The organism is Micromonospora sp. HNM0581, from assembly GCF_012726175.1.
Taxonomy (GTDB): Bacteria; Actinomycetota; Actinomycetes; order Mycobacteriales; family Micromonosporaceae; genus Micromonospora.
The window spans coordinates 1-57,102 of record NZ_JAASAD010000011.1; the positions used below are offsets into that span (position 1 = coordinate 1).

50 protein-coding genes (1 of these 50 only partly in view) are annotated in these 57,102 nt (G+C 70.9%); 20 read left to right on the forward strand and 30 right to left on the reverse strand.

The annotated features are described in order from the left end of the window. Window positions 1-306 precede the first annotated feature (306 nt). Window positions 307-1,143, reverse strand: coding sequence for an undecaprenyl-diphosphate phosphatase (locus HCA58_RS14790; RefSeq protein ID WP_169598413.1), 837 nt, complete (start codon window positions 1,141-1,143; stop codon window positions 307-309). Next, window positions 1,140-2,192, reverse strand: coding sequence for an LLM class F420-dependent oxidoreductase (locus HCA58_RS14795; RefSeq protein WP_169598414.1), 1,053 nt, complete (start codon window positions 2,190-2,192; stop codon window positions 1,140-1,142). The genes HCA58_RS14790 and HCA58_RS14795 overlap by 4 nt, the downstream gene beginning before the upstream one ends. Window positions 2,193-2,331: 139 nt before the next feature. Here HCA58_RS14795 and HCA58_RS14800 point away from each other — a divergent pair, with 139 nt between their 5' ends. Next, complete coding sequence (locus HCA58_RS14800) at window positions 2,332-3,303, forward strand: aldo/keto reductase (protein WP_169598415.1); 972 nt, start codon at window positions 2,332-2,334, stop codon at window positions 3,301-3,303. 55 nt (window positions 3,304-3,358) lie between these two features. Next, on the forward strand, window positions 3,359-3,550 hold the full coding sequence (locus HCA58_RS14805; RefSeq protein WP_053655860.1) for a DUF5703 family protein: 192 nt from the start codon (window positions 3,359-3,361) through the stop codon (window positions 3,548-3,550). A 214-nt stretch (window positions 3,551-3,764) separates the two neighbouring features. Here the strand turns inward: HCA58_RS14805 and HCA58_RS14810 are convergent, their stop codons facing one another. Further along, the gene (locus HCA58_RS14810; RefSeq protein WP_169598416.1) at window positions 3,765-4,418 is read right to left on the reverse strand and encodes a hypothetical protein; all 654 of its coding nucleotides are present in this window, start codon (window positions 4,416-4,418) and stop codon (window positions 3,765-3,767) included. Between the two features lie 89 nt (window positions 4,419-4,507). Continuing rightward, window positions 4,508-5,836 (reverse strand): M20/M25/M40 family metallo-hydrolase, encoded by a 1,329-nt coding sequence (locus HCA58_RS14815; protein WP_169598417.1) that lies wholly within the window; start codon window positions 5,834-5,836, stop codon window positions 4,508-4,510. Between the two features lie 100 nt (window positions 5,837-5,936). Here HCA58_RS14815 and HCA58_RS14820 point away from each other — a divergent pair, with 100 nt between their 5' ends. The 3 genes from HCA58_RS14820 (at window position 5,937) to HCA58_RS14830 (ending at window position 7,868) form a co-directional block, all read left to right on the forward strand. Then, entirely contained in the window at window positions 5,937-6,536 is a 600-nt protein-coding gene (locus HCA58_RS14820) for a hemerythrin domain-containing protein (protein ID WP_169598418.1), read from the forward strand. Window positions 6,537-6,613: 77 nt separating this feature from the next. Then, window positions 6,614-7,612 (forward strand): LysR family transcriptional regulator, encoded by a 999-nt coding sequence (locus tag HCA58_RS14825; protein ID WP_169598419.1) that lies wholly within the window; start codon window positions 6,614-6,616, stop codon window positions 7,610-7,612. Window positions 7,613-7,631: 19 nt separating this feature from the next. Further along, window positions 7,632-7,868, forward strand: a complete 237-nt coding sequence (locus HCA58_RS14830; RefSeq protein ID WP_169598420.1) for a hypothetical protein — start codon at window positions 7,632-7,634, stop codon at window positions 7,866-7,868. A 74-nt stretch (window positions 7,869-7,942) separates the two neighbouring features. On the opposite strand, the gene HCA58_RS14835 is transcribed toward HCA58_RS14830, so the two are convergent. From HCA58_RS14835 to HCA58_RS14845, 3 genes are read right to left on the reverse strand one after another with little or no spacing between them, the layout of a single operon-like run. Further along, window positions 7,943-8,293, reverse strand: coding sequence for a DUF3140 domain-containing protein (locus tag HCA58_RS14835; RefSeq protein WP_169598421.1), 351 nt, complete (start codon window positions 8,291-8,293; stop codon window positions 7,943-7,945). Next, complete coding sequence (locus HCA58_RS14840) at window positions 8,293-8,457, reverse strand: hypothetical protein (RefSeq protein ID WP_169598422.1); 165 nt, start codon at window positions 8,455-8,457, stop codon at window positions 8,293-8,295. Before HCA58_RS14840 ends, HCA58_RS14835 begins: the two co-directional genes overlap by 1 nt. 15 nt (window positions 8,458-8,472) lie before the next feature. Further along, the gene (locus HCA58_RS14845) at window positions 8,473-11,019 is read right to left on the reverse strand and encodes an ATP-dependent Clp protease ATP-binding subunit (protein WP_169598423.1); all 2,547 of its coding nucleotides are present in this window, start codon (window positions 11,017-11,019) and stop codon (window positions 8,473-8,475) included. 116 nt (window positions 11,020-11,135) lie between these two features. On the opposite strand from HCA58_RS14845, the gene HCA58_RS14850 reads away from it, so the two are divergent. From HCA58_RS14850 to HCA58_RS14870, 5 genes are all read left to right on the forward strand, one after another. Further along, window positions 11,136-11,531: a hypothetical protein gene (locus HCA58_RS14850; RefSeq protein WP_169598424.1), complete on the forward strand. Its 396-nt coding sequence runs from the start codon at window positions 11,136-11,138 to the stop codon at window positions 11,529-11,531. A gap of 147 nt (window positions 11,532-11,678) precedes the next feature. Next, window positions 11,679-11,939, forward strand: coding sequence for a hypothetical protein (locus HCA58_RS14855; RefSeq protein ID WP_092379879.1), 261 nt, complete (start codon window positions 11,679-11,681; stop codon window positions 11,937-11,939). A gap of 8 nt (window positions 11,940-11,947) precedes the next feature. Beyond that, on the forward strand, window positions 11,948-13,015 hold the full coding sequence (locus HCA58_RS14860) for a hypothetical protein (RefSeq protein WP_346775994.1): 1,068 nt from the start codon (window positions 11,948-11,950) through the stop codon (window positions 13,013-13,015). Next, window positions 13,008-15,677, forward strand: a complete 2,670-nt coding sequence (locus HCA58_RS14865) for an FtsK/SpoIIIE domain-containing protein (RefSeq protein WP_169598425.1) — start codon at window positions 13,008-13,010, stop codon at window positions 15,675-15,677. The genes HCA58_RS14860 and HCA58_RS14865 overlap by 8 nt, the downstream gene beginning before the upstream one ends. Beyond that, the gene (locus HCA58_RS14870) at window positions 15,674-16,336 is read left to right on the forward strand and encodes a hypothetical protein (protein WP_169598426.1); all 663 of its coding nucleotides are present in this window, start codon (window positions 15,674-15,676) and stop codon (window positions 16,334-16,336) included. Before HCA58_RS14865 ends, HCA58_RS14870 begins: the two co-directional genes overlap by 4 nt. Before the next feature lie 56 nt (window positions 16,337-16,392). On the opposite strand, the gene HCA58_RS14875 is transcribed toward HCA58_RS14870, so the two are convergent. The 6 genes from HCA58_RS14875 to HCA58_RS14900 all read right to left on the reverse strand — a co-directional run bounded on the left by HCA58_RS14875 (window position 16,393) and on the right by HCA58_RS14900 (window position 20,837). Beyond that, window positions 16,393-17,730 carry a cupin domain-containing protein gene (locus HCA58_RS14875; protein WP_169598427.1) on the reverse strand — a complete coding sequence of 446 codons (1,338 nt, stop codon included), beginning with the start codon at window positions 17,728-17,730 and terminating at the stop codon, window positions 16,393-16,395. Window positions 17,731-17,739: 9 nt separating this feature from the next. Beyond that, complete coding sequence (locus HCA58_RS14880) at window positions 17,740-17,979, reverse strand: hypothetical protein (RefSeq protein WP_169598428.1); 240 nt, start codon at window positions 17,977-17,979, stop codon at window positions 17,740-17,742. Window positions 17,980-18,200: 221 nt separating this feature from the next. After that, the gene (locus tag HCA58_RS14885) at window positions 18,201-18,629 is read right to left on the reverse strand and encodes a DUF2267 domain-containing protein (protein ID WP_169598429.1); all 429 of its coding nucleotides are present in this window, start codon (window positions 18,627-18,629) and stop codon (window positions 18,201-18,203) included. A 355-nt stretch (window positions 18,630-18,984) separates the two neighbouring features. Next, complete coding sequence (locus tag HCA58_RS14890; RefSeq protein WP_169598430.1) at window positions 18,985-19,383, reverse strand: TraR/DksA C4-type zinc finger protein; 399 nt, start codon at window positions 19,381-19,383, stop codon at window positions 18,985-18,987. Window positions 19,384-19,506: 123 nt separating this feature from the next. Further along, window positions 19,507-20,148 carry a uridine kinase gene (locus tag HCA58_RS14895; RefSeq protein WP_169598431.1) on the reverse strand — a complete coding sequence of 214 codons (642 nt, stop codon included), beginning with the start codon at window positions 20,146-20,148 and terminating at the stop codon, window positions 19,507-19,509. Window positions 20,149-20,225: 77 nt separating this feature from the next. After that, a complete protein-coding gene (locus HCA58_RS14900; protein WP_169598432.1) occupies window positions 20,226-20,837 on the reverse strand; it encodes a winged helix-turn-helix domain-containing protein in 612 nt (203 codons plus the stop codon). Window positions 20,838-21,207: 370 nt separating this feature from the next. Between HCA58_RS14900 and HCA58_RS14905 the strand changes: the two genes are divergently transcribed. Beyond that, on the forward strand, window positions 21,208-21,600 hold the full coding sequence (locus HCA58_RS14905) for an ankyrin repeat domain-containing protein (RefSeq protein WP_169598433.1): 393 nt from the start codon (window positions 21,208-21,210) through the stop codon (window positions 21,598-21,600). 16 nt (window positions 21,601-21,616) lie between these two features. Here the strand turns inward: HCA58_RS14905 and HCA58_RS14910 are convergent, their stop codons facing one another. From HCA58_RS14910 to secA2, 4 genes are all read right to left on the reverse strand, one after another. Continuing rightward, on the reverse strand, window positions 21,617-22,423 hold the full coding sequence (locus HCA58_RS14910; protein WP_169598434.1) for a class I SAM-dependent methyltransferase: 807 nt from the start codon (window positions 22,421-22,423) through the stop codon (window positions 21,617-21,619). 114 nt (window positions 22,424-22,537) lie between these two features. Further along, the gene (locus HCA58_RS14915) at window positions 22,538-23,038 is read right to left on the reverse strand and encodes a DUF2231 domain-containing protein (protein ID WP_169598435.1); all 501 of its coding nucleotides are present in this window, start codon (window positions 23,036-23,038) and stop codon (window positions 22,538-22,540) included. 78 nt (window positions 23,039-23,116) lie between these two features. Further along, a complete protein-coding gene (locus tag HCA58_RS14920; RefSeq protein ID WP_169598436.1) occupies window positions 23,117-23,857 on the reverse strand; it encodes a GAF and ANTAR domain-containing protein in 741 nt (246 codons plus the stop codon). Window positions 23,858-24,044: 187 nt separating this feature from the next. Beyond that, window positions 24,045-26,339 (reverse strand): accessory Sec system translocase SecA2, encoded by a 2,295-nt coding sequence (gene secA2, locus HCA58_RS14925; RefSeq protein WP_169598437.1) that lies wholly within the window; start codon window positions 26,337-26,339, stop codon window positions 24,045-24,047. Between the two features lie 316 nt (window positions 26,340-26,655). On the opposite strand from secA2, the gene HCA58_RS14930 reads away from it, so the two are divergent. The 3 genes from HCA58_RS14930 (at window position 26,656) to ctaD (ending at window position 30,547) form a co-directional block, all read left to right on the forward strand. After that, a complete protein-coding gene (locus tag HCA58_RS14930; RefSeq protein ID WP_346776000.1) occupies window positions 26,656-27,639 on the forward strand; it encodes a glucosyl-3-phosphoglycerate synthase in 984 nt (327 codons plus the stop codon). 87 nt (window positions 27,640-27,726) lie between these two features. Then, a complete protein-coding gene (locus tag HCA58_RS14935; RefSeq protein ID WP_169598439.1) occupies window positions 27,727-28,455 on the forward strand; it encodes an ATP-binding protein in 729 nt (242 codons plus the stop codon). 88 nt (window positions 28,456-28,543) lie between these two features. Next, a complete protein-coding gene (ctaD, locus tag HCA58_RS14940) occupies window positions 28,544-30,547 on the forward strand; it encodes a cytochrome c oxidase subunit I (RefSeq protein ID WP_169598440.1) in 2,004 nt (667 codons plus the stop codon). A 64-nt stretch (window positions 30,548-30,611) separates the two neighbouring features. On the opposite strand, the gene HCA58_RS14945 is transcribed toward ctaD, so the two are convergent. From HCA58_RS14945 to HCA58_RS14960, 4 genes are all read right to left on the reverse strand, one after another. After that, window positions 30,612-31,487, reverse strand: coding sequence for a SigB/SigF/SigG family RNA polymerase sigma factor (locus HCA58_RS14945; RefSeq protein WP_169598441.1), 876 nt, complete (start codon window positions 31,485-31,487; stop codon window positions 30,612-30,614). A gap of 219 nt (window positions 31,488-31,706) precedes the next feature. Beyond that, window positions 31,707-33,077: a hypothetical protein gene (locus HCA58_RS14950; protein ID WP_169598442.1), complete on the reverse strand. Its 1,371-nt coding sequence runs from the start codon at window positions 33,075-33,077 to the stop codon at window positions 31,707-31,709. A gap of 134 nt (window positions 33,078-33,211) precedes the next feature. Next, the gene (locus HCA58_RS24065; protein ID WP_169598443.1) at window positions 33,212-34,384 is read right to left on the reverse strand and encodes a thiamine pyrophosphate-binding protein; all 1,173 of its coding nucleotides are present in this window, start codon (window positions 34,382-34,384) and stop codon (window positions 33,212-33,214) included. Beyond that, window positions 34,377-35,495 (reverse strand): Vms1/Ankzf1 family peptidyl-tRNA hydrolase, encoded by a 1,119-nt coding sequence (locus tag HCA58_RS14960; protein ID WP_169598444.1) that lies wholly within the window; start codon window positions 35,493-35,495, stop codon window positions 34,377-34,379. The genes HCA58_RS24065 and HCA58_RS14960 overlap by 8 nt, the downstream gene beginning before the upstream one ends. Window positions 35,496-35,642: 147 nt before the next feature. On the opposite strand from HCA58_RS14960, the gene HCA58_RS14965 reads away from it, so the two are divergent. Then, window positions 35,643-36,182: a hypothetical protein gene (locus HCA58_RS14965; protein WP_169598445.1), complete on the forward strand. Its 540-nt coding sequence runs from the start codon at window positions 35,643-35,645 to the stop codon at window positions 36,180-36,182. Window positions 36,183-36,252: 70 nt separating this feature from the next. Here HCA58_RS14965 and HCA58_RS14970 read toward each other — a convergent pair whose 3' ends face one another. Beyond that, a complete protein-coding gene (locus HCA58_RS14970; RefSeq protein ID WP_169598446.1) occupies window positions 36,253-36,597 on the reverse strand; it encodes a DUF3817 domain-containing protein in 345 nt (114 codons plus the stop codon). 74 nt (window positions 36,598-36,671) lie between these two features. Between HCA58_RS14970 and HCA58_RS14975 the strand changes: the two genes are divergently transcribed. Beyond that, window positions 36,672-38,150 (forward strand): glutamate--cysteine ligase, encoded by a 1,479-nt coding sequence (locus tag HCA58_RS14975; RefSeq protein ID WP_169598447.1) that lies wholly within the window; start codon window positions 36,672-36,674, stop codon window positions 38,148-38,150. Window positions 38,151-38,185: 35 nt separating this feature from the next. Here HCA58_RS14975 and HCA58_RS14980 read toward each other — a convergent pair whose 3' ends face one another. The 6 genes from HCA58_RS14980 to glgX all read right to left on the reverse strand — a co-directional run bounded on the left by HCA58_RS14980 (window position 38,186) and on the right by glgX (window position 48,538). Beyond that, entirely contained in the window at window positions 38,186-39,157 is a 972-nt protein-coding gene (locus HCA58_RS14980; RefSeq protein ID WP_169598448.1) for an HAF repeat-containing protein, read from the reverse strand. A 296-nt stretch (window positions 39,158-39,453) separates the two neighbouring features. Then, entirely contained in the window at window positions 39,454-40,902 is a 1,449-nt protein-coding gene (gene argG / locus HCA58_RS14985; RefSeq protein WP_169598449.1) for an argininosuccinate synthase, read from the reverse strand. Window positions 40,903-41,163: 261 nt separating this feature from the next. Beyond that, the gene (locus HCA58_RS14990; RefSeq protein ID WP_169598450.1) at window positions 41,164-41,571 is read right to left on the reverse strand and encodes a hypothetical protein; all 408 of its coding nucleotides are present in this window, start codon (window positions 41,569-41,571) and stop codon (window positions 41,164-41,166) included. 818 nt (window positions 41,572-42,389) lie between these two features. After that, entirely contained in the window at window positions 42,390-44,117 is a 1,728-nt protein-coding gene (gene treZ, locus HCA58_RS14995; RefSeq protein WP_169598451.1) for a malto-oligosyltrehalose trehalohydrolase, read from the reverse strand. 16 nt (window positions 44,118-44,133) lie between these two features. Next, window positions 44,134-46,419 (reverse strand): malto-oligosyltrehalose synthase, encoded by a 2,286-nt coding sequence (gene treY / locus HCA58_RS15000; protein WP_169598452.1) that lies wholly within the window; start codon window positions 46,417-46,419, stop codon window positions 44,134-44,136. A gap of 1 nt (window position 46,420) precedes the next feature. After that, a complete protein-coding gene (gene glgX, locus HCA58_RS15005) occupies window positions 46,421-48,538 on the reverse strand; it encodes a glycogen debranching protein GlgX (protein ID WP_169598453.1) in 2,118 nt (705 codons plus the stop codon). Window positions 48,539-48,899: 361 nt separating this feature from the next. Between glgX and HCA58_RS15010 the strand changes: the two genes are divergently transcribed. From HCA58_RS15010 to HCA58_RS23570, 4 genes are all read left to right on the forward strand, one after another. Continuing rightward, the gene (locus tag HCA58_RS15010) at window positions 48,900-50,303 is read left to right on the forward strand and encodes a glycosyltransferase family 4 protein (RefSeq protein ID WP_169598454.1); all 1,404 of its coding nucleotides are present in this window, start codon (window positions 48,900-48,902) and stop codon (window positions 50,301-50,303) included. A 268-nt stretch (window positions 50,304-50,571) separates the two neighbouring features. Then, window positions 50,572-51,228, forward strand: a complete 657-nt coding sequence (locus HCA58_RS15015) for a response regulator transcription factor (RefSeq protein WP_169598455.1) — start codon at window positions 50,572-50,574, stop codon at window positions 51,226-51,228. 121 nt (window positions 51,229-51,349) lie between these two features. Beyond that, window positions 51,350-53,449, forward strand: coding sequence for a M14 family metallocarboxypeptidase (locus HCA58_RS15020; RefSeq protein ID WP_240956249.1), 2,100 nt, complete (start codon window positions 51,350-51,352; stop codon window positions 53,447-53,449). 78 nt (window positions 53,450-53,527) lie between these two features. Continuing rightward, entirely contained in the window at window positions 53,528-54,193 is a 666-nt protein-coding gene (locus HCA58_RS23570) for a fasciclin domain-containing protein (protein WP_169598456.1), read from the forward strand. Between the two features lie 81 nt (window positions 54,194-54,274). On the opposite strand, the gene HCA58_RS15030 is transcribed toward HCA58_RS23570, so the two are convergent. Together HCA58_RS15030 and HCA58_RS15035 are read right to left on the reverse strand one after the other, a co-directional pair. Continuing rightward, window positions 54,275-55,558, reverse strand: a complete 1,284-nt coding sequence (locus tag HCA58_RS15030; RefSeq protein WP_169598457.1) for a citrate synthase — start codon at window positions 55,556-55,558, stop codon at window positions 54,275-54,277. Between the two features lie 240 nt (window positions 55,559-55,798). Further along, window positions 55,799-57,102, reverse strand: partial view of a sulfatase-like hydrolase/transferase gene (locus HCA58_RS15035; protein WP_169598458.1) — the 3' portion only. The gene runs 823 nt beyond the window's last position; 1,304 of the gene's 2,127 nt are visible here — the last part of the coding sequence; its start codon lies off the right edge, out of view — the gene reads right to left on this strand; the stop codon is at window positions 55,799-55,801.

The window sequence follows — 57,102 nt, forward strand, 5'->3', positions numbered from 1 at the left end:
GACGGCTGGCAGGACATGCCCCTGACCGAAGCCGCCCAGACCGTGCAGGTGTCGGCGTACCCCGACCACTACGCCCAGTGGGAACAACAAGCCGCCGACCTCGTCACCCAACACTGGACCAGCTGACCCCACCCACACACACCAAACCGCTGGCCGGCACCCGTGGGTGCCGGCCAGCGGTTTCGTAGTCCCACAGCCAGCAGACGATCGAACGCCCGGGCGACGGCCCGTCAGGACGACCGTGCCCGGAGAGGACATCGAGCCTGACCGCCGGAGTGGGGCACGGCCGGCCCGAGCGAACAGACCTCAGGTGGCGCTGATGGTTCCGGTCAGTAGCAGGGCCAGAACCAGCGTGCCGACCGCCACCCGGTAGAGCACGAAAACGTACAGGGTGTGATGCGCGACGTAACGCAGCAACCAGGCGATAGCCGCGTAGCCGACACCGAACGCGATGAGCGTCGCGACGACCATCTGCGCGATCGTCGGCACCGAGGTGCCGGGTGCCGCCGGTTCGAAGACGTCGCCCAGGCTGAAGATTCCCGACATCACCACCGCCGGGATGGCCAACAGGAACGAGTAACGGGCCGCGGTCTCCCGGGTCAAGCTCAGGAAGAGACCGAAGGTGAGTGTCGCGCCGGACCGGGACACACCGGGGATGAGTGCCAGCGCCTGAGCGAAACCCATCACCACACCGTCGCGCATCCGGAAGTCCCGCAGAGTCCGGGTCTGCCGGCCCCAGTACTCGGCGAAAGCGAGCACGAAGGCGAACACGATCAGGGTGGTGGCCACCACCCACAGGTTGCGGGCGGTCTCCCGAATCTGGTCCTTGAGCAGGTAGCCGAAGAAGCCGATCGGGATCGACCCGACGATCACGTACCAGCCCATGCGATAGTCCAGGCTGGAACGGACCGACCTGTCCCAGATCCCGACGACCCAGGTCCGGCCGATACGCCAGATATCCCTGGCGAAGTAGAGCAGCACCGCCGCCTCGGTACCCAGCTGGGTGACCGCGGTGAAGGAGGCGCCGGCGTCCTGATCGAAGAAGATCGCCGAAGTGATTCGCAGGTGCCCCGACGAACTGACCGGAAGGAACTCCGTCAGGCCCTGGACGATGCCCAGGACGATGGCTTCGATCCAGGTCACTCCCCGACTCCCGAGAGTTCCAGCGCCTCGGCAGCCGTCCGCAGCGTACGCACACCGGTGTCGGGGTCCGCGGTGAAGAGCGTCACCGACAGGGTGGTCACCCCCGCCTCTGCGTACTCGCGCATCCGCTCGGCGATCCGCTCCTTCGGCCCGAGCAGCGAGGTCCGGTCGATGAACTCCATCGGCACGGCGGCTGCAGCGTCACGCTGCCGCTTGGCCAGGTAGAGTTCCTGCACCTCGCGGGCGGCGTCGCCGTAGCCCATCCGGGTGGCCAGCTGGTTGTAGAAGTTCTGCTGACGACTGCCCATGCCACCGACATACAGCGCCGCGTACCAGCGGACCAGCTCGGCGCAGGAGTTCACGTCGTCGCCGACGACGACCGGCACCGAAGGCACCACATCGAAACCCGCCAGCTCCTTGCCGGCTCTGACCCGACCCGCCCGCACCGCCGCGAGCTGCTCCTGAGCGAAATCGGGGGCGTAGAACACCGCCAACCAGCCATCGGCGATCTCCCCGGCAAGTTCCAGGTTCTTGGGGCCCACCGCGGCCAGATAGATCGGGATGTGCTCGCGTGGCGGGTGGAAGCCCAGCCGCAGGGCCTTGCCGGGCCCATCGGGCAGCGGCAGCGTGTAGAAGTCACCGTCGTAGGCGACCTCTTTACGGCCCACCGCCAGCTTGACGATGTCCACGTACTCCCGGGTCCGGGCCAGTGGCTTGCCGAAGCGTACGCCGTGCCAGCCCTCGGAGACCTGCGGGCCCGACACTCCCAGGCCGAGCCGGAACCGTCCCCCGGAGAGCGAGTCGATCGTGGCTGCGGTCATCGCGGTCATCGCGGGCGTCCGGGCGGGGATCTGCATCACCGCGCTGCCGACGTCGATTCGCTGGGTCTGCCCGGCCATCCAGGCCAGCATGCTCGGCGAGTCGGAGCCGTACGCCTCCGCCGCCCAGACCACCGAGTAGCCGAGCCGGTCTGCCTCCTGAGCCAGCGCCAGGTGATCGGCTGGCGTGCTCCACGCTGTCTGGTATCCGAGGTTTAGCCCGAGTCGCACAGAGTCCTCCCCCATCCGCAGTCGCATCAGGTTACGCGGTGGGGGTCGCCCGGACGATCACCGGCTCACCCCGATCTGCGGGCAGACTCGACGAGAGCGAGGATATCCGTCCCGCCGTGGTTCGAAATAAGGTTCACCCATGCAGCAGCGACCGCTCGGCCGCAGCGGGCTGGCGGTTTCCCGGCTCGCACTCGGCACCATGACCTGGGGCCGAGACACCGACGCCGACGACGCGGCCGCGCAGTTGAAGAGCTACCTCGACGCCGGCGGCAACCTGGTCGACACCGCCGACGTCTACGGCGACGGCGACGCCGAGTCGGTGATCGGCTCGCTGCTGGGCAGCCTGGTGCCGCGCGAGGAACTGTTGATCGCGACGAAAGCGGGTCTTCGGCCGGGCGGTGCCCGGCGTCGCGACGGCTCCCGGGGGCACCTGCTGCGCTCCCTCGACGCCTCGCTACTGCGGCTCGGCACCGACCATGTCGACCTGTTCCAGGTGCACGGCTACGACCCACAGACCCCGCTGGAGGAAACGCTCGCCGCGTTGGATCACGCGGTGGCCAGTGGCCGGGCCCGCTACGTCGGCGTGTCGAACTTCTCCGGCTGGCAGACCGCCCGGGCTGCGGCCTGGCAGGCGGCCTGGCCGGGGCGGGCTCCGGTGATGGCGGCGCAGGTGGAGTACTCACTGCTGGAGCGGGGGGTGGAGCGGGAGGTGCTGCCCGCCTGCGAGGCGCTCGGGTTGGGCGTGCTGCCCTGGTCGCCGCTGGGTCGAGGCGTGTTGACCGGCAAGTACCGGCACGGTCGACCGGCCGACTCCCGGGCGGTGTCGCCGCACTTCGAGCGTTTCGTCGCCACCTACCTGGAGCCACGCTGCTCCAGCATCGTGGAGGCGGTGGTCACCGCCGCCGGTGGCCTCGGCGTATCCCCGCTGGAAGTGGCGCTGGCCTGGATCCGGGATCGACCGGGCGTCACCGCGCCGATCCTCGGCGCACGCACCTCGGGACAGCTACTGGGTGCGCTCCAGGTGGAACGGATGACCCTGCCGGACGAGATCACCACGGCGCTCGACGACGTGTCGGCGTTGGAGGTCGGCTACCCGGAGCGTGCGGGTTGAGCATCACCCGCCGAAGGGTGGCGCTTCAAGGCCCGGGCTGGGCAGCATAGGCCCCATGGACTACGAATACGCGCCGCTACGGTTACCGCCGAACGTCGACCGGTTGACAGCTGCGGCGCAGCTGGCGATCCAGGCGGAGTTCTCCGGCTGGGAACTGGCCCGGGTGCGGCTGTTCCGCGACGGCACACGCCAGGTGGTGCTCCGCCGTCGACGGGTCAACCAGCCACAACCAGGGCTGTCGTACTGACCGTCGCAGAGCCCGGACCTGACAGCCGTTCCCTCACCGGACGTCGCCCGGTGGACGCCGACCCGGTCGGACGGCCCCGGCCAGGTGCTGGTGCCGGTAGCGGCACCAGCACCAGCACGCCGTTTCGAGCCAGCTGTGCTGTCAGCTCGACAGCGAGCAGACGGCGGCCATCAGGAGAAGCGGACTGTCCCCGCGGTACGGAGGGACCACCCCGTCAGTGCACACGGTCGTGTTCGTCGTCGAGTTCCAGAAACGGGTGCTCGTCGAGGCGGCCGACCAAGCGGTCGTCGACGCCCGGCTGGAACGGGCCGACCGGATCGTCGTCGGCGAACGCCTCCAAATCGACCGGGGTGCCGACCTCGCTGACCATCACCACACCGTCGAGCGGTTCCAGCTCCGGTACGTCGAGCGCACCGAGCGAGCCGTCGCCGCTCTGCAACAACTCCAGCACCGCCTCACCGACACCCTCTACCGGCGGCACCTCCTCGTCGCCGGGTAGGCCCTCGCGACGGGCCGCCTCGGCGACCCGGATCAGTGCGGAGACGCTGGGCACCCGGTAGTCACGCCGCTGGCGGACCGAGATCACCTGCGGGTGCGGATCTGTCGGCTCGACGCCCTCACCACCGGCGAACCGCTGATCGGCCTCGTCCGGATCGATGGACTCCACGTCCCATGGGGTGACCTCACCGAAGGCGTCCATGAGTTGCTCGTCGTAGGCGAACGACGCGTTGTTGAGCGCGACGTACGCCTGCCAGACGTCGTCGTCGTCGATCCGGCCCTGCGCGGCCCGGACGGCAGCCAGGTGGTGGCGGGCCGCTTCGATCACGCGCTCGAGGGCGGCGTCCAGCTCACCATGCTGGTCGGTCATGTGAGGCGTCCCCTTCACGAAGGATTCAGGATGTCGCGTCCGTCCCGACGAACGCGGACTGGCAGGTCCGGCGTCCAACCGGACGCCGGCTAACAGGTACGCAGGAACCGGTCGAGAACCCGCACGCCGAACTGTAGTCCGTCCACCGGTACCCGCTCGTCGATGCCGTGGAACAGCGCCGAGAAGTTCAGGTCGGCCGGCAGCCGCAGCGGTGCGAACCCGAAGCAGCGGATGCCCAGTTGCGCGAAGGCCTTCGCGTCGGTGCCGCCGGAGAGCATGTACGGCACCGGCCGGGCTCCCGGGTCCTCGGCCCGTAGTGCGGCGGCCATGGCCGCGACCAGCTCGCCGTCGAAGGTGGTTTCCAGCGCCGGCTGTCGTTGGACGTACTCGATGGCGATGTCCGGGCCGACCAGCTCGCGCAGTTGCCGTTCCAGCAGCTCCGACTGTCCGGGCAGACTGCGGCAGTCGATGGTGGCGCTGGCCCGGCCGGGGATGACGTTGTCCTTGTAGCCGGCGGCGAGGCGGGTGGGGTTCGCGGTGTTGCGGATGGTGGCACCGATGATGTTGGCGATCGGGCCGAGTTTGGCGATCGCGGCCTCCGGATCGTCCGGGTCCAGCTCGACCCCGAGCACCTCCGAGACCTCCTCCAGGAAGGCGCGGACGGTGTCGGTGACCACGACCGGGAAGCGGTGCCGGCCGATTCGGGCCACCGCCTCGGCCAGCGCGGTGACCGCGTTGTCGTCGTGCAGCATCGAGCCGTGCCCGGGCCGGCCCTTGGCGTGCAGCCGCAGCCAGTCGATGCCCTTCTGCGCGGTCTCGATGAGGTAGAGCCGCTGCGCCGGATCCACCGTGTAGGAGAAACCGCCGACCTCACCGATGCCCTCGGTGCACCCGTCGAACAGCTCACGGTGCCGGGTGGTCAGGAAATGGGCGCCGTAGTCGCTGCCCGCCTCCTCGTCGGCGGTGTACGCGAGCACGATGTCCCGTGGCGGGCGCACCCCCGTACGCTGCCAGTGCCGCACCACCGCCAGCACCATCGCGTCGAAGTCCTTCATGTCGATGGCGCCCCGGCCCCACAGGTAGCCGTCACGCAACTCACCCGAGAACGGGTGCACCGACCACTCGTCGGCGTCGGCCGGCACGACGTCCAGGTGCCCGTGCACGAGCAGTGCGCCCCGGGACGGGTCCGTACCGGGTATCCGGGCCACCACGTTGGCCCGGCCGGGCGCGGACTCGTGGACGACCGAATCGATGCCGACGTCGGCGAGTTTCTCCGCGACGTACTCCGCGGCGCCGCGCTCACCGGCGCTCGTGTCGTTGTCCCCGGTGTTCGTGGTGTCGATGCGCAGCAGGTCCCGGCACAGCTCGACGACCTCGTCGGTCGGCGCGGGGAGGGCGGCGTGGTCGTCGCTCGTCATCGTGCCTTCATATCAGCCCCGCGTTTCGGTTCGGACGGCTGCGGGTACTGCCCCGCCTGCCCGAGCCCGCCTCGACGTTCCGCCCGCCCGGGAGGCGACCATGTCAGTTCACCTGCCGCCGTTGCCGCCCACCCCCGGGGACGAATACCAGCCGGCCGGGCGCAGCATCGCCGACATCGTCGCCGAGGAACACCGGCAGCTGCTGCACCTGGCCCGGCGGCTGATCGAACCCGGGCCGGACCCGGAGCACGGCCGCGACGTCCTGGTCGCCGCCCTGTCGCGGCATCTCTCCGGGGAGGAGCAGTACCTGCTGCCCGCGGTCCGGCATGCCGTCGAGGGCGCACACCCGCTCGTGGACGAGGTGGTGGCCGGCGATGTCGAACTGCTGCGGGCCCTGCAGGGCCTGACCGACGACGACCTGCCCGACGTGGCCGCCCGGTTGGAGGCGCACGCCCGCACCGTCGACCCGTTGATGCAGCGGCTCTGCACCGCCGCCACCGACGAGGAGCTGATCCGGCTCGGCAACCGCCTCGAAATCGCCGAGGAGGCGGCACCGACCCGACCCCATCCGGCGGTCCCGCACAGCCCGCCGTGGAACCGGATCGTCGAGCCGGCGGTCGGCGTCGTCGACAAGGTTCGGGACGTACTCGCCGGCCGGCAGACCCAGCTGGGTGAGCTGACCGAGCCGCCACCTCGATGAGAGACCCTCGACACGTTCATGGTCGTTGATCGGTCCGGGCACTACCGTCGGCTGCGCCGTGGCCCTACCGTCACACTATGAACCTGGAGTTGCGCCACCTGCGGGTGGTCTGCGCCATCGCGGAGACCGGGAGCGTGACCAAGGCGGCATCGACGCTCGGCCTGGCCCAGCCGGCGCTTACCGCCCAGCTCCAGCGAATCGAACGTAACCTCGGTGGGCCGCTGTTCGACCGGGACCGACGCGGTGCCCGGCCCACCGCCCTCGGCGAGCTGGTCCTCGCCCGCGCCCGGGTGCTCCTGCCGGCGATGAAGGGTCTCCAGGACGAGGCGGCCCGGCTGGCCGGCGCCGGTGACGCCCCCCGCCGGTACCGGTTCGGCGGCGTCAACAGTCCGATCCTCGGCCGGTTGGTGCACCGGCTGACCGCCGAGCAACCGCAGGCGCAGATCAGCACACACGCTTCCTGGTCGGTCGACGAGCTGGCCCAGCTGGTAGCCGGCGGCCGGCTGGACTACGCGCTGACCGGGGTGTGTGGTGATTCCACCCCGTCTGCGGACTACGGACTCAGCTGGCGGGAGGTCGCCGTCGACCCGGTGATGGTGCTGCTGCCCGAGACCCATCCGCTGACCGGGCACGACGAGGTGGACCTGGCCGACCTGCGGCACGAGCAGTGGGTGGCGGCACCGGGCGACGGCTGCTTCGGCGACTGTTTCGCCGCCGCCTGCGCGAGGGCCGGGTTCACCCCTCGGAAGGTGTACGAGGCCGACGTGCGCAGCTGCATCGACCTGGTGGACGCCGGCGAGGCGGTGGCGTTGTGCCAGGCCACGTTCCGGCCGGTCGCCGGTCTGGTCACCCGCCGGCTGGTGGGGACACCGCTGCGCTGGCGGTTGATGCTGGGCTGGCACCCGGAGTCCGCCGCCGCCCGCACTGCCGACCTGGTACTCGACACCGCCCTGATCGCGTACACCGACGCTCTCGCTCCGCATCCGGCGTACCTGGCATGGCTGCTACGCAACCCGGCGTTCGGCGTACGCCGGCCGGCCCCCGTGGTGGCGGCGCACCGGGTGCGAACCGGCTGAGCGCGGGTAATGGGCGGGTATGACCGATCTCTATCCTGCCGCCGACGACCACGAGCTGCTCCGTCAGGCCGCCGCCGCGCACACTGCCGCCGTCCGGGCGTCCGAGGCATTCCTGCGCCGGTTGCCGGTGGTGCCCGACCCGGCCGACCTGGCCGAGTACGCCAACCTGCTGACCCGGGAGGAGCAGACCCGCGCCGACCGGCAGGCCGCCGCGGAAGCCGCCGGGCTGGCCGTCGCCAGTGTCGAAGCCGAGTAGGGCGAAGCCGACGGCGCAGCCGCATGACCGGCGTCCCCGGCGCGGTAGGGCGGCGCCGGGGACGAGAGCACGGGTCAGCGTTCGGCGAGGACGTCGTGGCCCAGGTCGAGCAGTCTGTGCCGCCACTCGTCGTCGGCGTTCCCCCGGTCGGGCCTGACGGCGGTCAGCGAGCGGATCCGCTCGACGGCGTCCCGCATCACCTCGATGTCCTCCGGTGTCAGGTCGACCTTGCGTTTACGCAGCACGGCGAGGATCTGCCGGCCCGGCTCCGGCAGGTTCAGGTCCGGGTCGGGACCGAAGGCGCTCTCCCCGGAGCCCCGGGTCAGCAGCCACTGACGCAGTTGCTCGGACGGCACGTTGACTTGCACGTGGAAGTCCTCCCAGAGCACTTCCACCTCCGGGTCGAGTCGCAGTTCGCGTACCATCAGCCCTCCTCTGCCGGCGGCGACCCGGACGCGTCCGGGAGCCCCTCGTCGGTCTGCCCGCCCAGCCCTTCCGGGGGCACCTGCACCCGGGTGGGATTGGCCGTGGGTGGTGCCAGGATCACCTCGGTCCGCTCGTCTTCGCGGGCTTCGTCCGGTTCGGTCATCAGCGGCCCTTCCGGTCAGCGGGGATGCGAGGTCGTCGCCCGGGCGTGGTCCCGGCCAGCTGACACGTCGAAGGCCAGCCGGTCGTCCCGGGCGTCGACGGTGACCCGCTGACCGGGTGAGACCTGCTGCTCGAGCAGCATCCGGGACAGGTGGTTGTCGACTTCCCGCTGGATCACCCGGCGCAGCGGCCGGGCACCGAACTCCGGCTGGTAGCCGTGCTCGGCGAGCCAGTCGATGCCGGCGGCGGTGAAGTCCACCTCGATGTCCTGGGCGTGCAGCCGGCGACGGGTCTCCTCCAGCAGCAGTTCGGTGATCTGGCGCAGTTGCTCCGCCTCCAGCCGACGGAAGATGATCACCTCGTCGATCCGGTTGAGGAACTCGGGGCGGAAGTTGTCCTGCAACCGGCGCATCAGCCGCTCCCGCAGCTCGTCGCTCTCCTGCCCGGGATCGCCGGCACCGAACCCGACCGCGCGCTGGCTACCGGTGATCAGCTCGGAGCCCAGGTTGCTCGTCATGATCAGGACGGTGTTCTTGAAGTTGACGGTGCGGCCCTGGCTGTCGGTCAGCCGACCGTCGTCGAGTACCTGCAACAGCACGTTGAACACGTCGGGGTGGGCCTTCTCGATCTCGTCGAGCAGCACCACCGCGTACGGGCGGCGACGCACCGCCTCGGTGAGCTGGCCGGCCTCCTCGTACCCCACGTAGCCGGGCGGGGCACCGACCAGGCGACTGACCGTGTGCCGTTCCTGGAACTCGCTCATGTCCACCCGGACCATCCGGTCCGCCGCACCGAACAACGCCTCGGCCAACGCACGGCCCAGTTCGGTCTTGCCGACGCCGGTGGGCCCGAGGAACAGGAAGCTGCCCATCGGACGGTTCGGATCAGCCAGGCCGGTACGGGAGCGACGCACCGCCTCGGCGACCGCGGTGACCGCGTCGTCCTGTCCCACGACCTTCTCGTGCAACTGGCCCTCCAGCCGCAGCAGCCGGTCCCGTTCCTCCTCGGTGAGCTGGCTGGCCGGGATGCCGGTGGCCCGGGACACCACCTCGGCGATCTCCTCGGATCCCACCTGCGGTACCTGGCTGCCGCTGCCGTCGTCGCCCCGGGCCCGGTGCACCTGCCCTTCCAGTTCCGCGACCCGGTCACGCAGCGCGGAGGCGCGTTCGTACTGTTCGTCGGCGACCGCCTGCTCCTTGTCGCGTCGCACCTCCTCGAGCTGCTGTTCCAGGTCGCGCACGTCGGCGTCGGGGGTGCGGGTCCGCAGCCGCACGCGGGCGCCGGCCTGATCGATCAGGTCGATCGCCTTGTCCGGGAGGAACCGGTCGGTCAGATAGCGGTCGGACAGTTCCGCGGCGGTCACCAACGCTTCGTCGGTGAACCGCACCTGGTGGTGCGCCTCGTACCGATCCCGCAGCCCCCGCAGGATGGCCACGGTGTCCTCGACCGTGGGCTCGGGCACGAACACCGGCTGGAAGCGCCGGGCCAACGCGGCGTCCTTCTCGATGCTGCGCCGGTACTCGTCGAGAGTGGTCGCGCCGATCACCCTCAGCTCACCGCGCGCCAGCGCCGGCTTGAGCATGTTGGAGGCGTCCATGCCACCCTCACTGCCTGCGCCGCCTGCGCCGACGAGCGTGTGGATCTCGTCCAGGAAGATGATCAGCTCGTCCCGGTGGGCCCGGATCTCGTCGATCACCTTCTTCAGCCGCTCCTCGAAGTCACCCCGGTAGCGGGTGCCGGCAACGAGCCCGGCCAGGTCCAACTGGATGACCCGCTTGCCGAGCAACGTCTGCGGTACGTCGCCGTCGCAGATCCGCTCCGCCAGGCCCTCGACGATCGCGGTCTTGCCCACGCCGGCCTCCCCGATCAGCACCGGGTTGTTCTTGGTACGCCGCGACAGGATCTCCACCGCCTGCTCGATCTCGTCGGCGCGTCCGATCACCGGGTCGATCTGGTCGTTGCGAGCCAGGTCGGTGAGGTCCTGGCCGTACTGGTCGAGTGTCGGCGTGCCCCGGTCCGGCCGTGGCCCGTTGGCCGGTCCCCGCTCGGCGTTGGCGGCCTGCAGGGACTCCGGTTGGATACGGCCGGCGGCGAGCATCCGACCGGCGGGCGACTCGGGATTCAACGGCAGGGCCATCAGGATGTGCTCCGGCCCGATGTAGTTGGCACCCATCGCCCGGGACAACTGGTGGGCGTCGAGCAGCGCCCGTTTGGCCGCCGGAGTCAGCGACAGGTTCGGCGGTACCTCGCCCTGCGGGGCACCGTCACCACGCCCACCGAGGGCGTTGACCAGGGTGTCCGGGTCCGCGCCCGCCCGCCGGACCAGGTCCTGCAGGGGCTCGCGCTGCAGCGCCGCCCAGAGCAGGTGATCGGTGTCCAGGTCGTTGCTCTTCTTCTGCGCGGCCCGACGCGCCGCGTCGGCGAGCATCTCCCGCGCGTCCGCGGTCATCAGCCGGGTGATGTCCACCCGGTGCGCCGGGCGTCGTCCGCCCTCGCCCCGTCCGAAGTACCGCGCCAGGAACTCGTCCCACGGGTCGGAGCCGAAGTCACCGGGTCCAATCATGTCTGTCCTCCGCGGTCGGGCGCGAGACGGTCGGCACGGGCTACCCAGGCACCGGCCGGACAAACGCCTCGAAGGGCCAACCGGCCGTTGCCGCCACCGGATGGCAGGCTGGGCGGATGGAACCGACACCGCTGCTGATCGTGGACGCTGCCAACGTGGTCGGCTCACGCCCGGACGGCTGGTGGCGCGACCGGGCCGGTGCCACCGCCCGACTGCGGGACACGCTCGTGGCGCTCGGTGGACGGGGTGTGCCGCCGGAGGTGCCGCCCCCCGTCGAGGTGGTGCTGGTGGTGGAGGGCGCGGCCCGCGACGTGCCGGGCGTCGAGGGAGTACGTGTGGTGTCCGCCGCTGGTTCCGGTGACGACGCCGTCGTCGACCTGGTTGCCCGCGCCGGGCAGCGGCGACTGGTGGTGGTGGTGACGGCCGACCGCGAGCTACGAGCCCGGGTCACCGCGTACGGCGCCGAGGTGCGTGGGCCCCGGTGGCTGACCGGCGGTGGTGGCGCCAAGTGAGCATCCATCCACCGGTCCCACGAATCGGACCCGGGGTGCCACCGGTCGACAACGGGTCGGCGGGGCGGGAACACTGACAGGGCACCTGTTCTGTCCCCCACCGGCATAGGCTCTAATGGAGTCCTCCCCGCCCCCAGGAGGTTCCGCGTGGCGAGCGTCGCCGAGCTCAAGGCAGCCATCGATGTCGCACTTCAGCAGATCGGTGACGGTCAGAGCGCCGTGCAGGCGGCCGGCGAGAAACTTGCCGAGGCTCAGCAGACCCTCGCCGGAGCGCTGGAGGGCAGCGGTCACACCACGGTCGAGGCGGCCCAGGCGTCGTTGACCCAGGCCAGCCAGGAGCTGGAGGAGTGCCTCGCCGCGACACTCGTCGCGGTCGAGCAGGCCCAGCAGTACGTCTCGACGCTGTAGGGGCGGGCGTGTCCATCGTCGAGGAGGTCGGCGCTCAGGTTCGCGCCGCCGCCGAGGAGTTGCCGCTGGGCCTGTTGGGGCAGGCGCTGGAGAAGTTCGGGCTGGCCAGCGAACGGTTGCGCTGGGTGCGTCAGGAGTCGGCGAACCCGATGGGGGTGCCGGAGCTGTCCGCCGCCACCGAGCACGCGGAGTCCGCCGGCTACGCGTTGCGGTTGGCCCAGGAGCAGCTGACCACGTATCTCGCGGCGATCGGGCTGGCGCCCGACGGTGCACCACCCCCTGCCGGGCAGCCGCAGCGGCGGCCGGTGCACGACGCGCCGGGCGCGGCCGAACCGGTGGTCGACGCGCCCGAGCCGGTCGGCGAGGTGCGGCTGCGCCGCTGGTGGTCGGTGCGGGTGGCCGAGCTGACCGGCGGCCGGGAGGGCGCTCCCGAGCAACCCGACGAGGGCATCGCCGACGCCCGGGAGCTGCTGCGCCGGGTGGTACGCGGGGTCCGGGCCGGTGACCGCGACCGGCTGCACCGTGACCTGCGCGGCGCACACGCCGACGTGGGGCTCGGCCTGGCCGCTGTGGCCCCGCCGCTGCTGCGGGATCTCGCCGGTGAGCTGCTCGGTCATCCGCCGCGCAGCGACGACCTGGCCCGACTGCACCGCGAACTCGACGGTCGGGTCCGCGACCTGCTCCCCGGGCTGCCGGCCCCGGTGCTGGACACCCTGCTGACCCGGGTCTGCCGGATGCCTCCGCCACGCCGCGGCGAGGGCGAGCAGCCGCACGCCGCCGACCCGGCGGTCACCGCCGGGGTACTCACCGGCGTCCTGCTCGACCGCCTCGGCCGCGACCTGCCGGCCGAGGGCACCGGCGGCCCGGTCGGGGCCCGACCTGACAGCAGCGGGGCCAACGGCGCTGCACCGGCCGGGCGGGACGGCGAGCCGGCTCGCGGCCGGCGGCCGGAGCCCGGTCGGATGCCCGGGCCAGCCGACGGCGGTGATCCGGCGACACCGTGGGCCGCGGCATCGGCCCGGACCACCTCCGGTGCCGGACCGAGCGCCCGGCCGAGGCACGGGATCGATGGCTGACCGGCGCAACCAGCTGGTCACCCGCGTCCGGGAACTGCTCGCCGAGGCACTCGGTGCGGCCCGGGAACGATCGGCCACGGCACACACCACGCTCGGCGTCGCCCGTGAGCGGGCGGTACGGGTGCGACGGGCGGCCGCGGCCGTACCGGAACGGGTCGGCGCCGAACGTGACCGTCGCCTCGCCGAGATCGACTCCCGGCACGCGGCACGGCTGGCGGCGCTGGCCCGGGAAGCGGCCGAGGCCGCGGTCCGGGAGGCGCCCGGCGCGGGTTCGGCGGATTGGTCGCAGTGGCGTCCGACCCCGGCCGACCGGGCCGAAGCGCCGGGCGCGTGCCGGATCGGCACCGTGGAGCTGGCCGCGCCCGAGCCGGTGCCGGCCTTGATGTCGCTGCTCGACTCCGGGCACGTGAAGCTGGACGGCGACGCCGACGGCTGCGCGGCGGTGGTCGCCGCGCTGCTGCTGCGCAGCCTGGGTCGGGCCGCACCGGGCAGCGTACGGCTGATCGGCTACGACCCGGACCGGCTCGGTGGCGGTTTGGCCGGATTCGCCCCGCTGGGTCCGGCGGGACTGCTCACCTTCGTCGGTCCGGGTGGTCTGGGCCGGCTCCTCGACGACCTGGTGGAGCAGATCCGCCGGATCAACGAGACCGTCCTGGCCGGTGAGCACGCCTCGCTGCGCGAGCTGGCTGCCGCGACGGGACGCCGCCCCGAACCGTGGCGGGTCGCGGTGCTGCTCGGCGGCGACGAGGTGTCCCGGCACGAACGCGGCCAACTGGACCGGGTGGTACGTGCCGGCGCGGCCTGTGGCGTACACCTGATCGTGCGGGGGGTGCCGGTGCCCGATGGTCCGGCGGTAACCCGGGTGACGGTGACCGCGGACGGCGCCCGGATCGGTAGCCTGCCGGTGCGGCTCGATCCACCCCCACCGGCTGCCCTGGTCACCCGGACATGCCGGGACATCGCCTCCGTGGTCAGCGCCGGACCGACCCCCACCCCGTTCACCGATCTGCTACCGCCGGTCGACCAGATGTGGCGGGAGGATTCGGCGACCGGTCTCACCGCGCCCATCGGTGAGGGACCGCAGGGCCGCCCGGTGCTGCTCACCCTCGGCGACTATCCACCGCACGCACTGATCGGCGGGCCGTCGGGCACCGGCAAGACCAACCTGATCTTCGCTTGGATCGGGGCTCTCGCGGCCCGCTACTCCCCCACCGAATTGGAGTTCTACCTGCTGGATTTCAAGGAAGGGGTGTCGTTCGCCCGGTTCGCCCAGGGCCGGCGGGACCCGAGCTGGCTGCCGCACATGCGCCTGGTCGGCATCAACGTCAACACCGACCGGGAGTTCGGCCTGGCGCTGCTGCGCTTCCTGGCCGAGGAACTGCGCCGACGGGCGGACGCCGCCAAGAAGCACGAGGTCACCAAGCTGGCTGAGCTGCGCGCGGTGGACCCGACCGGGCACTGGCCCCGCATCGTCGCGGTCGTCGACGAATTCCAGATGCTGCTCGCCGGCCGGGACGCGGTCGCCCGGGACGCGGCCGACCTGCTGGAGGACCTGGCCCGCCGGGGCCGCTCCCAGGGGATCCACCTGGTGCTGGCCTCGCAGGACGTACGCGGCATCGAGGCGTTGTGGGGTCGACCCGCGCTGGTCGCCCAGTTCACCCTGCGGATCGCGCTGCCGAAGGCGCTGCGCATCCTCGCCGAACGCAACGACGCCGCCCAGTCGCTGCCGAAGTTCCACGCGGTGGTCAACGCCGAATCGGGCCTGACCGAAGGTAACCAGGTGGCCCGGATCCCGTCGGCAGGTGACTGGGAGACGTGGAGCGACCTGCAGCACCGGCTGTGGCGGATGCGTCCGGCCGAAGCCGCACCGGCCCGTCTCTTCGACGGCGACGCCGTTCCACGGCTGTCCGACGCGCCCGACTTCCGGGCGCTACGGGCACCGGAGGTCGGAACGCCCCGCGGACCGGTCGCGCTGCTCGGGGAGATCATCGACGTGCAGGCCCGCTCGGCGGCGCTGCGCCTGCCCCGGGCACCGGGGCGCAACCTGGCCGTCCTGGGCACCCGGGTCGACGAGGCGTGCGCGGTACTTGACGCGGCTGCCCGCTCACTGGCACGGCAGCATCGCCCCGGCACTGCCCGCTTCTCGATCGCCTGCCTGGACGCGGACGCCGACCCGGCGGCCCGCGCCCTGTACGAGGATCTCGCCGACGACGCCGCCTGGTACGACGAGGAGACAGTGGCCGAACTGATGGCCGAGACCGCGGAAACGCTGGGTGCGCCCGGCACCACCGGCGCCCCCCACTTTCTGCTGCTGTTCGCCGTCGACGCGGCGGCCGGGACGCTTGCCGCACGCACCGGACGGGCCACCGGGCTGGAGAACCTACGTCGGATCCTGCACGACGGACCCGAGCGGCGCACACACGTGCTGGCCTGGTGGCGCGGGGTGGCCCGGATGCGCGCCGACCTGGGGGGCACGGGCGCCCGTACCGATCAGATCGGCGCATGGGTGGCGCTGGACGCCCACGGCGGCGAGTTGGGCCCGTCGTTGTACCCGGGCAGTGGGGGGCCGGACTGGTATCCCCGCCCGTGGCGTGGGCTGTTCTTCGACCGGGCGGTGCACCGGACCGGGCAGACCATCATCCCCTACGGGCCGGCACGATGAACGAACCGGTCACCAGTCGGACGTACGCGGCGCAGCTGCGTCGGCTCGCCGAGCTGACGACCCGGGTGCGGGAGCAGCGCACGGAGGCGTGGGACTGGTACGAGCAGCAGTGCGCGGCGGCGGACCGGGCGGTGGCCGAGTCCGCCGACGAGGTGCACCGGGCCGAGCAGGAGCTGGCAGCCGCCCGCGACACGCAGGAGCAGGTGGACGCCGAGGTGGCGGTGCTGTGGCAGGAACTGAACAGTCGGCTCGGTGGCGGCGGACGGCGGGCCGGGGCACCACCGGCCCCCGCACCGGAGGCCACCGGCGATCCGCTCGCGCTGCTGGACGGGGTACGCGAGCTGCTACGCCGTACCCGTCAGCCCGGCGAACTGCCGGGCAACGTCAACCCGCTGCTGGCGCTGTGTGGCGTCGGCGGGGCGCTGCTGGCGTACGTGCTGGGTGCCGCCGTCCGCGTCCTCGGTAGCCGCAGCGACGACGACCTGGCTGTCGCCCTGCCGGTGCTGGGCCTGGTGGTGACGCTGCTCGGCCCGGTGCTGGGCCTGATCCCGGCGCGCCTGATCGCCGACCGTCGCCACGCCGTGCTGAGCCCCCGCCCCGTCATCATCGTGGTCATCGCCGGCCTGGCCACCACCCTTCTCCTTCTCGCTCTCCCCTGAGCACTTGTGCCGGCCCGATGAGGAAGTCCCGCCCGGGACCGACCGGGACTGCCTGATCACCGTGGACGGCGGGGCGGCACGTCAGACGTGATGAGGGCGGCTTCACGGAGGAGACGCCTGGTGAGGGTGAGGCGATCGACGTCGGAGTCCAGGCCGGGAAGGTCGCCGACGCGGATTCCCGGGCCGGCGAGCAGGGCTCGGACCGCGGGACCGCACTGCGCGGGCAGAGTGACCGTACGGTCAAACAGGTACAACGCCACCCGTTCGCCCTCGCGGGCCAACTGCCAGCGCAGGCCCGGACGGACCGTGACGACGGTGTCGGCGGTCAGTGCGGAGATCGCGGCGGCCTGGGCCAACGGCCGGATCGGTGCCGGACGTGACGCCGTCCAGGCTCGCCGCCGCAGCCGGTCGGCCACGGCCGCCGGGTCGGCACGCAGCAGCCAATCCCGCAGCGCCTCGACCGTCTCGGCAAGTTCCGGTTCGATGGCGTCCGGGTCGGCCACGTCGATGCCGAACGGCAGGGTCGCCCGCAGTCGCTGGTCCTCGGCGGACAGCGTGAGCAGTTCCTCGACGAGCGCGTACCGGGTCAACGCCCGGACACCGACCGTCAGGTGCAGTGAGTTGGACTCCTGTGCCTGTGCGCTGTGCAGCCAGCCACGCGGCAGGTAGAGCGCGTCACCCGGTTCCAGGACCACGTCCAGTGCGGCCGGGCCCTGTGCGGTCGCGGCGACTTCGTCGGCCCGGCCACCCCACGGTTGCCGTTCCAGGGGGTCGGGCAGCACCGGCGGGTGGATCCGCCAGTGCTTACGGCCGTCGACCTGGAGTACGAAAACGTCGTGGGTGTCGTAGTGGGTGGCGAATCCCTGGCTGTCCGGTGGGGTCAGGTAGGCGTTCACCTGCAACGGCTGCCCGACGGCCAGGCTGAGGTCCCGGGTGAAGTCGACAAGTGCCGGCCAGGTGCGGTGCAGACCCTGCAGGACCAGGGTCGCGCCGTCGGCGTACAACTGGAGGATCTTCTCGTCGAGGACCTGGTCGTCGATCTCGGCGCCGGCACCACCACCGCCGGTGTACCGCGCCGCCGGCAGCACCTGACCGTCCTTGGCCACCCGCAGGAACGGGGTACGCAGGCCACGCCGGCTGAGCAGTTCGTCGGCGTCGGCGGGGCTGAGCAGATCGATGAAGCCGACCGGGTTGGGTAACTCGGCGGCCCGGGACAGCAGTGGGGTACGCCCCCAGTGTGCGGCGGCGAACTTCGCCGCTTCCACGCTGACGCAGCGGGCCAGCGCGGCCGCGGCGGCGATCCGGTCGGCGGGACCGTGCAGGCCGGACAGCGCATCGTCCGGAGACGGAGCCGCCGGGCGGCCGTGGCCGCCCGGCGGGTCGAGATGTGTCATGGTGATCTGTCACCGGGCCGCGCCGTCGGCGCCGCCGTCCTGGTGACCAGGGGTCGCTCCACCGTCGGCCGGCCCCTCGGCGCCACCGTCGGCGCCACCGTCCTGCTGGCCCGGCGTGGCACCACCGTCGGCCGGCCCCTCGGCGCCACCGTCGGCGCCACCGTCCTGCTGGCCCGGCGTGGCACCACCGTCGGCCGGCCCCTCCGCCCCGCCGCTGGTGGTCTGCATGTCGTCGTCGTTGAGTGGCATTGTGCTCCCTCGGATTGACCCGCCCCGCCGCCATCGGTCGGGTGCGTCCTGCCGCCGGTGGTACCCCGCTTTCGATCTTCTAACCCCACCTCGCCCCACGGTAACGGTCTGGACTGTCCGGCATGACCAGTTCACCGCTGCCGGTGCTCCGGCACCTCCGTGGGGGCAGGATGACCACGCCTCGACCCACCCCGGTACAGGGCGGGGCGAGGCGTACCCGATCAGGGCATGATCCGGGCGAGGTCGTCCGGCATGGTGTCCTTGACGTCCTCCCACTCGCCCTGGGTGATGTGCCGGCGCAGGGTGTCCAGCACCACCTGGACCACCCGCTCCGGGCCACCCGCCACGTCGTACGGGAAACCCTGACGCACCTCGTAGAGGAAGTCGTCCCGGTCAAGTTTGATCGGCACGTTCTGCGGCTGCCAGCCGTCGAAGTAGATGCCCCGCACCACGACCGGCAGTTGAGCGGAGAACTCCACGCTCTCCTGCACCGGCATCCGGTCACGTAGCAGGTGCAGAACGGTACGCAACGCGGCGTACGACTGGCTGCGCTGCTCCTTCGGCCACCCGTACGCCTGCTCGATGTCCTTCAGGATCTGCACGGTCTTGTCCATCGAGGACTCGATCGCGGACTGGAACTGCTCAGCCATCTGTCCACCCCCGTGTGTCGGTCTACCACCGTCGGTCGTCGTGACGCCGCGGCGGACCCACCGGCCCGCGTCGACGCCGGATCGGACCGTCGAGCCCGACGGGTGCGACCCGCCGAGGCTGCTCGGGCGCGCCGACAGTACGCAGGACGGTGCTTCGCCGTCGGCGGATCATCACCGGCACGGCCATCGCCAGCCACCTCCGTCGGGTCGATCCCGTGCGGACGTCGCCATGGTGCCGCCCGCTTCGGCAATGCTCCGCACGAGCCAGGTGAGTTGCCCTCACCCGGCCCGGGTGAGCGACCGCCTCGGGGCGGCAGGCAGTGGGACCGGCGGGGCTGCGGCGCGGCCGGACGGGTCAGGCCGCCCGACGCTCGCGCGTCTGCTTGCAGGTGACACAGGCGGTGGCCGACGGGAAGATCTCCAGCCGTTCCACCGGGATCGGTGCGGTGCAGCCCTCGCAGAAGCCGTAGGTGCCCTCGGCGAGCCGGGCGAGGGCGTGCTCGTACTGAGCGCGTCGATCAAGGATGGTCCGCAGCAGCGACTGTGCGGTGTCCCGCTCGGCCGTCTTGGTGCCGCTGTCGGCCTGGTCGTCGCCAGCGGTGTCGCCGACCTCGACCAACCGCAGCACCTGGCTCTGCTGCACCGCCTGCTGGTACTCCTCGGTCAGCTCGTCGTGACGGGCCTGCAGGGAGAGCCGAATCTGATCGATCTCCGCCTGGGGTCGACCCGTGGCGACCGTGTCGTGGACGAGCATCGCTGCCTGCCTTTCCTGGGCCTCATGGTCCGCGCGGGCTTGGTCGGTCCGCACCCGGTCGTACCGCCCGAGCCATCACACCCGGGCGCTGTGAGCCCCGCGTTTACCCTCGTTGTCGGCGGCTCAAACCGGCCCGTCGAGGCATTCCACGAGCGCCGGGCGATGCGGGTCGTCGACCCGGACCAGCACGTCGGCGAAGGTGGCGGGGGCGACCTCGGCGGCGTACCTGTCGAACGCGGGCAGGGTCCAGGCCAGCTGCGGCTCGGTGCGCCGGTGCAGCGCGGCGGCCGACATCTCCAGGTGTACGACGACGTCGAAGGTCAGCCCACCACCGAGCAGGAACGCGCCGCTGACCAGCACCACCGCGCCGACCGGCAGGTCCACGTAGGCGGCCCGGCTGGCCCGGTCCGCCCGGGCGTCCCAGAGTGAGGGCAGCACCCTGCCCGGCCCGGCCGGCCCTGCCGGTTCCAGCACCTCCCGACGTAGACCGGCTTCGTCCGTCCAGCTCTCGTAGTAGGCGTCCGGGTTGGTCCGGCCCCGTTCCAGACGCAGCGAGGCGGGCCGCAGGAAGTCCTCGGCACGCACGTGCAGCGCCGGGTGTCCGAGGGCACGCAGAGGATCGACGAGGGCGTCGGCCAGGTGGTCGGGGTGCGCGGCCGGGGCACCGTCCACCGCGACCCGGAGCCGTCTCGACGACGCGGCACCGGCCAACCGTTCGGCCAGTTCGTGCACGAGCAGTGCAGGTGAGATGGGACGCACACGCATGTCGCCATGGTGCCCGACCCCGGTCGCACGCCCGGAGCGTGTGCCGGCCCTCGACGGTCGGCCGAGGCTCGGCAGGGTCAACCGGCGTGGTCGAGGGTGACCCGGGCGTCGTCGGCCAGCCGGTAGCCGACGCCGTAGACGGTGGTGACCAGCGGAACGTCCACACCGACCTTGCCGCGGAGTCGCCGCACATGCACATCGACCGTACGCACGCCGGCGTGCTCGTAGCCCCAGACGGCGTTGAGCAGCTGGAGCCGGGTGAAGACCCGCCGGGGGTTCGCGACCAGGTGCAGCAGCAGGTCGAACTCCAGCCGGGTCAGCGGCAACGGCTCACCGTCGCGCAGCACCGACCGGGACGACGCCAGGATGTGCAGGGCGGGGATGGCGGGTGCGAGTTGCCGTGCCGGGGCGCGACCCGCCGGCACGGTCTCACCTCGGCGTTCCGGCACGACCGGACCGACGGTGGTGATGGTGCCCTCTCCTCGCTCCAGCATCTCCCGTGCCGCGTCGAGCAGTCGACGGGCCGCGGGGGTCAGCGACTCGTCGCACGCCAGCGGGATGGAGAGGGTGACGGTGAGCACAGGAGCGGCGATGGTGGCGGGACGACGCTGACCGCCGGGAGGTCGACCGGGCACCGGGGGTTGGGACGTATGCCATCCGGCGCGCGACGAGGCGGGGCTGACCGACATGGTCCTCCTTGGCTGGTCCGGGTGTTCCCCACGGCCCCGGGACGCCGCTCTATCGATGCTTCCCGGCGCCAGTTCGAGGGTCAAGGGGCGACTGCGTTGCATGAATGTGACAATTGACCGACACAACGGAGCCGTCCGCTCGCTCTGCGTACGAGCCAGTTGATTACAGCAGAGTCGCCCCGTTGACCTGATACGGGGGTGGTCGACACCGATCGCCGCCTTCGGGTCGAGTTGCCCCTACCTGCCCCGACGTCGACTGTTCGCGCTCCCACGCTCACGACCGTCACGCGAACGGGACAGCGGTGTGCACGAAGATCGATGGTAGGTCGGTGGGCGCAGGGAGAGCGGTCGAGGCGACTAGCCTGGACCGGTGAGCGACGAACTCGACGCCGAAACCCTGGAATTCGCGCACCGAATGTTCGACCTGGCGCGTGACGGCGCGACCACCGAACTCGCCGCATACGTCGACGCGGGACTACCGGTCGACCTGACCAACCAGAAGGGTGACAGCCTGCTGATCCTGGCGGCGTACCACGCCCGCCCGGAGACGGTCCGCGCGCTGCTCGACCGGGGCGCCGACCATTCCCGCGCCAACGACCGGGGGCAGACGGCGCTGGCCGCGGCCGTGTTCCGCAGCAACGCCGAGGCGGTGCGCGCACTGCTCGACGCGGGCGCCGACCCCGACGGCGGAAGTCCGTCGGCGGTGGCCACCGCCGAGTTCTTCGACCTGCCCGAGATGCTCACCCTCCTACGCTCCGGCTAGGACTGTCCGGCACCGTTCACCGGGCCGCCGGATCCGAACCGGTGACCCCGGCGGCACCGGACACCGCGCCGGCTCGAGCCTCGATGAGGAAACGGCGGGCATGGGCGACGAAGCGGCCCTCGACCCGGATCCGATCGTGCAGGCGCCGCAGTGCCTGTCGATGAGCCGCCACGGTGAAGCCAGGCACCGTCCAGGTCACCTTCCGCAGGAACCAGACCACCGCGCCGATGTCGTGGAAGACCGTCCGCAGCGTCGCCTGACGCAGATCCACCACGGTCAGGCCGGCCGCCCCGGCAGCGGCCACCGCGTGCTCCGGATGGCGGTGCGCCGGCGGCGGTAGCGGGCCGAGGATCGCCTCGCTGAGCTCGCGCACCGTCCCCGGTCCGATCTGTTGGGACAGGAACGTACCGCCCGGACGTAGCACCCTCGCCACCTCGGGCCAGTCGGTGCGCACCGGATGTCGGCTCACCACCAGGTCGAAGACCGAGTCACGGAACGGCAGTGGTCCAGCACCGCCGACCGCCACCACGCTCGCCCCGAGTGCAGACAGGTTCGCCCGCGCCACCGACACGTTAGGCGGCCACGCCTCGGTGGCGACAAGCAGCGGAGGTGGGTGCGGCACCTCGGCCAGCACCTCACCCCCGCCGGTGTCGATGTCCAGTGCCGCGTCGGCGCCCGCCATCCACGCCGCCACCAGCCGGGAGTAGCCCCAGGGTGGACGTTCCTCCGTGGCCCGCCCGGCAAGCCAGTCGAACGCCCACCCGTCGACGGGGGCGGCGGCCCCCTCAGCGACCAGACACTCGAAATCCGACTCCCGAGACACGGCGACAGCGTGTCCCGAACGGAACCATTCCAGCAATGCGTTATCCGACGTCGTCCCGCTCAGCGCCGAACGCCGGGGACGTGGCAGAGCCACCACCCGGGCGCGAGTCGACTACTACGGACCGGGACGTACGACCTCGATTCTGGGGGCGTCGAGACCGCGTACGACCTCCACGCCTGTCACCTCGGGCCGGATGGCCTCGAACTGGCGCATCAGCCGTGCGCCGAGCTGGACGCCCACCCCACCGACAGCGAGCGCGAGCACCTCGACGGCCAGCAGCGCCGGGGTCGCACCCCGATTCGTCGCGTCCGCCCGGACCAGGGAGGAGAGCAGAAAGAGTCCGGCCATACCGGCGTTCACGACGTTGAAGTTGATGGCAGTGTGGCGGGTGTCGTCCGCAGGCACGTCCCACAGGTCGACCAGCCCGGCCACCGTGGCCAGGGCGGCCGTCACCAGCGCGGCCACCGCCGTCCAGTAACCGACCTCGCCGAGGAAGACCGGACCACCGACCACGTCGGCGGAGTCGAAGATGACGGCACAGACGAAGAGCCCGTACGGAAAGGTCACTAGCATCGGTTGGATGGGGTGTCCCTGCACCCGCAGCCGGCTCTGCATCTGCTCCCCCTGGATAGGTTCAGTCCATCGGTCCAGGTTGCTACCCGGGGGCCACCCGGGCGAAACGACACGCCCCGGTCAGTTGTCCCGGGGCCGGGAGACCGTGCTGACGAGTCGCTCCGCCACCTCCCGCAGCGAGATGGACAACGACGACGCCGCGCTGCGCAGCACGTCGAGGGCATCCTCGGCCGGACAGCCGCGCTGGGTCATGACGACTCCGACGGCCTGACCGATCACGCCGTCGTTGAGCACGGCGATGTCCTGCTGCACCGCCAACACGGCACGCTTCTCCCGTTCGCGTACCGCCGCGAGCAGCAGGCCGGCGTGTTCGGCGAGCAGCATCGCGGTCAACTCGTGCCCAGGAGTCAACGCGTCGGGTTCGGCGGCGTACAGGTTCACCGCACCGATCACCTGTTCGTCGACGTCGACGGGCGCCGAGATGACCCCGCTCACGCCCAGTTCCCGGGCTCGGGGCGTCCACTGCGGCCAACGCGGTTCGGCGCCGAGTGCGTGCGCACCGACCATCTCCCGGCGCCGGATCGCCTCCATCGCCGGGGTGTCCGGCCCGTGCCGCAGGTCGTCCAGGCAATCGAGGCGGGCATCGGAGGCAGCCACGCCAGCCGGCTCACCGGCCCGCAGTGCGGTGAATCCGCACCAGTCGACGCCGGCGAGGGCGTCCCTGGTGATCCGGACCAGCACGGACAGCGCCGTGTCGAAATCGTTGACGGCGATCAGTCCGGCGGTCAACTCCCGCAGCAGGGCGGCCGTCTCCAACACACCGAGCGTCTTCGCAGGCGGGGTGGGCGTCTCCAGGTTCACCGGCCCGCGACCCCCGTACTCCCCGTAAGCGCCCTCACCCGTCTCCTCCTCGGCTCGGCTCCCACGTCGGAACCGCCCTCGACAACACGATCCGCACCCCTACCCACCCCAACCCCGGTCAAAACTACGCAAACCGGGACCCCTCTTCGCGTACGGACACGGTCGAAGGGGCACCCGACCGGCTCAGTCAGCGGGAACCCGCCCCGCTGAGCCGCCTACCGACCGAGGCGATCAGCCGGTCCAACTCGGAGCCGAACGGGTTGTCGTGCACGAGGTACGTCCACGTGGCGCTCGGACGGACCAACTCAGCCGCGTCCGGCTCCCAGTCCTCGTCGAACTCCGTCTCGGCGAAGGTCGCGAGGGTCCGCGCCTCGATCGCCGGGACCAGTTCGGTGAACGCCGGCACCGCGGCCCGATGGAACTCGTCGAGCGGATCGAGTCGCCCCAGGGCCCGCAGGTGCACACCCTCCCGGACCTCGGACAGTTCGGCCAGGTGCGACGCCCACAACCGGTCGAGGTGGTAGAGGGCAATGGACCGCGCCACCCTGGCCAGCAGGTCCTCGTCCATCTCGCCGGCCTTCTCCGGCATCTTGTCCAGCAGCATCAGAGCCGCGACGTCGCTGGTGAGCAACCGCTCGCGCCGTTCGGCGAGGGCCTTGCGCTGCTGCTCGATGACCACGCTGTAGCGCCAGGTGTTGCGGTGGATCTCGTGGTTCACCCCCTCCGCGACCCGCTGGGCGTGCTCCACGGCGTAGTCCACCTGTGGATCGGTGACCAGGCCGTCGGCGTTCATCCGGGGCGACGGTGGCACGGTGTCGCCGGCGTGACGGACGACGAGGTCGTCCTCCAGGCTGACGAAGAAGACCGACCCACCCGGGTCGCCCTGGCGACCGGCCCGACCGCGCAACTGGTCGTCGACGCGCCGACTGTCGTGCCGGCCGCTGCCGATCACGTAGAGGCCACCCAGGTCGGCCACCCGTTCCCGGTCTGCCTGGTCACTGCCGCCCAGCCGGATGTCCACGCCCCGGCCAGCCATCTGGGTGGAGACGGTCACCGCGCCGTACGCGCCGGCCTCGGCGATGATCGCTGCTTCCTCGTCGTCGTTCTTCGCGTTGAGCACCACGCAGGGCACCCCGGCGGCATCCAGCCCGGCCGCCAACTGCTCGGACTCCTTGACGTCGAGTGTGCCGACCAGCACCGGGCGCCCGTCGGCGTGACAGCGCCGGATCTCGTCGACGAGTGCCTCGTCCTTCTCCGCCCGCGTGGCGTAGATGCGATCCAGCTCGTCGACCCGTACGCACGGGGTGTTCGGCGGGATCACCGCCACCTCCAGCCCGAAGAACTCCCGCAGCTGGTCACCGACGAGTACCGCAGTGGCGGTCATACCACACACCATCGGATAGAGCCCCACGTAGGCCTGCACGGCGATGGTGCCCAGCACCTCGCCCTCGGCGGAGGCGTCGAGCCCCTCCTTGGCCTCGACCGCCGCCTGGAGCCCGTCGGGCCACCGGCGGCGCTGGGCTACCCGCCCCCGCATCTCGTCGATCAGCTCGACCGTGCCGTCCCGGACGATGTAGTCCACATCCCGGTGCAGCAGGGCGTGCGCGTGCAGCGCCACGTTCACCGCGGAGAGCTGCCCGACGTTCTCCTCGTCGTACAGGTCGATGCCGAGTTTGGCCTCGACGGCGGCCAGGCCCCCGGAGGTGAAGGCCACGCTGCGGCCGTCCTCGGCAACCGTGAAGTGCCGCCCCTTGCGCAGGCCGCGTACCAACGTGGCGGCGGCGTGCACCGGGTCCTGCTCGCCGGGCACCGAGCCGGCAAGGACCATCGGCACGCGGGCCTCGTCGATGAGGATCGAGTCGGCCTCGTCGACGATCGCGGTACGCAGTGGGCGTTGCACCCGGTCCTCGATGTCGGTGACGAGTTGGTCGCGGAGGAAGTCGAAGCCGGCCTCGCTCACCGAGACGTAGGTGACGTCGCAGGCGTACGCGGCGCGCCGCTCGATCGGGGTGGACGCCTCGTTGACCCAGCCGACGGTGAGGCCGAGCAGGGTGTAGATCGGCTCCATCCACTGGGCGTCACGGCGGGCCAGGTAGTCGTTGACGGTGAGCACGTGCACCGGCCCGTTTCCGAGCCGGACGTGCCCGTAGGCGGCGATCGCCGCGGTGAGCGTCTTGCCCTCGCCGGTTGCCATCTCGGCGACCTTGCCGGAGAGCAGCGACATGGCTCCGAGCAGCTGGACGTCATACGGGCGCTGGTCGATGCCCCGGCGGGCCGCCTCGCGGCCCAGCGCGCAGATTTCCTCGTAGCTGGACGCCGCAGCCGCCGCCTCGGTGAGTTCGGCGTCGTCGAACGCTGAGATCTCCTGCTCGCGCGCCTCGATGACCGGCAGCAGCTTCTCCAGCGGGGCCAGATCGACCGTGGTCCCCGGGCGCTGGAGGAACCGGCGGAACCTGGTCTTCAACCGTTGCGACACACCCATGAGCCGCAACGGTACGCGACCGGACCGATCTTGACCGTCCCGCCTGCCCGTCCGGATCCCGGCACGCGCCCCTACCATTCCCCGCGAAAGGTGACCACCAGCACATAAGGGTGACCGGAAGCAAGGTCACGGAAATCGGACTGGCCGATGACGCGCAATCAAGGGTTCATCAACCGGGAACGTGGCCGGAGCATGCTTGTGATCAAGCTGGGAGACCTATCCGGTTAACGTGCGGGGTGCTGGGAAATTCGCTCCCGGTCTTCCCGCCGACGAGGGGGTGCCTGTGCGTCACAACGAATCTCTGGTCTCGCCGGTGGTGGAGGCCTGGGCCACTTATCGGACCACCTCGGCGGCCGACTGGCCGACCCGACGACTCATCCAGGCCAAGGGAGACAGCCGGGTCAGCGTGGTGCTGCCGGCGCGCAACGAGGAAGCCACCGTCGGTGCGATCGTGGCGACCATTCGGGAACACCTGATGGACCGGGTGCCACTCGTCGACGAACTGATCGTGGTCGACTCACGGTCGACCGACCGCACCACGGCGGTGGCCCGAGCCGCCGGCGCCGAGGTGGTCAGCCAGGACGCGATGACCCGGGGGCTGCCCAGACTGACCGGCAAGGGCGATGCGCTCTGGGCGGGACTGGCGGCAGCAGAGGGCGACGTGGTGGCCTTCGTCGACGCGGACCTGCGCGACTTCCGGCCGCACTTCGTCACCGGCCTGCTCGGCCCGCTGCTGACCGACCCGTCGGTCGACTTCGTCAAGGGCTTCTACCATCGCCCCCTGGTCAGCGGCAGTGGCGTGGAGGCCGATGGCGGCGGCCGGGTGACGGAGCTGATGGCCCGGCCGATGCTCAACCTCTTCTGGCCGGAGCTGGCCGGCTTCGTGCAGCCCCTGGCTGGCGAGTACGCCGGTCGCCGGGACGTGCTGGCGCGGGTACCGTTCGTTTCCGGCTACGGCGTCGAGACCGCAATGCTGATCGATCTGCTCGAACTCGTCGGGCTGGACGCACTGGCCCAGGTGGATCTCGGCGAGCGTAAGCACCGGCACCAGGACACCGCCGCGCTGGGTCGGATGTCCGCCCAGATCATGCTCACCGCCTGGTCCCGGCTGCAACGACGGGGCTGGGCCGATCCGGAGGTGCTGCCGACTGCCCTGCTGACCCAGTTCCGCCGGGGCGGCTCGGACGCGCTGCCGAACCTGGACCGGGAGATCGTGGTCAGTGACGTCGCCGTGGCGGAACGGCCCCCGCTCGCCCAGTTGCAGCACCAGTTGCCGCGGCGGCAGGTAGCCGCGGCCTGAGGTGTCCTGCCCCACCAGGGCGTTTCACCCAGCGGGGGGTCGGGTAGGAGGCGGGTCCCAGTAACACCGCCGAGACGAGGGTGCGAGATGGCGAGCCGGATCACCTGCCAGGTGCACGACGGGGCACAGGTCTCCGTCGTGCGCCTCGCCGGCACCCTCGACATGATCTCGATGCGCGAGGCGTACGCGTACCTGGAGGAATGCCTGGCCCGGCAGCCCGACGCGCTGGTGGTCGACCTGACCGACCTGGCTGTCCGGGAACAGCTCGCGGTGTCCGTCTTCGCCGCCGTGGCCCGGCGCGCTGCGGACTGGCCGGCGGTGCCGCTGGTGATCTGTGCACCAGACCCGGAAGCCGCGACCCTGTTGACCGCGTCCACGGCCTGCCGGCTGGTGCCCATGCGGGACAACTGTGACGAGGCGAGCCGGTTCGCCGGTGCGTCGGCCGTGACCCGGCTGCGGCTACGCCTGGACCCGGTGGCGGCAGCCTGTCGGCGGGCCCGGGAGTTGGTGACCGACGCGTGCACCCGGTGGAACCTGCCCGAGGCGGTCGGTCCGGCCTCCGTGGTGCTCAGCGAACTGGTCGGCAACGTGGTCCGGCACGCGGGGACGCCGATGCAGGTCACGGTGACCCTGCGCCGGCCCTGGCTGCACCTGGCCGTGGTCGACGGCAGCAGCGCCGCGGCACGGCCCGGTGCGGCCGGACAACGTGACGAAGGCGGTCGCGGACTGCTGCTGGTGCGCGAGCTGGCCGACCGTTGGGGCAGTGTACCGGCCGGCGGCGGAAAGGCCGTCTGGGCAACACTACCGGCGAATTGACCGAAATTACCGCTCTCGCCTGGTTACATGGTCGGCGGGCTGGGAAGCCACGCCCGTCCCTATCCGTCGTCGACGCAGGTGAGCGCTCATGCCGAAGCGGGTAACCACCGAACCCGGACAGGACCGAGGCCCGGCGATTCTCGCCCCGGCCCGGTTCGGCGGCTATCCCGGACCGCTACGCAGACCGCTGCCGGGCACGAAGCTGGCCAAGTTCCTGGCCACCACCGACCACAAGCAGATCGGTCTGCTCTATCTGCTCACCTCCTTCGGCTTCTTCGTGCTGGCCGGGATCGAGGCCATGCTGATCCGAGCCGAGCTGGCCCGGCCGGGTCTACAGTTCCTCACCCCGGAGCAGTACAACCAGCTGTTCACCTCACACGGCGCGGTGATGCTGCTGCTGTTCGCCACCCCGGCGGCGTTCGGCTTCGCCAACTACGTCGTACCGATCCAGATCGGTGCGCCCGACGTGTCGTTCCCCCGTCTCAACGCGCTGGCCTACTGGCTCTACCTGTTCGGCGGGCTGATGGTGATCGGCGGTTTCCTCACCCCGGGCGGGTCGGCCGACTTCGGCTGGACCGCGTACACGCCGCTGAGCACCGCCGAGCACTCCCCCGGCGTCGGCGCGAACATGTGGGTGATCGGCCTGGTGGTGTCCGGTCTGGGCACCATCCTCGGCGCGGTCAACCTGATCACCACGATCCTGACCCTGCGCGCGCCCGGCATGACCATGTTCCGGATGCCGATCTTCACCTGGAACATGTTGTTCACCAGCGTGCTGGTGATCCTGGTCTTCCCGCTGCTGGCCGCCGCGCTGCTGGCGCTGAGCGCCGACCGGCTGCTCGACGCCCAGGTCTACAACCCCGACACCGGCGGGCCGATGCTGTGGCAACACCTGTTCTGGTTCTTCGGCCACCCCGAGGTCTACATCATCGCCCTGCCGTTCTTCGGCATCATCACCGAGGTCATTCCGGTCTTCTCCCGCAAACCGGTCTTCGGCTACACCGGCCTGGTGCTGGCCACCATCGCCATCACGATCCTGTCCATGGCGGTGTGGGCGCACCACATGTTCGCCACCGGCCAGGTGCTGCTGCCGTTCTTCAGCATCCTGAGTTACCTGATCGCGGTACCGACCGGGGTGAAGTTCTTCAACTGGATCGGCACCATGTGGAAGGGACAGCTCACCTTCGAGACGCCGATGCTGTTCGCCATCGGCTTCCTGGTCACCTTCCTGCTCGGGGGGCTCACCGGGGTGCTGCTGGCCAGCCCGCCGGTGGACTTCCACGTCACCGACACGTACTTCGTGGTCGCGCACTTCCACTACGTGGTCTTCGGCACCGTGGTCTTCGCGCTCTTCGCCGGCTTCTACTTCTGGTGGCCCAAAATGACCGGGCGGTTGCTCGACGAGCGGCTCGGCAAACTGCACTTCTGGACGATGTTCATCGGTTTCCACGGCACCTTCCTGGTACACCACTGGCTCGGCACCGAGGGCATGCCCCGCAGGTACGCCGACTACCTACCCACCGACGGGTTCACCACACTCAACATGATCTCCAGCGTCTTCGCCTTCGTGCTGGGCGCCTCGACCCTGTTCTTCATGTGGAACGCCTGGAAGTCCTGGCGTTACGGCGCCGAGGTGACCGTGGACGACCCCTGGGGCTTCGGCAACTCCCTGGAGTGGGCCACCACCTGCCCACCGCCCCTACGCAACTTCGACCGCATGCCCCGGATCCGCTCCGAGCGGCCCGCGTTCGACGCCAAGTACGGTGAGCTCGTCTCCGACCTCGGCCGCGATCTGCCGCAGCGGACCACCCGACCACCGCAGGAGTTCCGCGACGAGATCCACCGGGAGGCGCACGTGCCCGAGTCGCCCTCCGCCGAGGGCGCCCACGGCGCACGGGAGGCGGAGGCGTACCAGCCCGCGCCACAGTCCGGTGCCCGACCGGTGGACGTGCCGGAGCCGGAGGAGGTACGCCGACCCAGCTTCGAGGAGACCGACGAGCCGGAGGACAATCCGCTGGGCGCTCAGCGCGATCCGCAGCCCAACGACCGGTGGCGACATCCACGCGGGTCCGGGGACACCACGCAGAACTGACCACCGGTCCGACCGCTCGGGGCGGCACCGTTCGGTGCCGCCCCCGACAACGATGCGTGCACGGTCAGCGCCCGCGTACCGGCGCCGAGACGTGCGACTGGTGAGCCGCCTCGGACTCGGCGGGACCGTTCTGCCACGGTGGCGGCGCGTCGGCGAGCATCGACTGGCGCAACCAGGTCAAGGCCCTCGACAGCAGCCGGGACACGTGCATCTGGGAGATGCCGAAGCGGGCGGCGATCTCAGCCTGGGTCTGGTTCCCGTAGAACCGCATGGCCAGGATCCGTCGCTCCCGCCAGGGCAGCCGGTGCAGCAGGCCACTGACGGTGACCCGGTCGTCGACCGACTCCAGCGCGAAGTCGGACTCACCGACCAGATCGCCGAACTCGGCCGAGCTTTCCCCGCCGACAGGCGCGTTCAGTGAGGCCGGGCTGTAACCTGCCGCCGACTCCAGTGCGGCGAGGATCTCCTCCTCCGGCGTCTCCAGTCGCTTCGACAGTTCGGCCACCGTCGGCGCCCGGGACAGCTCGCTCGTCAGCGCCGCCGTCGCCTGTCCGACCTCCAGAATCAGGTCGCGCAGCCGACGTGGCACGTGCACACCCCAGGTACGGTCCCGGAAGTGCCGCTTGATCTCACCCACGATGGTGATCGCGGCATACGCGGTGAAGGAACCCCGTTCCGGGTCGTACCGGTCGACGGCGTTGACCAGCCCCAGGCGGGCCACCTGCTCCAGATCCTCCAACGGCTCACCGCGGCCCCGGTAGCGGCGGGCCAGCCGGCCCGCGAACGGCAACGCGAACCGGACCAGGTCGTCGCGGGCCTCCTGACGACGCTCCGGCGGTAGCCCTTCGATCCGCGCCGCGTACGCCAGCGCCGCGGCGTCGAGGTCCTCCAGCCCCCGATCGGTCGGTGGTGGTGTGGTTGTGGTGGTCTGTCCGAACATCCGCGCCTCCCTCGGGAAGGACCCCGCCCGGATTCGCCGACACCGGGCACGCGCGTAGGCACGCACGGGCCTGTGACTGGGTTACGTGACTGGGATGCCAGCGGGCGACGGCGCCGTGCCACGCGAGGTGATCAGCCTGTCGCAGCCGGCGGTGTTCCCGCTCCGTAGGTACTCAATCACGGGACCACGGGTTCGCGAGGATGTTTCGTCAGCCCGGTCTCAACAGATCAGCAGGCCGTGCGGGCTGCCACCGTCGCGCAGCCCGGCCAGGGCCTCGCCGGCAGCCAGTGGTGCCGGACTGGGCAGGTCGTAGGGCTGGGTCCGAAGGACCTCGGTGGCTCTGCGGGTGGGCACCGAGGTGACCGGGTAGCCGCGCGCCGAGGTGCGGTCCAGGGCCCGCCGACGCCGACCGAACCCAGCGACCGCCAGCCACTGCGGCAGGCCGGCAAGCGCCGGTGAGCGTACTCCGGGCGGCTCCGGCAGCACATCGACCGACGCGAACGCCTCACTGCCGGCCAGCCACCACTCGGCCTGCTCGACGCTGCGCCGGGTGGCGTTCTCGCACCAGTACGGCACCAGCCCGGCCCGGACCACCTGCCACGGATCGAGCAGCCGCCCGCACTCGACCACCAGGCGGTCACCGGACTTGCCGGCAGCCCGCAGCCAACGCCGATACAGGTCAGCGGTGGCCGCGCTGAGCGCCTCCGGCGTCGGCACCAGGACCTGGTGCAGTGGATGGCCGTGCCGGGAGGACCACTCCCGTACGCCCCGGTCGAAACCGGACTCCACGCCGTGTTCGGCGGCTGCGGGCGGCGCGGAGATCTCCGGCGGTTCCCAGTAGGCGATGTCACCGCCGGCCGCTCGCAGGATCTGCCGCAGCGCATGGCTGTCGGGATGGAAGTCCACCGGACTCAGGCCGCTGGCCGGGCAGCCGATCTGGAAGCTGTGTCCGTCGGCGGCGTCGACCACCGGCCAGGTGCGGGTGTCGCGCAGCACCAGAACCGGCGCTCCCGGTACCAGTCGGTCGGCCAGGAAACCGCGGTACGCCGTCGGCAGCGCCCGCCAGCGGCCGGTCAGGGCCACCGTCGCCCCGGCCAGCGCACCTCGGCTGGCCGGACAGTGCACCTGCCGTACGTGCAGGTCTGGGTTTCCGGCGAGCACCCGCCCGGCAAGCGCCGCGCCGTGGTCCAGGGCGGCACGGGGCCGGTCCACCGCACCCTGCGGCCAGTGCGCGATCATCTCGAACCCGGCGGGCAACCAGGGCACGCCCAACGCCACCGCCAGATGTGCGACGCCGCCGTGCGGGGAGCCCAACAACACACCCGGATACCGACGTCGCGGGTACTGGTCGACGAACCACCGGGCCACCCGCTGCGCGTCGACCTCGGCGGCCTGCCCGGCCGTCAGGGCGGTCCGGCCGGCGGAGCGGACCACCGCTGCCCGCCGCACCGGGTCGGGCGTGCCGGCGAACCGGGACACCGGTCGGGCGTGCCCGAGGTCGGCGCAGTCGCTGCCCCGCAGGGCACGGGCGGTGGCAGCGACCAGGATCCGGGCGGTGCTGCCGGCCGCGACGACGCGGTCACCGGCCATACCGGCACCAGCCGCCGTGAGCCCCGGGCGCACCCCGCGCGCCGGACCCGCCTTGCCTCGATCGCTCGCCACGCGGCCCGGCTTCCCGCCACGATGCGGGTTAAACAGGGCATCAGCCCACCGGACGGCATCAATCAGAGGACCTTGTCCGAATGCGGCGAGAGCGGCCACCCCGCCATCACCGGCGCACCTTCACCATCCAGCGCCACCGGCACCGTTGCCGCCCTGCCGTCACCTGCGGCAGCGACATCCCCGCCGGTGTGCAACCCCTGCCGGTGCCACGAGCCGAAAGTCAGCGCGTCCCTCACCACCTCCAGCACGCAGGGCCGGTCGGCGTTCAGCGCCTCGTCGCAGGCCGCGCCGACCAGCTCCGGCCGGTCGACTCGAACCCCGTGCAGGCCGAGCAACCGGGCCCAGCCGGCGTACGGGACGTCGTCGGTCATCGGTCGATGCCCACGCCGGGGATGGCCAGACCGCTCGTTGAACACCAGCACCACCAGTCGCGGGTCGGGCCACACCGACCGCCAGCGGGAGACGGTGACCAGTTCGGCCAGTCCCTGCGAACGCATCCCCTCGTCGGTGACCAGGACGATCACCGGCCGCTGCGGGGCGGCCAGCTTCGCGGCGACGGCGTACGGCAGGACGCTGCCGGGCGGTCCGGCCGGACCCACCACCACATCCACCGGAGTCTTCCGGTGCGCGGCCGGCAGGGTACCGTCGACGATCACCACGCCGTCCGATGGCAGCCGGGCGGACAGTTCGTCGAGCACCCAGCCACCATCGGTCGCGGTACGCGGCGACGCGGCTGGTACCCCGCCGGACAGTGACAGGTGAGGCAGTACCAGGCCGATCGGGCAGCCACCGTGCGACGCGGCGTACAGCGCCTCGTGGACCAGCTCAGGCACCCGCACCGGGTCGGCGGCGTACCGGACGCCGTGGCACACCTCGGCGAGCAGTCGCGTCGTGACCCCCACCGCGTCATCCGCGACCGAGCCAGGCTCGACGACGACGGCGAGTACCGGCAGGCCGGCGCCCCGGGCGGCATCGAGTCCCACGAGCAGGCCCCCGGCGGCCACCCCGCCAGCCGCCAGGCAGACACCCGGCGCGCCGGTGAAGCGGGTATGCCCGGCTGCCGCGAGCACAGCGCACTCCGCGTCGCGCACAGGTACGAACTCCGACTCGCCGCCGGTAGCGTCGAGTGCCTCGACAAGTGCGGCGAACGCCTGCTCCGGATGGCCGAACACCCGCGGAATCCGCCAGGCCCGTAGCCGGTCGACCACCGCGTCAGCGACGCTCGTCTCAGGCACCGCCCCGTCCCGGGGTGACCGGATCGACGTAACGCAGCACCGCGCCCACCCCGTCCACCAGCTCCGGCGCCTCGTCGGCACCGAGCACGGTCAGCTCGGCATCGGTGCCGACCAGGGCACGTACCAGGGCCGCGTCGGCCCGGACCCGTTCCGGTTCGGCGACGGTGGCCAGTTGCCCCGGCTCGGTGGCGATGTCGGTGGCGGCCGGGCCGACCCAGAGCTGGCCGTCGGCAGACGCATCGTCGACGATCAGCATCGTGTCGACCTGGTTGCGCTGCAGGGCGGCCACGACGGCGTCGAGTCCGGCACCGACGTCCTCCTGCATGCCGAAGCGGTCCAGGGCCGCGTTCACCCGCTGGTCGGCCACCTCGGCGATGGTCTGCACGGTCAGATCGTCGAGCAGGCTCTGGTCGGCACCGCCGGCCCGGGAGCCGGCATCGGTGCGTACCACCAAATCCTGCCAGCGGTCCGGCATCTGGGCGGCGATCATGCCGGTGGCGCGTACGTCACCGGCCACCACCACCACCTCGGCACCCACCCGCTCGGCCAGTTCGACGGTGGCCGCGGTGACGTCACCGGCGTTGTGATGCCATGCCTCCATCGCGGCGCGTTGGTAGCGCGACTGGGACCAACCGCCGGGCCGGACCCGGCGCAGCTGGTAGCTTTCCCGGCCGACCACATGCGCCCGGCGCGGCACCCCGCCGGCGCTCACCGACATGGCGTCGGCGCCGGTCCGGTCGGCCAGCACCCGCACCCACGCCACCTGTTCGCCGCGTTGGGCCAGCAACGGCATCACGTGTGGCAGCGGGGCGTACGCGGCCAAATCCCGACGCGGTGGGGCGGACAGGTACTCGGAGAGCACCACCTGTCCCCCTGCCCCGAACACGGCCAGCCCGTAGTCGCCGGGCATCGGGTCGTGTCCCCGGATCACCCGGTCGACGGCGGCGAGGGTCGGCTCGTCCGCCCCCTGCTCGGTCAGCTGGCGTTGCAGGGCGCGCCAGCGCAGATCGAGCGCCGCGTGCGCATCCTCGGTGTCCAGGGACGCGTCCAGGTACACCGAGCACCACGGACCCGGGCGCTGGTACAGCGGGCGCAGGAAGGACAGCTGCATGCTCGACCCCTTTCCGGCTCAGCCCCTCGCTTACCCACCCGGCCGCGCATGTCACCTGCCGGCAACCGCATGACGGGTTTTCATTCATGTCACTCGACCCCGGATATCGATACGATCGGTAGCCACAGTCGGACTCTGGGTGGTGAAATGGACACGACATCGTATTCCCGGCGTAGCCTGCACCCCACCGGTCGGATCCTCACCGCACGGATCGTGCGCCTGATGGACGGCTACCCCCGAGAGGTACGGGTGGGGCAGCCGATACTGGTGGTGGTCCTCGCCGCAGCCGGCGTGGCCGGCCTGCTGGCCCGGCTGGTACGCGCCCTGCTCTCGGCCGGTTCCGGGTCGGGCCGACGCAGCTTCAAGGACCTGAAGAAGGGCCCCGAATACCTGGTCACCCCGATCCGCCTACGCGACGACGGCGGTCGGCTCTACGAGGTGGAGCTGCACGGTCACCTGCCGCAGAGCGCCCTGCATCCGGCCGACCACGTCCAGTTGACCCTGCGCGAGCAGGGCGACCCCGACCTGGCACCCAAGATCGAGCGGATCGTCAACCTGACCACCGGGCAGCTGCTCCGGCCGCGTACGGCCACCATGTGGTCACACCTCGGGCCGCCTCTGCTGCTCCAGGCGGTGCTGGGCGTGCTGGTCCTCGCCTCGGTGGCCGCCTGCGCGGCGGTGGTCTGAGCGGCGTCCGGACGGCCGGGAAGGCGACGGCGCACGCCAACCACCGCCAGGGTTGCTCGGTGGCTCGTCCTCAGCCGACCGGGGCGGGCTGCTTGGCCGGTTCGGTGACGTCGAGCATCCCCCGCCCCCGTGCCCAACGCTCGAACACGACGGTGGCGAACGGCGGTACCGCGCAGGCCAACGCGACGAGTGTGGCGAGCAGGCTCCACCGGTGCACCCGAGCCACCGCCAGCACCAGCACCCCGTAGGCGACGAAGAGCGCACCGTGGATCGACCCGAAAATTTGCACCCCCAGCTCGTTGCCGGGCGGACCGTACTTGACCACCATGCCGACCAGCAGCCCGGCCCAGGAGAACGCCTCCGCGATGGCCGCCACCACGAACAGTCGGGTCACCTTGTCACGCACGACGACCATGCTACGGACCTGACCTGAGCAGATGGCATGGACGTGCGACGTTCGGGGTACCAGCGGTGACAGGGTGGTGACTCATGGGTGAGGACGTCGGCGTACAGACCTTCAGCCGCCAGGATCGGGCTCGTTACCGGGACAAGGTACGCCGCTGTCTCGACGTGTTCGCCGAGATGCTGCGCGAGTCCCGGTTCGACGTCGACCGGCCGATGACCGGGCTGGAAATCGAACTCAACCTGGTCGACGACGAGTCGATGCCGGCTATGCGCAACGCCGACGTGCTGCGGGCGGTGGCCGATCCGAGCTTCCAGACCGAACTCGGCCAGTTCAACGTCGAGATCAACGTCGCGCCCCGGCGGCTGACCGGCACCGGCACCGCCGGGTTCGAGGAGCACGTCCGCGCCGCCCTGAACGCGGCGGACCAGCAGGCCCGCACGGTTGGCGCCCGACTCGTGATGATCGGCATCCTGCCGACCGTACTGCCGGAGCACCTGACCGCTGCCACCCTGTCGGCGAATCCCCGCTACGCGCTGCTCAACGAACAGATCTTCGCAGCCCGCGGTGAGGACCTGCGGATCGCCATCAACGGAGTGGAGCGACTGGCCGTCACCGCCGACACGATCACGCCGGAAGCGGCGTGCACGAGCACCCAGTTCCACCTCCAGGTCGGTCCCGGCCAGTTCGCCGACTACTGGAACGCCGCGCAGGCCGTCGCCGGGATCCAGGTGGCCCTCGGAGCGAACTCGCCGCTGTTCTTCGGCCGGGAACTGTGGCGCGAAACCAGGATCCCGCTGTTCCAGCAGGCCACCGACACCCGGCCAGAGGAGATAAAGACCCAGGGCGTACGTCCCCGGGTCTGGTTCGGCGAACGCTGGATCACCTCGGTGTTCGACCTGTTCGAGGAAAACGTACGGTTCTTCCCGGCGCTGCTGCCGGTGTGCGATCCGGAGGATCCGTCCGAGACCCTCGCCGCGGGTGGGGTACCGACGCTGGCCGAGTTGCGGTTGCACAACGGCACCGTCTACCGGTGGAACCGCCCGGTCTACGACGTCCTGCGGGGCCGACCGCACCTGCGGGTGGAGAACCGGGTCCTCCCGGCCGGGCCGACCGTGCTGGACACCGTCGCCAACGGGGCCTTCTACTTCGGTCTGGTCCGGGCGCTCGCCGAGGCGGACCGCCCGCTGTGGTCGCAGATGTCGTTCAGCGCCGCCGAGGAGAACTTCCACACCTGCGCCCGGCACGGCATCGACGCCCACGTCTTCTGGCCCGGGCTGGGCTATCTACCGGTCACCGAGCTGGTACTGCGCCGCCTGCTGCCCCTGGCCCACCACGGTCTGGACCGTTGGGGCGTCGAGCCGGACGAACGGGACCGCCTGCTCGACATCATCGAGCAGCGCTGTCTCACCGGCCGTAACGGCGCCACCTGGCAGGTGGCCACACTGCACCGGCTGGAGTCGACCGACCAGCTCGACCGCCCGGACGCGCTACGTGAGGTGGTCCGGCACTACGTGGAACTGATGCACAGCAACCGGCCCGTCCACGAGTGGCCGATCCGCTGACCACCTCCTGCCACGATGCGGGTATCCGCGGCGCGCTACCGGAAAAGCGTGGCGCGCCCGGCCCGGCTCCCCACCAGGCGGTTCCGGGTGTCCAGGTCATTGACCACGTCCGTGGCACTCAGCCCGTGGGCGGTCAGGTCGGCGGTGCGCCCGGCCCACCACAGGACGGGCCGTCGGACACCGGCGGCGGTGTCGGCGCTGCCGAGGACCACCCCCAGGTCGTTCACGGCGGTCGCCCGACTCGTCGCACCACCCAACGTGCCCAGGTCGGTCAGCGCCCCGGCGCGCCAGCGGAAGGCCCGGCCGTCGTCGATGCCGACCACGTCGCCGAGGTTGTTGATCGCCGTCGCCTGGTCGCCGACAGGAGTGAGGACGCCGTCCCGCAAGCGGCCACCCACACAGGTGCACGGGTAGTCGTACGGCGGGACGTTGAAGGTGCCGACCACGTCGCCCCGATTGTTGAACCCGGTGGTCAGCTCGTAGAAGTCCTGCCGGCCAAGGTCGATGATCGCACCGTCCTGCCACACGACACGGTGCGGGATGTGGTTGGCCGGGTTGCTCAGGCCGAGCACCTGCCCTCGGTCGTTGACGGCGACCGCCTCGCTGTAGTCGCCGCCGAGGGTACCCAGGTCGATCATCTGCCCATTTCGCCAGAGCACGGCCCGGGTGACCAGCTCAGGACCGGTCGAGGTGCCGACCACCTCGCCGCGCTCGTTGACGTCGACAGCGGTGGACTCCACATGCCCCGGCAACACTCCGAGGTCGGTCATCGTCCCGTGGCGCCAGAGGAACGCGTGCCGGGCGCCGTCGGCCGTCATGCTCCAGCCGACGACCGTGCCCCGGTCGTTCGTCGCGGTGGCGGCGCTGGCGGCACCACCCAGGGTGCCCAGGTCGACGGCGCGGTAGGCCAGGGCGGCGGAGGCTGCGGTGGCGGGTAGGACGATCAGCGCGGACACGACGAGCACGGATGCGGTCACGGCGGCGGCCAGGCGAACGGAATAGCTCAACGGGTCCTCCTCAGGCTGCGATGACGGACCGACGTCACCGCCAACCACCCGAACTTTGTGCGATCGGTTGATAACGCACAGTAGATCGGTGTTCGAGAAGGTCACCTCGGTCGATCGGACATCGATCGATGGCCGCGCGCCTACCGCGACAGTTCACGCGTTCAGCCCCCGCCACCTCCTGCACGCCAGAAGGCGGCGGGGGCACCGGTCGCGGTTCGGCAGGCCGGAGACGGCACCGTCCGCCGCCTGCGGGTGACCGTAGGCAGCGGACGGCGGGCCTCGCCGGAACTGGTCGGTCAGTCGACGCCGAACTCCATCGCGGCCCGGTCGAGCGCCTCGTCCTCCGCAGACGGGACCCCCCGGGAGGCGATGGCTTCCGCGCCACCCTCCGGCATAGCGCCGATCAGCCCGGTCGAGGCCGCCTGGGCGGCGCCCACCACCCGCTGCGGAGCGCCGCCGACCATGCCCAGGTGCGCGTACTGCTCCAGCTTGGCCCGCGAGTCGGCGATGTCGAGGTTACGCATGGTAAGCTGGCCGATGCGGTCGGCCGGGCCGAAGGCGGAGTCCGTCGTACGCTCCATCGACAGCTTGTCCGGGTGGTAGCTGAAGGCCGGGCCGGTGGTGTCCAGGATCGAGTAGTCCTCGCCCCGGCGCAGCCGCAGCGCAACCTCGCCGGTGACGGCTGTGCCGACCCAGCGTTGCAGCGACTCACGCAGCATCAGCGCCTGCGGGTCCAGCCACCGGCCCTCGTACATCAGCCTACCCAGCCGGCGGCCCTCGTTGTGGTAGTTGGCCAGGGTGTCCTCGTTGTGGATGGCGTTGACCAGCCGCTCGTACGCGGCGTGCAGCAGCGCCATGCCGGGGGCCTCGTAGATGCCCCGGCTCTTGGCCTCGATGATCCGGTTCTCGATCTGGTCGGACATGCCCAGTCCGTGCCGGCCGCCGATGGCGTTGGCCTCCAGCACCAGGTCGACCGCGCTGCCGAACTCCTTGCCGTTGACGGTCACCGGCCGGCCCTGGTCGAAGCCGATCGTCACGTCCTCGGTGGGGATCTCCACCGACGGATCCCAGAACCGGACGCCCATGATCGGGTTGACGGTCTCGATGCCGGTGTCGAGGTGTTCGAGGGTCTTCGCCTCGTGCGTGGCACCCCAGATGTTGGCGTCGGTGGAGTACGCCTTCTCGGTGCTGTCCCGGTACGGCAGGTTGCGGGCCAGCAGCCACTCCGACATCTCCTTGCGGCCACCCAGGTCACCGACGAAGTCGGTGTCCAGCCACGGCTTGTAGATGCGCAGCTGCGGGTTGGCCAGCAGGCCGTAGCGGTAGAACCGCTCGATGTCGTTGCCCTTGAAGGTCGAGCCGTCGCCCCAGATCTGCACCCGGTCGGAGATCATCGCCCGCACCAGCAGCGTGCCGGTGACGGCGCGCCCCAGCGGCGTGGTGTTGAAGTAGGCCCGCCCGCCCGAGCGGATGTGGAAGGCACCGCAGGTCAGCGCGGCAAGGCCCTCCTCCACCAGGGCCGCGCGGCAGTCGACGAGCCGGGCGACCTCGGCGCCGTAGCTGAGCGCCCGGTCGGGCACCGAGGCGATGTCGGGCTCGTCGTACTGGCCGATGTCGGCGGTGTAGGCGCACGGTATGGCGCCCTTGTCGCGCATCCACGCGACCGCGACGGAGGTGTCGAGGCCGCCGGAGAAGGCGATGCCGACACGTTCACCGGTGGGCAGGGAGGTCAGGACCTTGGACACAAGGAAAAGTATGCACCACAGCGTATGGTCATGCAAGCCGGACGAGGGCGGCCCTGTCCCCGGACGACGATGAATATCGGTGGTCGAGGCCCACCACCGAGCGGCAGGCTGCCGACATGGATGGTGACCCGCTGCTGGCCGCGGTCCCGGCCGCCGACTCGCCTCGCCCGCATCGTCGCCGGAGCCGGGACCGCACCCCGCCGCACCGTAGGCGTACGCGGGTGCCGGCGGGGTTGCGGTTGGGCATTCCCGGCGGGTCGCTCAGTCGGGCTGGCTGGTGACCGCCGCGTCAGCGGGCGACCCCCGCCGCGCGTCGCCGACCACGGTCTGGTCCGCCCGGTCGAGGGCTTCGGCCTCCGGCCCGTCCGGCGGCTCGGCGGCGGTGTCGGTGCCCGGCTCGAACTCGTGTCCCTGTGCGCACAGCCGGTCGTACACCCGGTGCCGGGCCAGGGCCATGACGTGGGTCTCCACCTGCGCCTCGGCGCGTAGTTCCGCGACGGTCTCCCGCACCGCCGCCGCGACCACGCTCACGTCGGTGCGCGGGAACCGCTCGGCGATCACCTCGATCTCCCGCTTGATGGCCCGCTCGGGGTCGTCCAGCACCCCGATCTCCGACTCGTCCGCACCGGTGTCCGGCGCCGTCCGCGATTCGTCCGCAACGTCCGCCATCGCTTCCTCCTGACCACGTCTTGACACTCGCGCCCCACCATCTCCGCGTACCGCCGTCGGCAAACCGCCACACCGGTATCCGGGCGATCCGTTCGGCAGGAGTTCACCGCCGGGACAACTGCCTCCTCGGCCTGTACCGCGGCGGCAGACCGAACTGGTTGGCGCGGTCGATGAACCGCAGGAGCCGGTCGAGCGGCGGGCACCGATCCCGCGCGAGTATCTGGAGAAGGCCCCGGGTGCGCGGCCGCACCTGCCGGTCCGTCGAGGGGCGACGCTCGCGGAGTTCGCGCAGATCGCGCCCGGCTACCCGGTGTTCCGGATACTCCCTCGGTCGCAGAGCTGACCAGGCCGGGCGCTCCCCGACCCGTACCGACGAGGGTCTGGGTTTCGCTCGTCGTCCACAGGTCGCCGGAAGCACCGAAGATCGGCGTCGCGGCGCCGAACCCGTCGATCGTCTGATAGCTCGACGCGGTGTTGCCGGAGTTCCACCGCGCCTGGAAACGCGCCGGCCGCTGATCCGCCGCGCGCTGCCGGCCGTCAGCGGGTGAGGCCGACGAGGGTGGCCAGACGAGCGACGCCGGCCGGGGCTGAGTGACGGTGGGCGAGATCGGCGATGACGGTACGCGTCAACGGCCGGCAGCGGATCTCGGATCGACAACGTCCAGCGCTGGATCGACAGCTCCCGCGCCGCCCTCAAGACCGTCTCGGCCCACCGTCTCGCCGATAGCGCACTCACCGGTACGACCCTCGACTGGCTCAACCCGCCCACGAAGCCAACTTGAGGCAGTCGCAGGCAATGTCGGTGATCGGTTTGACGTCTAAAGCGCCACGATCGCTGCTGTCTCGGCTGGTAGTTCGATGCGGTCGCGTTGCACGGTGACGCCGTCGCCGGTGGCCAGCAGGACTCGGCGGGCAACCCCGGGCAGGGTGACCCGTTGCGGTTTGCCGGCCAGGTTGGCCGCGACCAGGCAGCCGCCGCGCCGCATCACCAGGAACTGGTCGCCGTGGCGTACGTCGAGGGTGTGCAGGCGGGGATCGGACAGGTCCGGGCGGGACTTGCGCAGCGCGATCAGGCGGCGGTGGAAGTCGTACATCTCGCGGTGTTCGGGTTTGTCCAGCTCGGCCCAGTCGAGCCGGGACCTCAGGAAGGTCTGCGGGTCCTGCGGGTCGGGCACCTCGCCGGGCGGCCAGCCGTGCGCGGCGAACTCGCTGCGGCGGCCGGTGACCACGGCGGTGGCCAGTTCCGGCTCCGGGTGCGAGGTGAAGTACTGCCAGGGCGTGGCGGCGGCCCACTCCTCCCCCATGAACAGCATCGGCGTGAACGGCGCCGTCAACAGCAGCACCGCCCCCACCCGCAGCAACGCCGGGGACAACGAAGCGGAGAGGCGGTCACCGACCGCACGGTTGCCGATCTGGTCGTGGTTCTGCAGATACGCGACGAAGCGGTGACCGGAGACCCGCTGCCGGTCCACCGGACGGCCGTGGTGCCGTTGCCGAAACGACGACCAGGTGCCGGTGTGGAAGAAGCCGCCGGTGAGCACCTCGACCAGACACTCCATGGTGCCGAAGTCACCGTAGTAGCCCTGCCGTTCGCCGGTGAGCAGGGTGTGCAGGGCGTGGTGGGCGTCGTCGTTCCACTGGGCGTGCAGGCCCTGGCCGCCGGCCTCGCGGGGGGTGATCAGCCGGGGATCGTTGAGGTCGGACTCGGCGATCAACGACAGCGGGCGGCCCAGGTGGGTCGAGAAGCTCTCGACCTCGACGGAGATCTCTTCGAGCAGGTGCACGGCGCGGGTGTCGGGCATGGCGTGCACGGCGTCAAGGCGCAGCCCGTCGACGTGGTAGTCGCGCAGCCACATCAGCACGCTGTCGATGATGAACCGGCGTACCCCGTCGGAGTGCGGGCCGTCCAGGTTGACCGCCTGACCCCACGGGGTGTGCCGCTCGGTCAGGTAGGGCGCGAACCTCGGCGCGTAAGCCCCGGAGGGCCCGAAATGGTTGTAGACGACGTCGAGGATCACCCCCAGACCGCGCGCGTGAGCGGCGTCCACGAACCGTTTCAGGCCGTCCGGTCCGCCGTAGGGTTCGTGCGGGGCGTACCAGCAGACGCCGTCGTAACCCCAGTTGTGTTCGCCGTTGAAGGCGTTCACCGGCAGCAACTCGATCATGTCGACGCCGAGGTCGACCAGATGGTCGAGTTTGCCGATGGCCGCGTCGAAGGTGCCTTCCGGGGTGAAGGTGCCCACGTGCAGCTCGTAGAGGATGCTGCCGGGCAGTTGCCGACCCGTCCAGGAACCGTCGGTCCAGGCGAACGCGGCATGGTCGTAGATCCGGCTGGGCCCGTGCACCCCGGACGGCTGCCACGCCGACCGGGGATCGGGCAGGGGTTCGTCGTCATCATCGAGCAGGAACGCGTAGTCGGGACCGGCATCGGGCGCCTCGACGCGCCACCAGCCGCCCCGGCCAGCGCGCATCTCATGGTCGGCGACACCGGGCAGGTGCAACCGGACCCGTTTCGCCTCGGGTGCCCAGACGGTGAACTCGGTCATGACGCAGCCTCCCGGGTCAGGTGGTGGGCACCAGCAGCGCGACGGGATAGGTGGTCAACAGCTCAGCCAAACGGACCTGTGAGCCACTGTAGACCCGGCCGGTGAACAGGCACGACATCTCGTTGACGGGAAGTGCCAGGGTGGTGTCCCGCCAGCCGCCACCCGTGGCCAGACGCAGCGGCAACCGGGTGGCCACAGCGACCGCACCACCCCGGTCGAAGGCGACGACATGCCGGGCCGCCGGACCGTGCACGATGAGCGGCTGGTAGTCACCGAACAGCTCCGGAAGATCACGACGCGCCCGCAGGGTCCGCGACACCACGAGCAGCTTCGCCGCGCCGGTGTCGTCAACCGCCGGCTGCCAGCCGGCATCGAGGCGGGCCAGCAGCTCCCGGCGTACGTCGAAATCCACCGGACGGCGATTGTCCGGGTCGACGAGGGAGTTGTCCCACAGCTCGGTGCCCTGGTAGGTGTCCGGCACACCCGGCATGGCCAGCTGCACCAGCTTCTGCCCCAGCGAGTTCGACCAGCCGGGCGGGGTGATCTCGGCGGCGAAGGCGGCCAGCTCGGAGGCGACGGCCCGGTCGTCGTACATGGCGTCGACCACGGCGTGCAGGGCCCGCTCGAAGTCCGGGTCGGGGTCCGTCCAACTGGTCGAGGCCGCGGCCTCCCGGGCCGCTTTCTCCGCGTACGCGTGCAGACGCTCCCGCTCGATCGGCCAGGCCCCGACGGCGGTCTGCCACAGCAGGTGGGCCAGGGCGGCGTCGGGCAGCGGCACCGCCGCCATCCAGCCGGTGACCGCCTCCGCCCAACGCTGCGGCAGCTCCGCGAGGACCGCGAGGCGGGCCCGCACGTCCTCGCCGCGTTTCGTGTCGTGGGTCGACAGGGTGGTCATGCTCGCCGGCCAGCGTTCGTGCCGGGCGGCGGCGAAACGGTGGAACCGGCCGGGCAGGGTGCCGAAGTGGGTGGGGCTGCCGCCGACCTCGTTGAGCGCGATGAACCGGCTCCACCGGTAGTAGGCGGTGTCCTCGACGCCCTTGGCCATCACCGCACCGGTGAACTGCGGGAAGCGTCGGGCCAGTTCGTCGTCGGGGTCGCGGAGCCGACGGGTGACCGCGTCCAGCGCCCCGGTGAGGTCGGTGCGGCGGCGCCCGGCCTCGGCACGCGCGTTGGCCAGGTGCCGGGCTCCCTCGGGCGGGTAGCCACGGTAGACGGCGAACGCGGCGGCGAGTTCGGCCAGGGCGGCGCGGGCGGCGGCGGGTTCCACGTCCGGGGTGAGCGCGGCCAACCGGGTCAACTCGGTGGACAGCAGCCGGCTGGCGGCACCCAGTTTGGTGTCGTGGGTCAGCTCCGCCCAGGAGGTCGCCCGGCCGGCGAGGCGGGTGTCCAGGGCGGTGAAGTCGGCCTCGGCGTCGCCGTCGACGAAGAGCCCCCCGACGGCACCCAGCGCGTCGTAGCCGGTGGTGCCGTCGACCGGCCAGCCCGGCAGCTCCTCGCCGTACTCCAGGATCTTCTCCACGATCAGCCACACGTCCGGGGCGGCGCCGCGCAGCCGGGCCAGGTAGCCGGCGGGGTCGCGCAGCCCGTCGGGGTGGTCAACCCGGATGCCGTCGACCTCCCCGGCCGCCACCCAGGCCAGGATCAGCTCGTGGGTGGCGGCGAACACGTCCGGGTCCTCCACCCGCAGCCCGGCCAGGCTGGAGACGGCGAAGAACCGGCGGTAGGTCAGTTCGGCGTCGCCGCGGCGCCAGGAAACCAGCTCGTAGTGCTGGCGGTCGTGCACGTCACGGGGACTGCCCTCGCCGGTGCCGTCGGCTACCGGGAAGCGGTGCTCGTGGTAGCGCAGCTCGCCGTCGGCGAGGGTGAGATCGTCGAGGGCGTCGGGAGTGTCGGCGAGCACCGGCAGCAGCAGCCGGCCCCGCTGCCAGTCGATGTCGAACCAGTCGGCGTACGCCGAGTCCCGACCGCGGCGCAGCACGTCCCACCAGGGCGGGTTGGCGACCGGCACGGCCACCCCGGCGTGGTTGGGCACGATGTCGACGACCAGGCCGAGCCCGGCGTCCCGCAACGCCCGCAGCAGCCGCTGCCGGCCGGGCTCACCACCGATTTCCGGGTTGACCTGCCGGTGGTCGACGACGTCGTAGCCGTGCGCACTGCCCGCAGCGGCGGCCAGCAGCGGTGCGCTGTAAAGGTGGGTGACGCCGAGGTCGGCGAGGTAACCGGCGAGGCCGGCGGTGACGTCCAGGTCGAAGCCGGGGCGCACCTGAACCCGGTAGGTGGACACGACGGGCTTTGCGGGCATCTCAGGCCACCCTCTCCAGCACCACCAGGGAGCGGTCCGGTACGCAGAGCGTGCCGCCGGCCTCCACGGTCGTGCCCTTGTCCTGATCCGGTTCGGCGGTGCTGATCACCAGTTCCCAACGGTGGCCGAACTCAACCGGCGGGAGGGTGAAGTCCAGCGGTGCGTCATGGGCGTTGAAGCAGAGCCAGAACGAGGCGTCGTGGTGGCGTTGGCCGTACTGGCCGCGTTCCCGAATGCCCTCGCCGTTGACGAACAGCGCCACCGAGCGGCCGAAGTCGTTGCCCCAGTCCTCGCCGGTCATCTCCCGCCCGTCGGGGGTGTACCAGGCCAGGTCGGGCAGCGGCTCGTCGACCTCCCGGCCGTGCACCGGCAGGCCGCTGAAGAAGCGACGGCGCTGGAACACCTGATGCTGACGGCGGAACTCGACGAGCCGGCGGGTGAAGTCGAGCAGACCGGCGTCGGCGTCGTCCCAGTCGACCCAGGCCAGTTCGCTGTCCTGGCAGTAGGCGTTGTTGTTGCCGTGCTGGGTGCGGCCCAGCTCGTCGCCGTGGCCGATCATCGGCACGCCCTGGGACAGCAGGAGGGTGGCGATGAAGTTGCGTTGCTGCCGGGCACGCAGGGCGAGCACCGCGGGGTCGTCGGTGTCGCCTTCGGCACCACAGTTCCAGGAACGGTTGTGACTCTCGCCGTCGCGGTTGTCCTCGCCGTTGGCCTCGTTGTGTTTGTCGTTGTACGACACCAGGTCGGCCAGGGTGAACCCGTCGTGGCAGGTGACGAAGTTGATGCTGTGGAAGGGGCGACGCCCGTCGTCCTGGTAGAGGTCGGCGGAGCCGGAGATCCGGGAGGCGAACTCGGCGAGCGTGGCCGGTTCGCCGCGCCAGAAGTCGCGTACCGTGTCGCGGTACTTGCCGTTCCACTCGGTCCACTGCGGGGGGAAGTTGCCGACCTGGTAGCCGCCGGGGCCGACGTCCCACGGTTCGGCGATCAGTTTCACCCGGCTGACCACCGGGTCCTGCTGCACCACCTCGAAGAAGGTGGAGAGCCGGTCCACCTCGTAGAACTCACGGGCCAGAGTGGCGGCCAGGTCGAATCGGAAACCGTCGACGTGCATCTCGGTCACCCAGTACCGCAACGAATCCATGATCAGTTGCAGCGAGTGGGGGCTGCGGACGTTGAGGCTGTTGCCGGTGCCGGTGTAGTCGACGTAGTAGCGGCGGTCCTCCTCGGACAGCCGGTAGTAGCTGGGATTGTCCACGCCCTTGAAGCTGAGGGTGGGGCCGAGGTGGTTGCCCTCGGCGGTGTGGTTGTAGACCACGTCGAGGATCACCTCGATGCCGGCGGCGTGTAGCGCCTTGACCATGCCCCGGAACTCCTGCACCTGCTGGCCGAGGTGTCCCAGGGCCGAGTAGGCGTGGTGTGGGGCGAAGAAGCCTATGGTGTTGTAACCCCAGTAGTTGCGCAGGCCCAGGTCGGTCAGGCGGTGATCGTTGACGAACTGGTGCACCGGCATCAGTTCGATGGCGGTGATCCCGAGCCGGCTCAGGTGCTCGATCATCGGGGGCGCGGCGATGCCGGCGTACGTGCCACGCAGTTCCTCGGGGATGCCGGGCAACCGCATGGTCAGCCCACGGACGTGAGCCTCGTAGATCACCGAGTGGTGGTAGGGGATCCGTGGCGGCGCGTCGTTTCCCCAGTCGAAGTACGGGTTGACCACCACAGACTTCGGCATGAACGGCGCAGAGTCGCAGGTGTTGATCCGTTCGGGTTCACCGTGGACGTAGTCGTAGACCGCCGGGTCCCATCGCACGTCACCGTCGATGGCCTTGGCGTACGGGTCGATCAGCAGTTTGGCCGGGTTGCATCGGAGCCCGGCCGCCGGTTCGTACGGGCCGTGCACTCGGTAGCCGTACCGCTGGCCCGGCCCGATCCCCGGGATGTACGCATGCCAGACGTATGCGTCGACCTCCCGCAGCTCGACCCGACGCTCGTGCCCCACGTCCCACTCGTCGAAGAGGCAGAGTTCGATCCTCTCCGCCACCTCGGAGAAGATCGCGAAGTTGGTGCCCATCCCGTCGTAGGTGGCCCCGAGGGGGTACCGCTCGCCCGGCCAGACCTGCATGTCGCTCCTTCGGCCCTGTCATGAGCGCGCCCGCCCGCACCATGAGCGCACCCGCCGGGCAGTGCCGGTGATACGCGGGGCGGTAATGCCCCGCACGCTCCACCGCCAATCCATCCGATCGGGTGAATGCCCAGTATCCGCCCGACTGAGCCGGGATGAACCTTGCGGTGTCGTCGGTCACTGAAGCCCTCTTCGAGATGCGGGATCGGCCGCCATGACGTTTCCTTGTTCGCGGGCGCGTCTTCCGCGCGCCTACCAGATCCTCGCACCGTCGGCGCGTTGACGCGTGTCCGAAAACCAACCCTGCCCGCCCGCCGCCATCGACGCCGGCGTGTTCCTCCCTGCACGGACGGAGACTGATGTGACCACCCTGCGGGTCGGCGGACGGACCGCCACCGCTCCGGACCGCGTCCACCGCCCCACGCTCACCTCGCGCCCCCAGGTTCCGTCGTCGTCCGGTCCTGTCGCCGGGTCGCAGACCCGCCGCATCCTGATGCTGTCGTGGGAGTACCCGCCGGTGCTCGTGGGCGGCCTCGGCCGACACGTACACGCCCTCTCGGTCGCCCTGGCCACCGCCGGTCACCACGTCACCGTCGTCACCCGCCACACCGACGGCGCACCCCACGAGGAATACCTCGACGGCGTCCGCATCCTCCGCGCCCCCGAAGACCCCGTCACCTTCCCCCTCACCACCACCTCACTGCTGGCCTGGACCATGGCCTTCAACCACACCCTCACCCGCACCGCCCTACGCGCCACCACCACCGACACCTACGACGTCATCCACGCCCACGACTGGCTCGTCGCCCACACCGCCCTCACCCTCCGCGACCACCTCGACATCCCCCTCGTCACCACCATCCACGCCACCGAAGCCGGCCGACACCAAGGCTGGCTCCCCGACGACATGAACCGCACCATCCACGGCGTCGAACACTGGCTCAGCAACGAATCCACCCGCGCCATCGTCTGCTCCGGCTACATGCGCGACGAGGTGGCCGCCCTGTTCGGCGTACCGGCCGGGCGGGTGGACGTGGTGGCCAACGGGGTGGAGCCGCACCGGTGGCGGGTGCCGGCCTCGGCCGTGGCGCAGGCGCGGGCTCGGTTCGCCGGGAACGGCCCGCTTGTCACGTTCGCCGGACGCCTGGTCTACGAGAAGGGTGTGCAGCACCTGGTAGCCGGGCTACCCCGGCTGCGGGAACGGCACCCGGGGCTGCGTGCGGTGGTCGTCGGTGACGGACCGTACCGGGGTGAACTGGAGGCCGAGGTGCACCGGCTCGGCCTGGCCGACACGGTCAGCCTGCCCGGCTTCCTCGGCGGCGCCGATCTGCCCTCGGTGATAGCGGCGTCGGACTGCTTCGTCGTGCCCAGCATCTACGAGCCGTTCGGCATGGTGGCGCTGGAGGCCGCGGCCGCCGGTGCGCCGCTCGCGGTTTCCGAGACCGGCGGGCTGGCCGAGATCGTCGAACCGGGCGTCACCGGAATGACCTTCCGGCCGCACGATCCGGACGCGCTCGCCGACGCGGTGCACACCCTGCTCTGCGACGCCGAACGTGCCCGCACGCTGGCCCGGCGAGCCCGCGCCATGGTTCAGGAGCGGTACGGCTGGGCCGCCATCGCCAGCCGCACCGCCTCGACGTACGCCTCGGCGATCGCCCAGGGGCCGACGTTCACCGCCGAACGCGCGGCACATCAGATGACGCACGGACGGATGCTGCCCACTATCCCGACGGGAAACCTGCTCGCCGCCGCCGGTCTCCGCTGACCCTCCATCCGGTCAGCCCTCCTCCGCTCGCCGGCGGGCGCCCCCGGCGGGCGGAGGAGAACGCTCCGACCGGAACCTGCCCTGTGAGCGGGACGTGGACCTGGTCGTGTCGTGGCCGTCGGTGCGGGCGGGTGCACCTTGCGCGAGCGCCACCAGACCCGTTCGGGCAGTTCATTCTGTCGTTACGATCTTGTATCTGTACTGGTCCACGCCGCTTAACATCCGACACACTCGCAGGCATCCGGCGGCGAGGCCCGAGGAGGCGTGGATGCGGGTGCTCCTGGTGGAAGACGACCTGCGTGTCTCGGCGGGGCTCGCCTCGGCACTGCGGCGACGGGGGCACGACGTGGTGCAGGCGGTCACCGCCGCCGAGGCGGTCGAGGCCGACCCGGTCGACCTGGTGCTGCTCGACATGAACCTGCCCGACCGCGACGGCCTGGAGGTGTGCCGCCGGATCCGCCAGCACGACGAGAGGGTCGCGATCATCGCGGTGACCGCCCGGGTCGAGGAACACGACCGGGTGGCCGGGCTGCGGGCCGGCGCCGACGATTACGTGATCAAACCGTTCTCGATGGTGGAGTTGCAGGCCCGGATCGAGGCGGTGATGCGTCGCACCACCCGCACCGCCCGCCAGGCGACCACGTTGCAGGTCGGTACGCTGCGCATCGACGTCGACGCCCGGCGGGTACTGGTGGGCGACCGCGAGGTCGGTCTGTCTCGTAAGGAGTTCGACCTGCTGGTGGCATTGGCACGGCAGGCGGGCACGGTGGTTCCCCGGGATCGGTTGCAGCTCGAGGTCTGGAACACCACCTGGGCCACCCAGCACAACCTCGACGTCCACGTGGCGGCCCTACGCGGCAAGCTCGACGATCGGCGTCTGGTGGAGACGGTCCGCGGCGTCGGCTACCGCCTCCGCGCCGCCTGACTGGCTGATCAGTTCACCGTAACCTCAGGGCATCCTCAAGAAACCCAGCTCATGACACCACGACAAGGTGCGGGCGGGTCTGCTGTGCGTACCCAGCCCTCCCTCCTGTTTGGAGACCACCTTGAGACACAGACGGACCACGGCCGGTGTCTTCTCCGCGCTGCTCGCCGTCACCCTCGCGGCGACCGCCCAACCCGCAGCCGCGCAGCAGCCCACGGAGCCGAACCAGGTGCAGGACCTCACCGTCGTGCAGGGCGACGGCTTCGCCACCCTCGCCTGGACTCCGGTCGACGGGGCCACCGACTACCAGATCGAACGCACCCCGGTGGCCGAGGACGGCACCGCCACCGGCGCATCGGTGACGGTCGGCCTCTGGCGGCCGAACCGCCAGATCAACAACACCGAGCCGACCTTCGCCGACGCCGGCTTCGCCCCCGGCAACCGGTTCCAGTGGCGGGTCCGCGCCCGCCTCGACGGTGACCCCCAGCCCTACTCCGCCCCGGTCGGCGACACCACGCGGGGACACTGGGGCGACCCGGATGTGCCGGGCCCGAATCTGCGCACCCAGTGGGAGAGCACGCTGGGCGCGCAATACACGAACGACGTCAACGAGTACGCCTACACCGCGGCGATAGACGACCTCAGCGACCGGGTACGCGTGGTGGAGATCGGTCGGACCCTGCAGGACCGCCCGATCAACATGTTCGTCATCGGCTACCCCACCCCGCCGGCGACCCCGGAGGCGGTCGCCGCGACGAACCCCCTCGCGGTCAACTGCAACGTGCACGGCAACGAACCCGGTGACCGGGAGGCGTGCCTGATCATGGCCCGGCAGTTGGCGTTCACCGACGACCCCACCACCCTCGGCCTGCTGTCGAAGACCACGATGCTGATCGTGCCGACGATCAACGGCGACGGCCGGGCGGCCAACAGCCGGGGCAACGCCGACGGCCAGGACCTCAACCGGGACTACTCGTTGATCCGCCAGCCGGAGACCCAGGCGTTCGTCGAGATGGTTCGCGACTACCGGCCGATCGCCAGCTACGACGGTCACGAGTACGGCAACTCGAACACTGGTGACCTGCCGATGCTGCCGCCCCGACACCAGAACGTGGCGCAAGGCATCTTCGACGAGTCGCAGGACATGATCGAGGGGCACATGTACACCGAGGGCGCCAAGGACGGCTGGTGGGCCTGCCCGTACGGGTGTACCGGAGCCAACGTCGGCCTGGGCGAGGAAACGATCCTGCGCAACACCCTCGGCCTGAAGAACGTGGTCAACTCGTTGCTGGAGCTGCGCAGCTCAGGTGGGCCGACCCGGCCGGACGAGGGCAACACCGCCAACAACCGCCGCCGCAAGACGTACTCGGCGGTGTGGACGTTCCACCAGTTCCTCGCCTACCACGGAGCGAACGTCGGCGACATCACCGCCGCCCGCGCCGAGGCGATCAGGTTCCAGTCGGCGAACACCGGCCGGATCGTCTTCCGGGGTTCCCGCCCGATCGAGGCGTACCCGGCGCCGCACCCGGGTGACACCCCTCCCCCACTGGACGCCCCCACTGCGGAGCGGATCCTGGAGCAGCCGCCGTGCGCCTACAAGCTCACCGAGGAGCAGTACCACGGTGCACGCGACGACGGCCCGGACGGTCAGCAGACCACGGTGGCCCAGCGGCTGGCCGCCCACGGCTGGAAAGTGATCAAGGTTGCCGGTGGGTATCTCGTACCGCTGTCGCAGCCCGAGCGGGGTCTGGTGCCGCTGCTGCTCGACGAGCAGGCGGCCGAGGGCATGGTGGCCGGCGAGCGGATCGCCCCGACGCTGACCGGTACCCACCACGGCCCGCTCACCGTCTCCGGTGTGGCATGCCTTGCCGATGCCACCGTCCGTGGTCCGGTGCAGGTACGACCGGGTGCGACGCTGATCGTGAACGGCGGGTCGATCAACGGCTCGGTGAACGCGAGCAACGCGTCCGGGTTCGTGCTGACCGCGGGCACGGTCAACGGCCCGGTGAACGTCACCGGCACGATCGGCCCGGTCCTACTGGTCGGCAATCGCATCAGCGGCCCGGTCAACGTGGTGAACACCACGGGCGTGGCCCCGCTGGTGGCCGGCAACACCGTCAACGGTCCGCTGGGCTGCTCCGGCAACGCCGCTGGGCCGGTCAACCTGGAGGTCGCCAATTCGGTGAGCGGCCCGAGATTCGACCAGTGCGCCCGGCTGTGAGGCGCTGATCCCGTTCGTGCCGGCAGGCCGGGCGCGGCCCGGCCTGCCGGCACGCCCCGACACAGGAGTGCAGAGACCGTGAGCGACACACCATCTGCGACGCGACCGACGCCGCGCCGGATCCTGCCGGTCGCCGGTGCCACCCTGGCGGCGGTGCTGCTCATCGTGGTCGGCAGCACGGCCGGGGGCGACGACGGCCCGGCCGGGGCTGTTCCGGCCGGGAGCACCGTGACCGGGCCGCTGTGTGACCTGCTGCCCGCCGGCGACGAGCCGGGTAACCCCGGTTCGCTCGTCGACGAACCCGCCGATCGGGCTCTCCAGTGGATTCCGGTGCTCACCACCTTCGAAGCGGCGGTACGCGCCACCGGCCTGGCCGAGGAGCTGACGCCGGAGGTGACCATCTTGGCCCCCACCGATGACGCGTTCGCCGGCAAGTTCTCCCGGACCAACCTCGACGAGCTGCTCCTGCGCGACACCGACGCGCTACACGAGCTACTCCGTGATCATCTGATCACCGGGGCGCTGCCGGTGGCCGAGCTGGTCGCCGCCGGCTCGGTGACCACCGTAGCAGGAACCCGGTTGCGGGTGACCGGCGTCGGGCAGGGTGCGCGTCTCGACGAGCAGGCCGAGACGGTGTGTGCCGACTATGTGGCCGGTGGTGCCCGTATCCACGTGATCAACGAGGTGCTCGGCGATCTGCCCACCACGGCCGGTCAGGACGACGACGGACACCCCGCCCACTGAGTACCCCGCCCCGACCGTGACGGCGGCCGTCGTACCCGTGCTCCGGGTACGACGGCCGTCAGAGGTGTCTTCGCTGCGCAGTCAGCGTTGTTCGACGGGGAGGTAGTTCCGCTCGGCGGCGCCGGTGTAGACCTGCCGCGGACGGCCGATCTTGGTCTCCGGATCGTTGATCATCTCGCGCCACTGGGCGATCCAGCCGGGCAGTCGGCCCAGGGCGAACAGCACGGTGAACATCTTCGTCGGGAAGCCCATGGCCTTGTAGATCAGGCCGGTGTAGAAGTCCACGTTCGGGTAGAGCTTGCGCGAGACGAAGAAGTCGTCGGCGAGGGCGATCTCCTCCAGCTGCATCGCGATGTCCAGCATCGGGTCCGGCGTGGCCATCCGCCCGAGCACGTCCTGCGCCGCCTTCTTCACGATCGCGGCCCGGGGGTCGTAGTTCTTGTAGACCCGGTGGCCGAAGCCCATCAGCTTGACGCCGTCCTGGCGGTCCTTCACCTTGCGGACGAACGACTGCACGTCACCGCCGTCGGCCTGGATCAGTTCGAGCATCTCCAGCACCGCCTGGTTGGCGCCACCGTGCAGCGGGCCGAACAGCGCGTTGACGCCGGCCGAAACCGAGGCGAACAGGTTGGCGTTGCTGGAGCCGACTAGCCGCACCGTCGAGGTCGAGCAGTTCTGCTCGTGGTCGGCGTGCAGGATGAACAGCATGTCCAGCACCCGGGCGATCACCGGGTCGACCTCGTACGGCTCCGCCGGCACGCCGAACGTCATCCGCACGAAGTTCTCCACGTAGCCGAGGGAGTTCTCCGGGTACAGCAGCGGCTGCCCGATCGCCTTCTTGTACGCGTACGAGGCGATGGTGGGCACCTTCGCCATCAGCCGGACCGTGGACATCTCCACGTGTTCGGCGTCGAACGGGTCGAGGCTGTCCTGGTAGAAGGTGGAGATGGCGCTGACGGCGGAGGAGAGCACCGCCATCGGGTGGGCCTCCCGGGGGAAGCCGTCGAAGAAGCGTCGCATCTCCTCGTGCAGCAGCGAGTGCCGGCGGATCCGCTCGGTGAACTCGGTCAGTTCCTGGGTGGTCGGCAGCTCACCGTAGATGAGCAGGTAGGAGACCTCCAGGAAGGAGCTCTTCTCGGCCAGTTGCTCAATCGGGTAGCCCCGGTAGCGCAGGATGCCCGCGTCACCGTCGATGTAGGTGATCGCGGACGAACAGGCGGCGGTGTTGACGAACCCCGGGTCGTACGTCGTCAGCCCGGTTTCCTTCAGCAGTTTGCCCACACCGATCCCGGCGGGGCCCTCGACCGCGGAATGTACCGGCATCGACAGCTGCCCGCCGGGGTGATCGAGCTTGACTTCCGTCATGTGGTTCCTCGCTTCGCCGGCAGATCTACGTTGAATTGCCTTCGCTTCTACCGTAATTGCGGTTGCGGCGACACCACCCGTCGTGGTTCGGCGGTGAGGCATGCGTCACCCGATTCCCGACCGGGGCGCTGGGAAACCCCGACGAACAGGGACGGAACGCCATCGAAGACACACGTAGCGTGCAACCAGGCGAAGCGATCGCGACCGGAGCAGCATTCAGCGACCGGGCCGGCCGACCGGTCAGGAGATCGCCAGCTTACGTAGTTCGCCGCCCTGGTCGACCAGGTAGAGATCGAGGCGGTTGGCACCGGCCCGGAAAAGTCGATCGTCGGCGAGCAGCGCCGCGAATCGTCGTCCACCCGGGTCCGGGGTGACCACCGGCACCACCGCCGCGACGGTGCCGTTGACGGCCACCGCCAGTTCGGTGCCGTCCGCGACGGCGTCAGGGACGGTGCCCCAGATCATGCCGGGCAGCACACCTTCGTCCGGGTCGACGGCGCGGAAGGCGTCCAGGCCTGCGACCTGGGCACTGCCGGCGACCGGCGCCGCATCCACCGTGGCGCCGACCAGCCGGTGCGGCGCCACCTGTGGCGCGGCCGGTACGCCACCGCTGATCGACATCGGTTGCGACGGCCGGTCGTAGAAGACCTTGCCGGCGTCGGCGCGAGGCGTCTGCCGGGCGGAGCGACCGTCGACCCGCCAGGGCAGCCGGATGGCGGCCTCGTCGGCCACCGTCGGCAGCAGGTCGACATGCTCCCAGTTGCGATCGTCGATCCGCCCACCGCGCTGGCCGGGTGTCTTGACGAACAGCGGTACCCAGGCCACCTCGTCGGCGGCGGCCCGGATCGCGTCCTCGCCACGGCCCTGCGCGCCTTTCGTGAAGCTGACCCCGTGATCGGCGGTGACCACCACCAGCGCCTCGTCCCACAGCCCGCTGTCGCGCAGCGTACGCATCGTCTCGCCGATGAGCCGGTCGGTGTAGCCGAGTTGGGCGAGGTGCCGGGCGCGGGCCAGCTCCACCCAGCCGTCCCCTTCGTTGGGGAAGTCCCCAGGCGCCTCGTACCGCGCCCCGGACGGCAGGAACGTCCACGGTGAGTGAGGCATCAGCAGGTGCAGGAAGTGCAGTGTCGGTCGGGTCGACCGGGTGAGACCGGAGAGGAAGCTGGTGAACCGGGCCGGCTGGTTGACGTCGAGGCTGTCCCAGCGGAACTTGGGGTCGGTCGGTACCGGCTCGGCGGCGTCGATGCCGAGTTCCTCGGCGGTGCGCTCGCGGTAGGAGCCCTCCGGGTCGATCCGGCTGTCGTGTGGCGCCACCACCTGGCGTAGCAGTTTCTGCGTCTCACCGACCAGCACCCCGATTCCCTGGTCCGGGGTGACCTGCTGCTCGCAGCGGCTCGGTGGGCAGAGTCGGGTGATGCTCTCCTCGGCACGGATGTCGTAGAGCCCGCCGAAGGCGGTGAATAGGTTGTCCGGGTAGTGCGAGTAGTGCGGGGCGAACGGTTCCGCCGGGTAGCGACCGGTCAGCATCGCCGGCAGCGCGTACG

Bases quoted from the DNA above. Each gene is read 5' to 3' on its own strand.
- HCA58_RS14915 (WP_169598435.1), bottom strand. From the start codon at position 23,038: ATGCAGAGCCGGCTGCGGGTGCAGGGACACCCCATCCAACCGATGCTA.
- HCA58_RS14835 (WP_169598421.1), bottom strand. From the start codon at position 8,293: ATGGTACGCGAACTGCGACTCGACCCGGAGGTGGAAGTGCTCTGGGAG.
- secA2 (WP_169598437.1), bottom strand. From the start codon at position 26,339: ATGGGTGTGTCGCAACGGTTGAAGACCAGGTTCCGCCGGTTCCTCCAG.
- HCA58_RS14810 (WP_169598416.1), bottom strand. From the start codon at position 4,418: ATGACCGACCAGCATGGTGAGCTGGACGCCGCCCTCGAGCGCGTGATC.
- HCA58_RS14825 (WP_169598419.1), top strand. From the start codon at position 6,614: ATGAACCTGGAGTTGCGCCACCTGCGGGTGGTCTGCGCCATCGCGGAG.
- ctaD (WP_169598440.1), top strand. From the start codon at position 28,544: ATGCCGAAGCGGGTAACCACCGAACCCGGACAGGACCGAGGCCCGGCG.
- HCA58_RS14890 (WP_169598430.1), bottom strand. From the start codon at position 19,383: ATGCTCGTCCACGACACGGTCGCCACGGGTCGACCCCAGGCGGAGATC.
- HCA58_RS14850 (WP_169598424.1), top strand. From the start codon at position 11,136: ATGGAACCGACACCGCTGCTGATCGTGGACGCTGCCAACGTGGTCGGC.
- HCA58_RS14805 (WP_053655860.1), top strand. From the start codon at position 3,359: ATGGACTACGAATACGCGCCGCTACGGTTACCGCCGAACGTCGACCGG.
- HCA58_RS14815 (WP_169598417.1), bottom strand. From the start codon at position 5,836: ATGACGAGCGACGACCACGCCGCCCTCCCCGCGCCGACCGACGAGGTC.
- glgX (WP_169598453.1), bottom strand. From the start codon at position 48,538: ATGCAGGTCTGGCCGGGCGAGCGGTACCCCCTCGGGGCCACCTACGAC.
- HCA58_RS15030 (WP_169598457.1), bottom strand. From the start codon at position 55,558: ATGACGGAAGTCAAGCTCGATCACCCCGGCGGGCAGCTGTCGATGCCG.
- HCA58_RS14830 (WP_169598420.1), top strand. From the start codon at position 7,632: ATGACCGATCTCTATCCTGCCGCCGACGACCACGAGCTGCTCCGTCAG.
- HCA58_RS14820 (WP_169598418.1), top strand. From the start codon at position 5,937: ATGTCAGTTCACCTGCCGCCGTTGCCGCCCACCCCCGGGGACGAATAC.
- HCA58_RS14960 (WP_169598444.1), bottom strand. From the start codon at position 35,495: ATGCAGCTGTCCTTCCTGCGCCCGCTGTACCAGCGCCCGGGTCCGTGG.
- HCA58_RS14935 (WP_169598439.1), top strand. From the start codon at position 27,727: ATGGCGAGCCGGATCACCTGCCAGGTGCACGACGGGGCACAGGTCTCC.
- HCA58_RS14845 (WP_169598423.1), bottom strand. From the start codon at position 11,019: ATGATTGGACCCGGTGACTTCGGCTCCGACCCGTGGGACGAGTTCCTG.
- HCA58_RS14800 (WP_169598415.1), top strand. From the start codon at position 2,332: ATGCAGCAGCGACCGCTCGGCCGCAGCGGGCTGGCGGTTTCCCGGCTC.
- treZ (WP_169598451.1), bottom strand. From the start codon at position 44,117: ATGACCGAGTTCACCGTCTGGGCACCCGAGGCGAAACGGGTCCGGTTG.
- HCA58_RS14965 (WP_169598445.1), top strand. From the start codon at position 35,643: ATGGACACGACATCGTATTCCCGGCGTAGCCTGCACCCCACCGGTCGG.
- HCA58_RS14900 (WP_169598432.1), bottom strand. From the start codon at position 20,837: ATGTCGGTCAGCCCCGCCTCGTCGCGCGCCGGATGGCATACGTCCCAA.
- HCA58_RS14950 (WP_169598442.1), bottom strand. From the start codon at position 33,077: ATGGCCGGTGACCGCGTCGTCGCGGCCGGCAGCACCGCCCGGATCCTG.
- HCA58_RS15015 (WP_169598455.1), top strand. From the start codon at position 50,572: ATGCGGGTGCTCCTGGTGGAAGACGACCTGCGTGTCTCGGCGGGGCTC.
- HCA58_RS14865 (WP_169598425.1), top strand. From the start codon at position 13,008: ATGGCTGACCGGCGCAACCAGCTGGTCACCCGCGTCCGGGAACTGCTC.
- HCA58_RS14945 (WP_169598441.1), bottom strand. From the start codon at position 31,487: ATGTTCGGACAGACCACCACAACCACACCACCACCGACCGATCGGGGG.
- HCA58_RS14975 (WP_169598447.1), top strand. From the start codon at position 36,672: ATGGGTGAGGACGTCGGCGTACAGACCTTCAGCCGCCAGGATCGGGCT.
- HCA58_RS14885 (WP_169598429.1), bottom strand. From the start codon at position 18,629: ATGGCTGAGCAGTTCCAGTCCGCGATCGAGTCCTCGATGGACAAGACC.
- HCA58_RS14880 (WP_169598428.1), bottom strand. From the start codon at position 17,979: ATGCCACTCAACGACGACGACATGCAGACCACCAGCGGCGGGGCGGAG.
- HCA58_RS14870 (WP_169598426.1), top strand. From the start codon at position 15,674: ATGAACGAACCGGTCACCAGTCGGACGTACGCGGCGCAGCTGCGTCGG.
- HCA58_RS14990 (WP_169598450.1), bottom strand. From the start codon at position 41,571: ATGGCGGACGTTGCGGACGAATCGCGGACGGCGCCGGACACCGGTGCG.
- HCA58_RS14895 (WP_169598431.1), bottom strand. From the start codon at position 20,148: ATGCGTGTGCGTCCCATCTCACCTGCACTGCTCGTGCACGAACTGGCC.
- HCA58_RS14970 (WP_169598446.1), bottom strand. From the start codon at position 36,597: ATGGTCGTCGTGCGTGACAAGGTGACCCGACTGTTCGTGGTGGCGGCC.
- treY (WP_169598452.1), bottom strand. From the start codon at position 46,419: ATGCCCGCAAAGCCCGTCGTGTCCACCTACCGGGTTCAGGTGCGCCCC.
- HCA58_RS14875 (WP_169598427.1), bottom strand. From the start codon at position 17,730: ATGACACATCTCGACCCGCCGGGCGGCCACGGCCGCCCGGCGGCTCCG.
- HCA58_RS14840 (WP_169598422.1), bottom strand. From the start codon at position 8,457: ATGACCGAACCGGACGAAGCCCGCGAAGACGAGCGGACCGAGGTGATC.